Source organism: Gordonia oleivorans, from assembly GCF_040044975.1.
Lineage (GTDB): Bacteria > Actinomycetota > Actinomycetes > Mycobacteriales > Mycobacteriaceae > Gordonia > Gordonia oleivorans.
In genome coordinates, this window is sequence record NZ_JBDZDI010000013.1 from 57,672 (window position 1) to 113,865 (window position 56,194).

A 56,194-nucleotide genomic window follows, 5' to 3' on the forward strand; every position below is an offset into this window, starting at 1 on the left:
GGCCGGAGAATCGTTGCCCCGCAACGACAGACAAGCCAGTTGCAGCGCCGCCACCCACCCGTCGGTGGAGTTCCACAGCTCGGTGATGTCGCGGCTCTCGAGATCCAGACCGGCGACGTCGACGAGGAACGTGCGCGCCTCGTCGGCGTCGAAACACAACTCGGCGATGTCGATCTCGACGAGTTCGTCGGCCACCCGCATCCGACTGACGGGCAGTCCGATCCGGGAGCGGCTGGTGATGAGCAGTTGCAGATGGTGACAGCCGTGTTCGAGAAGGAATTCCATCGACGCGATGGCCGCCGGGTCGGTCACGCGGTGCCAGTCGTCGACGACGATCAGGATGTGTTCGCCGCGTTCGTGGATCGCGTTGATCAGGCTGGTCAGCGCATGCTGATCCGCGCGTTCACGGTGATCGTCGATCACCTCGTCGAGGTCGGCGGTCACCTCGGGGTCGGCCCGGCGGATCGCCTCGATCAGATGCGTGGTGAACCACGACGAATTGTTGTCGTCGTCGTCGGCGGTCAACCACGCCACGTGCGTGCCCTCGTCGAACAGGTGCTCGGCCCACTGCGCGGCCACCGTCGTCTTCCCGTACCCCGCCGGGCCGTGGATCAGGATCAGCCGTCGACGCTCCCCCGCCCGCAGGATGTCCATCAGACGCTCCCGCGCGACCTGCGCACGCGGCCGCAGTGGAGGCCGGAACTTGGTCGCCGGGGTGGGCGGCGCGGTCGAGGAACCGGCGGGTCGCGACGACCCGCCGACCGCGTCACCGGCGACCGCGGACGGCAACGCCATCTCCACGGCGACATGCCCTCGCCGAATGGCGATCTCCCGCAGTTCCTCGCCGTAGGCCGCGGCACTGGCCGGTCGATCGTCCGGTTCACGGGCCATCGCATGCTCGACGGCCTGCGAGACCTCGTCGGGGATTCCGGCGTCACGCAGATCCGGAACCGGTTCGGCGGCGATCCGCAGGAACTGCGCCACCACCTGCTCACCGCTGCGCCGCTCGAAGGCGGCGTGACCGGTGAGTGCACAGAACAGGGTGGCGCCGAGCCCGTACAGGTCCGAGGCGACCGTCGGCGGATCGCCGATGAGGAGTTCGGGCGCGGTGAAGGCCGGTGAACCGGTCACCATGTCGGCTCCGGTTTCGAAGCCGCCGACGATGCGGGCGATCCCGAAATCGGTGAGCTGCGGCTCGCCGTACTCGGTGAGCAGGATGTTTCCCGGTTTGATGTCGCGATGCAGGGTCCCCGACCGGTGTGCGGTCTCCAGTGCCCCGGCCATCTTGATGCCCAACCGCACGACGTCGGGCCAGTCGAGTGGACCGTGTTTGCGAATGCGGGCGTCGAGCGAGTCGTGCGGATGGAACGGCATCACGATGTAGGGCATGCCGCTCGGGGTGGAACCGATCTCCAGGATGTTCACGATGTTCGGATGCCCCGACAGCCGGCCCATCGCCCGCTGTTCCCGGAAGAACCGTTCCAGGCTGGCGTCGTCGAGGTGATCGGTGAGGATCTTGATCGCCACGGTGCGTTCGAGGGCGGGTTGTTCGGCCCGGTACACCGCACCGAACCCACCTCTGCCGACCAGCATCGGGTCACCGAATCCGGCCGCGATCAACTCAGCGGCGGCGTCGGGTATGACGTCGCGCTGCGTTGACAGCGGATCGAATTCGACCATCGGGTGTCCTCGATCTGGGCCCCGGGACCTCAACCCGGGTGTGGTTCAGCCTAACTCTCGGCGGTTACCCGAGGAAGGAAATCCGCGAGGACCGCCGCGACATCGGCGGTATCGGCGAGCGTCGGCTCCGTCATCGCCGGAACGTGGGTGAAGACCGCGGCGACCGAGCGGCCGGCGAGCATCACGGTCCGGTCCGGCCGCACCACGGCCGCGCCCGCCCCGGCCTCGGCGAGCCACTGTCGGAGCTCGCTGTCGGGTGCGACGACGAGGAGGTGCGCGCCGCGGCGCCGGATCTCGTGGGCCTGGGCGTCGCTGGGCTCATCGGCGGTGATCACGAGGAAACCGGGTGGGGTCACCTGATCCAGGCGTCCCGATCCATCGTCGGTGGGTCCGACCTCGAGGTTCGGGCACAGTGTTCCGGCGAGTTGCGCGGTCCCGGCAAGCTTGGCGCGCAGGCCCGTCGGCAGTTGCGCGCCGATGGGTCCCGGCCGGACGAAGGTCGACGGTGTCAACGGCGGAGTCGCACTGTCGGTGACCATGGTCGCGAATCCCGGCAACTTCGCCACGGCCGGCGCGGCGACCGATCGGAGACGATCTCCGGCGACACCGCCACGGGTCATCACCACTCCCATACTCACCGCCAGCTTGATCAGCGCCGTCGCATGGGGTTTGCGTTCGGATTCGTAGCTGTCGAGGCACTCCGACGACAGGTCGCCACGCAGCACCGCCGCGATCTTCCAGGCGAGGTTCGCGGCGTCGCGGACACCCGAGCCCATCCCCTGACCGATGAACGGTGGGGTCAGGTGCGCGGCGTCGCCCAGGGTGAACATCCGCCGATCCCGCCAGCGGTCGGCGACACAGGCCCGGAAGGTGTACTCGGCGGCACGGATGAGGTGGAGTTGCTCGAGTTCGGTGTCACCGAGCCACGGACGGATCTGTGGGTCGAGCGCGGTCAGGGTGGCGAAGTCCGCGCTGGTCTCGTCGTCGAGAAGCTGGAACTCCCAACGGTATCGGCGTTCACCGACACGCATGTACGTGGCGGCCCGGCGTGAGTCACACACCTGATGGACGCCTTCCCACTGGTTGAGTTCGGCATCGGTGTCGATGTCGACCACCATCCACCGCTGGGTGAAACCCAGTTCCTCCCAGCGGCTTCCCATGCAGGAACGCACCACGCTGTTGGCGCCGTCGGCACCCAGTACGAAGGCCGCGCGCTCCACCCACAGCACGCCGGTCGTCCGGTCCGTCATGCTGACCCGCACGCAATCACGCTCGTGCACAACATGAGTCACGTCTACATCGGAGAGTAACGTGACCTTCTCCCGGCGGGCCACCGCTCCGCGAAGCACCGCTTCGAGTTGAGGCTGATCGAACATCGACGCCGCCGGATGTCCATGTCTTCCCGCCGAGGTGGTGCGGGAGAATGCGGCAAGCACCCGATGCCGCGGATCGAGGAGCCGGAGCCCCAACCCCGGACGCGACACCTGCGCGAACTCCGCACCGACACCGATCCGGTCGAGAATCCGATACACCTCGTCGTCGAGATGGACGGCGCGCGGCTGCGGATACACGTCCGACCAGCGTTCCAGGATGAGCACTTCGACGCCGAGGTCGGCGAGCAGTGCCGCGGCCGTCAATCCGGTCGGTCCGGCGCCGACGATGATCACCGGCCACCGTCGTCCGATACCTGGCTGCTCCACGGCGGTCATTGCGAAACCTCCTCGCCGTCAGCCCATTCCCACCGGATGGGCAGCGTGCCCAATGCGGCGTCGATGGCATCGCGGTCGGTGGTGGCGTTCGCCGTCAGCGTCACGAGGACCGATCCCTCGACGATGCGTGTACCGATTCCGATGGTCTTCGTGCCGAGCACGTCGCGCACGGCCCGCTCGGTCGCGTCCGCACGCAGGGCGAGCTTGTAGGGTTTGCCGACATCGGTCACCGGCAGCGCGAGCAGCACGGTCACCGTCTTCGGTGCCGCGGCGCGTTCGGCGACGTGCTCGTGCGCCCAGGCGAGCAGCGTCGCCTCGTCGGCCTTCGCGTCGGCACGAAGCGTCACATACGCCACCGGTACCTCACCGGAGTGTGGGTCGGGCCGGCCGACCACCCCCGAGCCGGTGACGTCGGGATGCGAGAGCAACGCGTCCTCGACGTCGGCCGGGTCGATGTTGTGGCCGCCGCGGATGATGAGATCCTTTGCCCGACCGGTCAACCGAATGAATCCGCGCTCGTCGACGGAGCCGAGATCACCGGTGTCGAGCCAGCCGTCGTGCAGTTTGCCCGCTCCGGTGAGTTCGAATCCATTGTCGCCGTGGGCGGCGACGTAGCCAAGGAAGACCGTGGGACCCGAGATCACCAGCGAACCCACCTCTCCCGCAGGCAGATCCGTCCAGTCGTCGCCGTCGATGCGGACCGCCTTGACCTGCTGGTAGGGCATCCGCTGCCCGACGGTGCCGGCGGTCTGCCCCTCGGCGAAGCCGCGGGCGCTGGCACAGGTGGCCTCGGTGAGTCCGTAGCCCTCGAGGAGCCGAACCCCGGTGTGCGACTCGAAGGATTCGCGGACGGCCTTGGGCAGCATCGAGGCGCCGACCACACAGGCCCGCAGGCTGGAGATGTCGGCGTCGACGGGACATTGCGCGAGAACTGAATACACCGTCGGCACACCACTCATGGTGGCCAGTCGCATTCCCTCGACGATGCGCCAGAACTGTCCGTACAGATCGGGATCGCGGTAGCCGAGCGGACCTGCCCACACCACGGTCTGACCGCGCAGCATCGGCGCCAGCAGGGTGACGATCAAGGCGTTCACATGGAACAGTGGCAGCCCGGCGAAGAGCACCGAGCCTTCGTCGAAGACAGTGTTGGCGGCCACCATCCACGCATTGGCGATCTCGTTGCGATGGCTATGCGCCGCGAGTTTGGGCGCTCCGGTCGTCCCACCGGTGTGGAACAGCGCAGCGATGTCCGAATCCTTCGGCGTCGCAACCGGTGTCGGATCGGCGATGTCTACGGCTGCGGCGGCCAGATACGCCACGTGCGCCACCCCGTCGATCGCCGGGGGTTCCGGCAGGTCCGACGTCCCCGTCGGCCGCAGCAGCAGGACGGTGTCGATGCCTGTGGCGGAACAGATGTCGGCGAGCTTCGCCTCACAGGCCGGATCGAGCTCGGGACCAGCGGCCACGATCACCCGGGACCCGGATCGTCGCACCAGATCCACCGCGTGCGCGACATCCATGGCCGGATTGATCGGGGCAGCGATGCCGGCGAGTTCGGATGCCAGCAGCGCCGGAATCATCTCGGCACAGTTCGGCGACATGAGGGTGACGGCGTCGCGGCGCCGCACCCCGTGCGTCGTCAGCACGGCCGCATACCGCCGCACGCTGTCGAGCAGTGCGGCGAACGTGACGTCGGTGCTCTGCCGCCACCGCGCCGCATCGGGCATGACGCGCAGGGCAATTCGGTCCGGCCAATGTTCCGCGGCTCGCTCGAGGGCCGCATACGTCGACGCCGGGAGCCCTCGCTCCGGGAGTGGAATCGCTTCGATGACGGCGAGGTCGTCGGGTGTCGCGTAGGAGGCGGGCCAGAGATCGGACGAGTGCGTGGTGGAGGCGACGGTCATCGGGCATACCTCACGGTGGTCCGCTGGATGCCCAGGTCGAGAGCACCGTCGGGGGTCGCAACGGACAGTTCCATGATGTCGCCGTCCTTGAGATAGCGGGGATTGCTCGCCTGCTTCCGAAAGAAGCTCTTCCACTTGACATGTGGGGGCAGGAGCGCGCCGATGATCTCGACCGGCTTCGGCGGGGCGACGAGGGCCGTGCCGCCCGGGGTGCCGGTGAGTAGCAGGTCGCCGGGATCGACGCGTTGGAACCGGGACAGCGCCCGCAGCGCGTCGAGCGGCGAGTAGATCATGTCGTCGACCGTCGAATCCTGCCGCACCTCACCGTTGACCCGCAGCGTGAGCCGCAGCGAGCTGAATCGGTCGAACTCGCCGTCCTCGAGGAGCAGCAGCACCGGACCGGTCGGCGTGAAAGTCGGATACGACTTCGCCTCGTAGAACTGAGTTTTGGGGAGTTGCACGTCACGGGCCGACACATCGTTGGTGATGACGAGTCCGGCGATGAGACCGGGCAGATCGGCTGAGTCGACGGCTGTTCCCACCTCGAGGGTCTGGCCGAACACGAGCCCGATCTCGACCTCGTAGTCGAGCAGATTCACATGCTCCGGTTTGACGACGTCGGCGAATGGTCCGCTGACCGATCCCGAGGACTTCCGGAAGAAGGTGAGCGGCACGGTCTCCGGGTTCATCCCCGAATCCTGCACGTGCGAAACATAATTGGTCATCTGCGCGATCACCCGACACGGTGTGGTGACCGGCGAGATCAGTTCGAGAGTCGCCGGGTCGGTGAGGGGACCGTCGGCGTCGGCGGCCGCCGCGACCGCAGCACGATCGGCGATCAGGGCCGCGGTGGTGACAGCGGTGGTGTCGATCGGTCGGGCACCCCCGGGTACCTGCACCCACCAGCGGTCGGCGGTGCGCAGTACGGCGAAACTCATGACTTGGCAACTTTCATCAGGCCGAGAAGGCGTTGAACATCGAATTCGGTGTCGCCGGAACGCAGCGACGAGAGGATGGATCGGAGTTCGCGCAGCGATTCCTTGCCGGGCGCGATACCGAGGAAGTCCGCGGTGGTCGGTGGACCCCACTGGGCCAGACCGGATGCGGTCATCGGTGCCCAGCCTGGTTCGACCGTGCAGTCGAAGAGGTCGCCGTCGGTGAAGTGCTCCACCAGGAATCCATCGGGATCACGCCAGTAGTCGAAGATCTGGCTGCCCTGGATGTGCCGTCCGATCCCCCACGAGCGGTAGCGGCCTTTGTCGCGCAGGTATTCGCCGCCGGCGGCCAGGGTGTCGAGGTCACGCACTTGGAAGGCGGAGTGCACGTATCGGTTTGACGGCCCGAGGGTCATGGCGAGAGTGTGATGATCGGACGGGATGCCGCCGCGGTCGCAGCGGATGAAGCTCATCACCGGGCCACGATCTCTCTGGCCGTCGTAGAAGAGAAAATCGCTGACGATCAGCCCCAGGTGCTCCAGGTACCAGTTGAGTGATTCCAGGTAGCGGTTGGATTGCACCACGACGTGGCCGAGTCGCTCGATCATCGCCGGGGTACGAGGAGCGCGTTGGGTGCCGTTGATACGGGGGCGGTGATCACCCATGTTGTAGGTGGTCCACACCGGTTGGGCGGCCGATTCCGGGTGCTCGATCACCCCGGACACCACCCGCACGAAGGCTCCGCTCGGGTCCTTCGTCGTGGCGGCGATGCCACCCAGGGTCTCCGGGAGACGTTCGACTGGGACTCCGCCGCGCTCGGCGAACGTGTGCACGTCGGCGTCGGCGGCCGCCCGGAACGCGGGACCGATGAACGCCGAGCGATGCGATCGGCGCACGATCACACAGGGCGGTCCGGCCGTGGTGCCCCGCAGGTGGAGTTCGTCCGCGGTGTGCAGGGTCGGGGTGAAGCCGAAGTCCGCGGCGAACGCGGCCGTCTGCACCAGATCGGGTTTTTCGAATTCCAGCCACGCCAGATCCTCGACCTTGATCACCGGGTTCGGGTGTCGACCGGAGTGCTCACCGCGGTGAGCGCCGTTCTCCGAGTGCAACCCGTCATGGACGTCATGCGACGTGGTCATCAGCACCTCCTCGAGCTGTATGACGACATCGTCACATCCGATCCGATCGTCAGTCAAGCATTTCTGACGAATTCGTCAGTCCTGGGCATCGACTAGGCTCGAGCCGTGCGCGAAGAATGCGAGAGTTGACGTGAGCCTTCCCGAGGGGCTGAGCCGAACCGAACGACGCAAGGCCAACACCCGTGCCGCGCTCATCCGCGCCGGCCAGAAGTTCCTGGCCGAGGGCCGGACCAACGTCTCCGTCCTGGACATCACGTCGACCGCCGATGTCGGCAACGGCTCGTTCTACAACCACTTCAGCACCAAGGACGAGCTGTTCGACGCGTCTGTCGACGCGGTCCTCGAAGCCCACGGCGCCCTGATGGACGACCTGACGTCCGATATCGACGATCCGGCCGAGGCCTTTACCCAAAGTTTCCGCCTGACCGGGCGGCTGCATCGCCGCCACCCGGAGGCCACGCTCGTCACGCTGCAACGCGGAACTCAGGTACTCACGTCCGAACACGGCCTCGTGCCGCGGGCGACGCGCGACATCACCGCGGCCGTGAAGGCCGGCCGGTTCGAGGTCGACGACATCGACACCGCGATGGCGGTGGTGGTCGGCGCATCGCTGGCCCTGGGGCAACTCCTCCTGTCTCGACCCGATCGGGACGACGCCGCGACAACCGATGCGGTCACTCGACAGATCCTTCGCGGATTGGGCCTGAGTGATCGCGACGCCGCCGAGCTGTGTTCGCTGCCTCTTCCCGACATCGACTGAACTCACCCCGCGCAGACTCTGAGGATTTCATCAGAGTTGTGCAGAACCGTCATCAATGGCGGATTCCTCTGTAGGGTGTGCCACTGTGAATCCCTCGAAGAGCTCGTCGGGGTCCGGCCTGACCCGCCGGCGGACGCTCATCGCCGGAGCGGCAGCCCTGGCCGCCGGGATAGGCGCCGCATCGACCGGCGGTCGGTCGTCGGCGGCACCGCCGCGCGGCAAGGTCATCCCGACCGGCATCAACGTCGATGCCCCCTGGCACGCAAAGGTGGCCGACGCCGGATACCGCGAACGAACCGTCCGCGTCAACGGAGTGGATTTCAGCTTCCGCGAGGGGCCGGCACACGGACCGGCGTTGGTACTCCTGCATGCCCAGCAGATGGATTGGTTCAGCTACAGCCGGGTACTGCCGGAACTGTCGAAGTCATTTCACGTCTTCGACATCGACTACCAGGGTCACGGCACCACCCGCACACCTGCGGGATATCCGATGACCGCCAACAGGATCGGCACCGACCTCGCCGCATTCCTGGAATCGGTTGTCCGGCAACCGGCATACGTCACCGGCAACTCCTCCGGAGGGTTGCTCACCGTATGGCTCGCAGCACACCGACCGGACCTGGTGACCGCCGCACTCCTCGAGGATCCACCGCTGTTCTCCTCGGAGTACCCGCGGATCGCGAAGACCATCGCCTACAAGGACTTCCGCTCCAGCACCCGGGCCGTTGATCAACACGTCGACGACTTCCTGGTGTTTTGGGTCAATGACAGCAAGGAATTCTTCGACCAGAACATCTTTCCGGGTTCCACTGTCGTCCTCACCGCCGCCATCAAGGCCCAACGACTCATCAGACCCGACCAGCCGGTCGAACTCGACATCGTCGCCAACGACATGATCCGACTCTTCCTGCGCGGCATAGACCATCAGTACGATCCCCGTTTCGGAGCGGCGTTCTACCGTGGCACCTGGAACGCGGGATTCGATCACGCTCAAGCACTGTCCTCGATCACGGTGCCGACCATGCTCCTGCACGCCAACTACTCGTGGACCCAGGACGGCATCCTCTACGGTGCGATGGACCAGAATGATGCCGACCGGGCGATGAGCTGCCTACACAATGGGATCTACCGGCGCATCGATGCCGAGCACGTCACCCATCTGGATGCGCCGGGCGAGTTCCTCACCATTGCGCACGAGTTCTTCGGCTCGCACCGATAGTCACAGCAGTAGTCACCAACAGTAGGGTCATTGTCGATGTCGTTGTCGCGCAGAGAACTTCTCACCTCCACCGGTCTGGCGGCGAGCGCCGTCGGCGTTTCCGGTTTCGCGGCGGGACGCAGTCGCGCAGATTCGCCACTCCCGTCGGTCCCCAGCACCGGCGCACACCTGGTATTGCTGGGCACCGCCGCCGGACCGGTGCCGTTCATCGGCCGCAAGGGCATCTCGACGGCGTTGGTCGTCGACGGACACATCTACCTCATCGACATGGGACATGGTGCGTTCGACCAGTTCTCGTCATCGGGAATCGACGCCGGGTCCGTCGACTCGATCTTCGTCACCCACCTGCACTCCGATCATCTCGCCGACCTCTTCACCTTCTTGTGGTTGCGGTTCGGAGGTGTCACCCCGTTGACTCACGCCGTCTCGATCTACGGACCGGGCTCGGCCGGCGCCCTTGCGCCCGCCGCGTTGGGTAATCAGGTGAGCACAGTCAACCCCGGTAACCCGACACCGGGCCTGAAGCAGTTCCTGGACAACTCGATCGCCGCCTGCGCCTACGACATCAATTCGCGTATGCGCGACGAGAACTGGCCGGATATCCGCACGCGGTACAACGCCCACGAGATCGAGGTTCCCGATGTCGGCGCCGGACCGCTGGGTGATCTCGCCCCGTCGATGCGGCCGTTCCCGGTGATGTCGGATGACCGCGTCCGCGTCAGCGCGATCCTGGTGCGGCATCCACCGATCTTCCCGTCGTTCGGCTTCCGCTTCGACACCAAGTACGGATCGGTGGCCTTCAGCGGCGACACCACCATCACCCCGAACATGGTGACCCTGGCCAAGGGTGCCGATGTGCTCGTCCACGAGGCCATCGACCTGACGATCGTCGGTGCGTCCGGCTTGACCGCCAATCAGCTTCAGCACCATCGCAATGCGCATTCCGACGTCCGGCGGATCGGGCGTGAGGTCGCCCAGCCGGCGGGCGTCAAGACCCTCGTGCTGACCCATCTCGCACCGGGATCGACGTCCGTCCCCGACGCGGCGTGGAAGGCTCAGGCGCAGCAGGGATTCGGTGGACAGGTCATCGTGGGGCGGGATTTGGCGCACATTCCGCTGTGAGCCTCACCGCACCAGGCGGTACCTGCTCGGACTCACTCCGAAGTGCTTGCTGAACGCCCGCGAGAAGTGCGAGACATCACGGAATCCGAGTTCGGCGGCAATGCTCGCGACACTGCGGTCGGTGTCGCGCAGCAGCGCCGAGGAACGTTGGAATCGCTTGTCGTAGAGCCAGGTTCGGGGAGTTGTGCCGGTGCCACCGAACAACTTGTGGACATAGCGCACCGACATCCCCATCCGGATTGCGATGTCGGCGAGTGTGGTGTCGGGATCGGCGATGTGCCGCAGCATCTCGTGCTGAACCGACCGCAAATCCTCGGCGTGTGCCCGATCGGTGGCCGAGACACCGGGCACCTGGTGCGTCAATGCGGCCGAGACGACGTCGAGCATCGCCGACGCCACCGCACCAACCGGCCCGTCACCGAGATCGTCGTCGTGGCTCGCCAGGTCGACGAGGATCGACGACGCGATGCGTCCGACGCCGCCGGATGCGTCGACGCGCACCCCGAGGGCGTCGTCGACGAGGCTGCCGATCCGGCCCGCCACCAGTTCACGTGGCACGCGCAGCACCACCTGCTCGAAGTCGGTGACCCCGCTGACCACGAACGGCCGCAGCGCGTCGACGACGCCGAACGCGCCGTGGTCGAGGGTGGCGCGTCGGGATCCCTGCGCGATGGTCGCGGTGCCCTTGGTGATCAGGCACAGCAGCAGACAGTCGACCGGATCCGACTCGATCATCGCGGGCGTCCGGACCACGGTGTGCGGTTCGGCACGCACCACACTCAACGCCAGATCACCCACCGGCCGGGCAACGATGTCACCACCGAACGGCGACGTGAGGCCCGGCCAGTCGACATCCATCTCGCAGAACGTCGAGTCCAGGGTCTCGGCCCAGAGCTCACGGCCCTCCGACGACGCGAGCTCACGGGTGGTCACCGCGACGGCGGTGGACGCTGTGCGGTCGGTGCACTCAGGAGCAACGATCGGTGCACTCTCGGTCATTCTCTGGTCCCACCTCCGCCCATAGTGTTCCAGATCACAGCCATTCCGCCGAGCCCGGCATCACATCCCGGATACCCGACCGATGTCGATCGTGGCTGTTCGGAATACCCAGACGGAGGAACCCATGACCCTTGCATCTCCGGTGACACCCAGCTGGATCACCGACATCACCATGGCCGAACTCGAGGCCGATCCACGTCCGTTCTACGAACGTCTGCGCCGCGAGGCGCCGGTGGCATTCGTCCCGCAGCTCGGCCTGCACATCGTCTCGACCAGGCAATTGTGTATGGAGATCGCCAAGGATTCGGACCATTGGCCGGCGGTGATCTCACCGGCCGGCGGGCGTACTTTCGGTCCCGGCGCGATCCTCAACTCCAACGGTCCCGAGCATCGGGAACTGCGCGGCATGGTCGAGCCGCACCTGCAGCCGTCGGCGGTCGACACCTACATCGACGATCTGGTCCGGCCGTTCGCCCGGGCCCGCCTCGAGGACTTCGAGGACAACGGCAGCGCCGACATCGTTGCCGAGTACTGCGAGCCGGTCAGCGTCCGCGCCCTCGGCGACCTGCTCGGGCTGAACGATGTCAGCACCGACAAACTCCGCGAATGGTTCCACAAGCTCAGCGTCTCGTTCACCAACGCCGACATGACCGCCGACGGCGAATTCGCCAACCCCGACGGCTTCATTCCCGGCGACGAGGCCAAGGCCGAGATCATCGCGCACGTCGACCCCAAGATCGATCACTGGATCGATCACCCCGACCACACCGCGATCTCCCACTGGCTGCACGACGGCATGCCCGAGGGTCAGACCCGCAGCCGCGACGTCATCTACCCCAACCTCTACGTGTTCCTGCTCGGCGCGATGCAGGAACCGGGCCACGCGATGGGTACCACGCTGGCCGGATTGTTCAGTCGTCCAGAACAATTGGAACGGGTCATCGACGATTCGGCGCTGATCCCCCGGGCCGTCGCCGAGGGTATGCGGTGGGTGGCACCGATCTGGTCGGCCGCTGTCAAGGTGGCCACCAGTGAGGTCACCGTCGGCGGTGTCACCTTGCCCGAAGGCTCACTGGTCATGCTGTCCTACGGCTCGGCCAACAACGACGAGAACGCCTATGACGCACCGACGTCGTACGACCTCGACCGACCGGTCATCCCGAACCTCACCTTCGGTGGCGGTGTCCATGCCTGCGCCGGAACATATTTCGCCAGTGCCGTGGTCCGGATCGCGCTCGAGGAACTGTTCGAGACCATCCCCAACATCGAACGCGATCCCGACCACCAGATCGACTTCTGGGGATGGGGATTCCGCGGCCCCAAGGAACTCCATGTGCAGTGGGAGGTCTGAGGTGACCGTCACGACGACAGCAGCAGCGTCAACGACACCCATGTCGACACACCGGGTTCGGGTGGGATCGACGGACCTCGACGTCGGCGCCGATCAGACGATCCTCGACGCCGCGCTGCGCGCCAATGCCTGGATTCCGCACTCCTGCACCCAGGGCACCTGCGGTTCCTGCAAACTCCTGGTGCGCGAGGGAGCCGTCAACCATCGGGAATCGCCGGAGTACACGCTGACCTGCGACGAGCGTGCACGTGGAATGGCGTTGGCGTGCATGGCCACTCCATGTTCCGACCTCGTCGTCGAGCCCACCGGCTCGGTTGACGAGTCCATCCCACGTCATCCGTTGCGGGATTTCACCGGAACCGTCGTCGAACTCAGCGACATCGCCGCCCGCACGCGGCGACTCGTGGTGGAACTCGACGACGACCTGGCCTTCAACGCGGGCCAGTACTGCGAGTTGCTCGTACCCGGAACCACTGTGGGCCGCCAGTATTCGATGGCCAATCCGCCCGGCGACACCCGTCGCCTGGAGTTCCACATCAAGCTCACCCCGGGTGGGCTGGCGACGGAGAACTGGGTATTCGCCACCCTCGCGGTGGGCGAGCGGATCTCGCTGCGCGGACCGTTGGGTCAGTTCCATCTGGTTGCCGAACAGGAACAATCGGCCATCCTGATCGGCGGCGGCACCGGCCTGGCGCCGCTCAAATCCATTGCACGACATGCCCTCGAACACCGACTCATCCCCGAGATCCATCTCTACCACGGCGGCCGAACCCGCGATGACCTCTACGACGTGGACTTCTTCACGGCTCTCGCCGAGGAGCACAGCGGTTTTCACTACCACCCGGTACTCAGTGAGGAACAGTGGGACGGCGCCACCGGTCTGGTGACCGACGCCGTCCTCGACGACTTCTCGTCGTGTAAGGGCATGAGCGGATTTCTCTGTGGGCCACCGCCGATGATCGACGCCGGCGTCAAAGCCCTCAAACGCCGAAGGATGGCACCACGACTGATCTTTCGCGAAGAGTTCACCCCGGCACTGCCGACCTCAGTATCCACACCCACATCGACACCAGAGGAGTAACACCCATGTACGTCATCACCATCATCTACAACCAGCCCACCGACCCGGCGGCATTCGACGAGTACTACACGGCGAACCATGTACCACTGGTACACGCGATCGGTGGTGTCGCGAGCTTCAGTATGAGCCACTGCGAATCGCTGGACGACACCCCACCGGCCGCCTTCGCCATCGCGCGGCTGGGCTTCGCATCCAAAGATGATGCGGTAAAGGCACTCTCGTCGCCGGAGGGGCAGGCGGCGGCTGCCGACGTCGCGAACTTCGCCTCCGGTGGGGCGACGATGCTGTTCGGCGAGGTCCCGGACGAGGGCTAGCCGGCCCGGAACCGTCCCGGACTCACACCGACGTGCTTACGGAAGAGCCGTCCGAAATGCGACACATCCCGGAAGCCCACCCGCTCACAGATGGCCGCGACCGGATCACCGGTGGTCAGCAGCAGATGCTTGGCACGCTCGATACGCGCCGCGTACAGCCATCCGTTGGCGGTCTGGCCCTGCCCCTGCGCGAGTTTCTGCAGATTGCGCAGCGACATTCCGCTGCGGTGGGCGACGTCGGCGAGCGTCAGGTCGGCGTCGTGCAGATGGTCGGCGATCACCTGCTCGATGCGGGCGAGGTCCTGCGCGCGGTAGCTGTCGGCCGGACTGAGCACCGGAGCCGACTCGAGGATCGTCGCCGAGAGCATGCCCAACGCCGAGGTGGCGAACGGCGCCGCGGTGGTGGACGGCAGTTCCGTCTGCGCCAGATCGACGAGGATTCGGCCCACGATGGCGGCGGACCCGCTGTCGGGTCCGTACGCGCGCCCGGTCGACTCGGCTGCCAGCGATTCCGGCACCCGGCCACCCACCAAGGTGCCGGGCACGCGCACCACCACCTGCCGGAACGTTCCCGGCGCGTGGAAGACGAATGGCGCACCGAGGTCGAGGAGGGCGAACGCCCCACCGGACAGCGTGGCCGTGCGGCCGCGTTGCTGCACCTCGACCTGACCGTCGGTCACCACGCACACCAGAAAGTCGGCGCAGGAGTCGGAGGCGATCATCGCCGGGCTCCGGATGACCGTCTGCGCATCGCAGCGGATCGAACTCACGTGCAGGTCGCCGACCGGGCGCCCACCCCATTCGGCATCGAGTCCGCGGCGGGACGCCGGCCAGTCGACGTCCATCTCGGCATAGAGCGAGCCCAGCGTGCTACGCCATTCGTCGCGGCCCTCGGCCACATCGAGTTCGCGGGTGTCCAGTGTCAGGACCCTGTCGGAGCCGTCGGCCCGTGTGCGCTCAGAGTCCATCGAGTGTGCGCGCTCAGCCATGTTGTGCCACACCTCCGGGTTCTAGTGTTCTACGTCACAGGGACGTGGCCCCGCCACCATATACCGCTCGCACCGAGAAACGCGAGCACCGTCGACCGGCCAAGCGCCGCAGGGCATTCCACCACATCCCTGGTTTCCCACCACTCCCAGGAGGAATCTGTGACCACCGCACCGCTCGCCGAACGAACCACCGCCGCCGGCCCCAACGACGTCCGCCCGATGACGGGCGAAGAGTATCTGGAATCCCTCCGCGACGGCCGCGAGATCTATTTCCGGGGCGAACGCGTCGACGATGTGACCACCCATCCGGCATTCCGGAATTCCGCGCGCTCGGTTGCCAGGATGTACGACGCACTGCACACCCCGGACGCCCAGGGAGTCCTCGCCGTCCCCACCGACACCGGTAACGGCGGCTTCACGCATCCGTTCTTCAAGACCGCGCACAGCGCCGACGATCTGGTGGTCGCGCGCGACGCGATCGTCGCCTGGCAGCGGGAGGTCTACGGCTGGATGGGTCGCTCCCCCGACTACAAGGCGTCGTTCCTCGGCACCCTCGGCGCCAACGCCGAGTTCTACGGCGACTACGCGCAGAATGCCCGCGACTGGTACAAGAAGTCGCAGGAACGGGTCCTCTACCTGAATCATGCGATCGTCAATCCGCCGATCGACCGGGACCGCCCCGCCGACGAGACGGCCGATGTCTGCGTCCACGTCGTCGACGAGACCGACGCCGGGCTCATCGTGTCCGGCGCCAAGGTGGTCGCCACCGGATCGGCCATCACCAACGCCAACTTCATCGCCCACTACGGACTGCCGCTGCGCAAGAAGGAATTCGGGCTGATCTTCACCGTGCCGATGGATTCCCCCGGCCTGAAACTGCTGTGCCGCACCTCTTATGAGATGAACGCCGCGGTGATGGGCTCGCCGTTCGACTACCCGCTGTCCAGTCGATTCGACGAGAACGACTCGATCATGGTCTTCGACCGCGTGCTGGTGCCGTGGGAGAACGTCTTCGCCTACGACGTGGAGACCACCAACAACTTCGTGATGCGCTCGGGCTTCCTGAACCGCTTCATGTTCCACGGATGTGCCCGCCTCGCCGTCAAACTCGACTTCATCGCCGGCTGCGTGATGAAGGGCGTCGAGATGACCGGTTCGGCGGGATTCCGTGGCGTGCAGATGCAGATCGGCGAGATCCTCAACTGGCGTGACATGTTCTGGGGTCTGTCCGACGCGATGGCCAAGTCACCCGACGAGTGGGTCGGCGGCGCGGTGCAGCCGAACCTGAATTACGGCCTGGCGTATCGCACCTTCATGGGTGTGGGATATCCGCGGGTCAAGGAGATCATCCAGCAGGTGCTGGGTTCCGGCCTGATCTACCTGAACTCGCATGCCTCCGACTGGGGTAACCCCGACATCGAGCCCTACCTCAACCAGTACGTCCGCGGCTCAACGGCATCGCCGCGATCGACCGCGTACAACTGCTGAAGCTGCTGTGGGATGCGGTCGGCTCCGAGTTCGGCGGGCGTCACGAACTGTACGAACGCAACTACGGTGGCGATCACGAGGCCGTCCGCTTCCAGACCCTGTTCGCCTACCAGGCCAGCGGACAGGACCTCGCACTCAAAGGCTTTGCCGAACAGTGCATGTCGGAGTACGACGTCAACGGCTGGACCCGACCGGATCTGATCAACAATGACGACCTGCACATCGTTCGGGGCCGATGATGGACACCACCACCCACCCGGCTGCCGACGCCGATCTGGATCCATCCCCGCTCCGCATGCGAAAGGCGCTGGGCCGCTTCGCCAGTGGCGTCACCATCGTGACCACCGCCGAAGGTGAGAGCGAGGAGTCGGTACACGGCATGACCGCGAACGCGTTCACCTCGGTGTCGCTGGACCCACCGCTGGTCCTCGTGTCGATCGCCAACCGGGCCAGGATGAACGCCAAGATCGCCGAGACCGGTCGGTACGGCGTCTCGATCCTGGCGTGCGATCAGGAACCGCTGTCCCTGCATTTCGCGGGTGCGGCGTCGGAACCCGACCTCGTCCGATTCACCTGGCGGCGTGGGGTTCCGCTGCTCGACGGGGCGCTGGTACATCTGTCGTGCACGGTGACCGACAGTCACCCGGCCGGTGACCACACGCTGCATGTCGGACGTGTCGAAGAGCTCTGGTTCGACGACGGGCGTCCGTTGCTGTTCTACACCGGCAGTTTTCGCGCCCTCGAACTCCAGGGAGACGACAGCTGGGGCTTCTGATTCCGACGAAACCACCGGCGTGTGCCGCTGAGCGGCACATGCCGGTGGACATCCCTCCTCGAGAGACACATAGTGGCCTCCCAACCGGGCCAGGCAGGTTCAAGAAAGGTCTATATCCATGGCAGCGTTGCAGACGGTTCAGAAGATCGGACCGGTGTTGGACCTGTTCACCGTGGCCCGCCCGGAATGGGGCGTGTCGGAAGTCTCGGCGGCCATCGGGGTCCCCCGCTCGAGCGCCCACGCGCTGCTCGCGTCGCTCGTCGACATCGGTCTGCTGCAATGTCGCTCCCGCGGCCGCTACCGCATCGGCTGGCGCATCGTCGAACTCAACGAGACCCTGCAGGGTACCGTCGATGTGAAGACCTGTGCCGCAACGATCTTGGCGTCGTTGTCGGAGAGATTCGGTGAGACCACCCATCTGGCCATCATGGAGCGCTACCGCGTCATGTACGTCGACAAGGTCGTCGGCAACCAGGTCATCAACGTGTCCGGGGCACGCATCGGTGCCCACCTCGATGCCCACTGCAGCGCGGTCGGTAAAGCACTCCTCGCCCATCGCCATCCGGGTGAGATCGAACGCAATCTGCTGAATGCACCGCTCAAGCGATACACGGCGTCGACGATCACGAATCCCGCCGAACTCACGCGTGAACTGAAAGCCGTTCTGCGCCATGGTTGTGCGTTCGACACCGGTGAGGCCGTCGCCGATGTCAATTGTGTTGCCGCACCGATCCGGGACGAGATGGGCGTGGTGGTCGCGGCCATCTCGATAACCGCGCCGGCCAACCGATTCGTGGCCGCGCAGCAGGAGTTTCGGCGGGCGGTCATCGCGGCGGCGGGTGCGGTGACCAAGTCCCTGTCCGAATCCGTGGCCGGCGAGTCGGTCGGTGATACCCAGGTCTCCACGCTGCACGCGATAGCCGGATGAGACGCTCAGTGGTGCGTGAGCTGACGCGACAGGCCCAGCGCCGCGGTCCGCACCGCCGCGGCGGCCTCGTCGAGGTTGATCCGGTTGTGCCAGCCCGAGACCGAGATCCCGGCCACCACCTCACCGTCGCTGCCGACCACGGGACTGGCCACGCAGACGACGCCGGGACGCGACTCCTCGAGGTCGAAACTCACTCCCCGGCCGCGGATTCGGACCAGTTCCGCGGTGAACAGGCCGGGGTTGGTGATGGTCCGTTCGCTCAGTCGTGGCAATCCGCCTGCCACGATCCGGTCCACCACATCCGCCGACGAGAAGGCGAGAATCGCCTTGCCGATGCCGGTTCCGTGCGCCGGCCAACGACCACCGGCCCGGGTGGGCAGCGGCGGCGCCGTCGGGCTGCGCAGCACCTCGAGGTAGATCACGAAGGTGTCGTCGAGCACGGCCAGATGCACCGAATGACCGGTTGCCTCACGCAGATCGGCCATGAACGGCGCCGCCGCGTCGCGCAGATCCTTGCGCCGCGGCACCCGCTGACCGAGCACGAACAGTCGCATTCCGAGGCGGTACCGAGTGCCGTCCCGTTCGAGCAGACCACCCGCCACGAGTTCGCCGGCGGTTCGTTGCGCACTGGACTTCGAGATGTCGGCGCGGCGGGCGATCTCCGAAATCCCCAGTCCGAGTTCCGAAGCCGCCACGACATCGAGGATGCGGATTGCGCGCGCCACGGTGCCCGGAGTCGCGTCGCCACGTCCGCCGTCCCGTTGTCCGGCACGATTGCTCTGCATGTCGGAACAGGGTGCCGCACACCTCTCGCTTCACGCAAGCACACCCACACCCTTCCCCCACACAGAAAGCACGCCCATGTCCGATGATGTCCAGGTGACCGCCGCGGCGTTCCTCGACGCGTATCGCCAGATGCAGCCGATCGATCCGATCGCCGACCGATTCATCGACGCCCCACTCTCGACGGCCTACGAGATCGCCCTCGCCCAGGTCGAGGACTGGGTGAAGAACGGCGACACCATCAAGGGCCACAAGGTCGGGCTCGCCTCTCGCGCGATTCAGCGCCAGATGGGGGTGGATCAACCGGATTTCGGCCACCTCACCGCGAGCATGTTCCACCTCGAGAACGCGCCCATCCCGGCGGGCACCTTCATCCAGCCGCGCATCGAACCCGAGGTCGCGTTCGTCCTCGGCAGGCCGCTGCGCGGACCGGGAGTGACCGTTGCCGAGGCCGCCGCCGCCGTCGACTTCGTGCTGCCGTCGCTGGAGATCGTCGACTCCCGCATCACCGACTGGAAGATCGGCATCTTCGACACCATCGCCGACAACGCCTCCTCGGGCGGTGTGGTCCTCGGCAGCAGACCCTCCCGGCTGTCCGATGTCGACCTGCGACTGTCGGGCTGTAACCTGCACGTCAACGGCGAACTGGTCGCCACCGGCGCCGGGGGTGCGGTGCTCGGCTCGCCGCTCAACTCCCTTGTGTGGCTGGCCAATACCGTTGGACCGCTGGGCGTGACGCTGGAGCCGGGACACGTGGTACTTCCCGGATCGATGACGAAGGCGGTCCCCATCTCCCCTGGCGACACCATCGTCGCCGACTTCGCCGGAATCGGCAGTGTCACCGCACTACTGGAGGGAACGAAATGACCACAGCATCGGAGACCACCACCACCTGGAGCGCCGGGCGGGTGGCCGAGACCCTGTTGAGCGCCGAACGCTCACGGACGGCACGGACGTCGATCCGCGCCGAATGGCCGGACCTGACACTCGACGTCGCCTACGCCGCACAGGATATCGCCCTCGCCGATCGCCGGGCGCGCGGCGAGACCGTGGTCGGCATCAAGCTCGGACTCACCTCACGCGCCAAGCAGCAGCAGATGGGCGTCGACGAACCGTCGGTGGCCTGGCTGACCGATGCGATGGCGTTACCGGCCGGGCTGCCGGTTCCGCGTGATCGGCTGATCCACCCGCGTGCCGAACCGGAGATCGCCTTCGTCCTCGGACGTGAACTGAAGGGCCCGGGCGTCACCGCCGCCCAGGCGATGGCCGCCGTCGACTACGCGGTGGGCGCCATCGAGATCATCGACAGCCGCTACTCCGGGTTCAATTTCAGCCTCGAAGACGCTGTCGCCGACAATAATTCGTCCGGCGTGTACATCACCGGGCCGGTGATGCGACGACCCGACGAACTCGATCTGGGGTTGGAGGCCTGCCTACTGGAGGTCGACGGCGACGTCGTCGACAGCGCCACCGGTGCTGCCGTCCTCGGCCATCCCGGTGAGGCATTGGCGTTCGCCGCCAACACCTTCGGCGCGCGTGGGGTAACCCTGCAGCCGGGTTGGGTGGTGCTCACCGGCGGGATGACCGACGCCGTCCCGGTGGCGCCGGGTGCTCGCGTGGCCGCGCACTTCACCTCCCTCGGCACCGTCACCGTCGCAGGGGGCTGAGCGTGCCGTTCATCGACGTGACCATCGCGCAGGGACGCAGTCCCGAACAGGTGCGCTCGCTCATGCACGAGCTGACCGAGGCGGCCCACCGCACACTGGGCGCACCGATCGCCAACATCCGGGTGGTGGTGCGGGAGGTCCCGAAAACCCACTGGGCCGCCGGGGATGTGACGATCGCCGAGCGGGAGGCTTCGATGCCAGAATGACGCATCCGACAGTGATTCTACTGGCCTGAACTGCGGCGACGGGTCTTGTCGGTGGCCAGTTGTATGTTCTTCTCATGTCCGTGATGCCGTGTTCGGAACCCGACGACGACTGGGTTGCCGATCTGCCTGATGCCGGTGATCCGGTGCTGGGCCCCGGTGGGCTTTCGGCGCAGTTGGCTGATGATGAGCGGTTGCCGGCGGTGGCGTTGGTGGAGGTGGTGGCTCATTGTGCGGCGACGGTGGCGACCGCGAATTTCCGCATGATCTCGACGAGCTCGATCCGGCGGTTGCAGGCGTTGTCGTTGATGCATGAGTTGCATGAGGAGGATTACGGCGTCGAGATCGCCGAATCGTGTCAGGCCGTGGCCGAGGATCGTGACCCGCGGGCGGAGTTCGGGCCGGATGGGTTGGAACGCACGGTTGCCGAGGTGGGGGCGGTGTTGTCGGTGCCACCGGCGCAGGCGCGGGAGCTCATTTCTGCCGGTGATGCGGTGCGGTATCGACTGCCGCAGGTGGGTGCGATGTTGGCGGCCGGGCGGATCGATCTCAAGCGGTTTCTGATGGTGGTGGCGCGTACCCGGTTGTGTTCGCCGGAGCTGTTGGGGGAGATCGATGTCGAACTGGCCCTGGAGATCGCGGCGCGTGATCACATGTCGACGCAACGGTTTGTGATGATGGTCGATTGCGTGATCGCGCGGATCGACAAGGCGGCGATGCGGCGTCGGCGGACGCGGGCCAAGACAGATCGGGATGTGCAGGTGCGTCCGGATCGGTTTCATCCCGGGCAGTCGAAAGTGTCGGCGCAGTTGCCGGATACCGATGGTGCGGTGGTCAAGGCGCGGTTGGCAGAGATGGCGAAGCAGGTGCACCGCGAGGACCCACGGTCGATGGCGCAGCGCCGTGCCGATGCATTGATCGCGCTGACCAGGGCCAGGACCGATTGGCGTGCCGGTGCCCGGCGTGCGAGGAGGAACGCGACACCTCCGCCCAAGCCTCAACCCAAGCCGAAGCGGCCGAGGACTTCGCCGAGCCTGCAGCCGAAGCCAAGGGTGCTGCCCACGCGGCCGACGTCGACGGCGGTGACTGCGCGGGTGATGCCACCGACGCCGACTCCTGCTCTGCTGCAGCGGCGGACGGGCAATTCGACTCCGGCGTGGCCGCCGACGACTCCCGAGGAGCCGACCAGGACGACGGCACTGTCGCCGATACGGCGGTGGAACCTGCCGATTCCACTGACGAGGGCGTGGGCGGCGATCCAACAGATCCCGCGACCCCGGTCGACCCACCTGCGGTCACCGACGCTGATTCCGCATCGCACTGTTCGTGTACGTGTGCCGAACACCGCTCCCCGCCACCGCCACCGGTACCGGTACCGGTACCGGCGGCAACGATATTCGTGGTCGCCAACCAATCCACACTCGACGGTGAAGATGACGAACCCGGCTATCTCGACGGGTTCGGCGTCATCGATGCCGACTCCGTGCGCGACCTCGACAATCGGGAGTTCACCCGCCGCGTCGGGGTGTCCCGAGAACTCGCGATGCAAGGTCTCGACGGGTGGAAGTACCGGCCCGGCAAACGTACTCAGGCCTACATCCGGGCGGGTGAGCCGTGTTGTACCTGGCCGGGTTGCAACGCGCCCGTATCCACCACCGATCTGGACCACAAGATCCCGTTCGATCACAAGCATCCGGAGCGGGGCGGACCGACCGCGGTGTGGAACCTGGGACCACTGTGCCGTTTTCACCACCGACACAAAACGTTCGGGCGATGGCGCGACTTTCAGGACTCGCTGATGCGGGCGTTCTTCCAGTCCCCGTCCGGGCACTGGTTCGAAGGCAACGCCTTCCGCGGCTCCGACATGTTCCCCGGCCTGGCTGTCCTGGCCCCCAAGCCGCCCGATCACCCGGCACGCCGGGCCATCGACACCAGGTACGCCCATGCCCGCGACGAGGCCGATGACGCCGCCGACCGTGCCGAACGCAACGACCCACCACCCTTCTGACGGCGCTGGACGCACACTCGATGCGGAACAGCGCCCACTCGACGCACGAGGGTCAGGGAGTGCCTGCGCGGGCCGCGATCTCCGATGCACGCGCACCCAACGCCGGACGGCCCGCGATCCCCCAGTTGTCCGGATCGACCTCGATGATCTGTCCGCGTACGCCGGCGCGGTCGACGTCGAGGACGTCCACGATGAGGTCGGTGAATGCAGCGAGCAATTGCTGACGTTGCTTCACAGATCGTCCGGCCAGCACGATTGCGGTGAAATACGGCGCAACCACACCGCTCTCGGCGACGAGCTCCCCGGCCACCGTGAGGTGAGCGGGGTCATAGTGCACCAGGAAGGTCCGCACCCGCTCGATCGGAGAGTCGAGGACTCGCGAGTAGGCTGCCGCCGCCTCGGTCAGCAGTCGGCGCTCCTGATCGGGTGTCGCCGCTCCGACGGGCAGGTGAAAGTGGGCTACCGGCATGGTCTTTCCCTTCTAGAGAAGTCCGTGGCGCACGCCGCCGTCGGCGGTGAGGACGGCGCCGTGCAGGACGTCGGCTTCCGGCGCCAACAGCGTTTCCACCACCCAGGCGATCTCCTCGAGCGTGGGTAGACGGCCCAGCGCGGTCTTGGCGCGGTAGCGCGCCCAGATCTCCTCGATCGCTTGCCCGGTCTGCTGCGACTCGGTCTCGATGATCGCGCGCAACCGAGGCGTGTCGACGGGCCCGGGCGCGACGGTGTGCGTGGTGATTCCCTTCGGCCCGTACAGCGCACTGATCTGCCGCATCAGGTTCAGCAGTGCGGCATTCGCGGTGCCCGGGCCGGCATCGAGCGGACCGGGTTCGATACCGAGCGATCCGGCGATCGCCACGAACCGCGATCCCGGCACAAGGTGAGCCCGCACCGCGTGCAGCAGCCGCACCGGCCCGGCCACCTTGACGTTGGCAGCGGTCGCCAGCGCCGACGGCGTGATGGTGTCCACCGAACCCTTGACCGGCAGACCGGCCGCGAAGATCGCCATCCGGACGGGCGCGTCGAGCGCTGCCCGAATGTCGTCGACCGCGGCGTCATCGGCGATATCCGTGCGGCACGACACGATCAGAGGGCTCGTCGTCGCGAGTTTGTCGAGCTGCTCCTGTGAACGGGCCACCGCCACCACCCGATGGCCGCGACCGACGAGTCGCTCGACGATGACCGATCCCATCGCGCCCGTGGCGCCGACCACCACACAGGTCTCTGCCGCGGCGTGCTCGGACATGCCTGCCGCACTCACTTGCGTAGCCGGATGGTCACCGCGCGGGGCTCGGTGAAGAATTCGCGGGAGTACTGACCGCCTTCGCGGCCGAGTCCGCTGATGCCCTCCCCACCGAACGGCAGGCGCAGATCCCTCTCGAAGAAGGTGTTGATCCAGACGGTCCCGGCCCTCCATCGCGCTGCCATTCGATGAGCGCGATCGAGGTTCTGCGTGAACAGCATTCCGGCCAGGCCGTACGGGGAGTCGTTGGCGATCCGCAGCGCCTCGTCCTCGGTGTCGAAGCCGATGACCGTCTCCACCGGGCCGAAGATCTCCTCGCGAGCGGTGCGGGACTCATTGGTGAGCCCGGTGATCACCGTCGGCGGGTAATAGAAGCCCTTGGCATGTGCGGCACCGGTGAGCCGCTCGCCTCCCGTGATGACCTTCCCACCCTCCTCCTGAGCGAGTTCGACGTACCCGGCGACCTTGTCGAGGTGACGTTGTTCGATAAGCGGCCCCATGAATGTCCCGGAATCCTTGGGATCGCCGACGGTGAGCTTGGCGGCCTCTTCGGCGAAACGCTCGATGAAGGCTTCGCGGATCGAGTTCTGCACCAGTAGTCGTGAACCCGACAGGCACACCTGACCGTTGCCCCCGAAGATCGCACGAATCGACATCGGCACCGCCACATCGAGATCGGCGTCGTCGAAGACGATGTTGGCCGACTTGCCACCCATCTCCGCCGACACCGGCGTGTGATTGAGCGCTGCCGCCTGCAGGATGTGGACGCCGGTGGCGCTCGACCCGGTGAAGGTGATGCGATCCACCCGCGGGTCCGACGTCAGCGGTCCGGCAACGGCCTCGCCGCCGAAACCGTGCACGACATTGAGCACGCCCGCCGGCAGGCCCGCCTCCAGTGCGATCTCGGCGAACCGGTTGGCGGTCAACGGGGTTTGTGGTGCCGGTTTGAGCACCACGGTGTTCCCGAAGGCCAGCGCCGGTGCGATCTTCCAGGTGGCCAGCATCAGCGGCGCATTCCACGGGCTGATCGCCGAGACGACTCCGGCCGGCGGGTAGAGCACGTAGGACAGCAGGTCGCCGTCGGGGTAGGCCTCGTTGGCGGCCATCGACACGTAGTCGGCGAAGAACCGCAGATTGTGGGCGACCCGCGGGATCTCCGCGTGGAGCGACTGCGAGATCGTCTTGCCTCCGTCGCGGGTTTCCAGCTGCGCCAGTTCTTCTCGATGCTCGTCGACGGCGTCGGCGACGGCGCGCAGGATGGTGGCGCGTTCCTTGGGTGACATCTGCGGCCACGGTCCGGTGTCGAAGGCGGTGCGAGCCGCGGTGATGGCGGCTGCGCCGTCGTCGGCGGTTCCGCGGGCCACATTCGCCAGCAGTGTGCCGTCGTGCGGATCTCGGGATTCGAAAGTTGTTCCGTCCGAGGCACCATGCCATTCGTCACCGATCAGGTGACGGATCTCGACGGGTGTTGATGTGGTGGTCATACCGCCGCCACCTCCGGGGTCTCGTAGGTGCGGCCGGCCAGTTCGGAGGCCACGTCGATGATCATGTCCTCCTGGCCGCCGATCACACCCCGGCGGCCGAGTTCGAGCAGGATGTCGCGGGTACTGACACCGAACTTCTTGGCGGCGCGTTTGGTCGGGTGGAAGAAGGTCGAGTACACACCGGCGTAGCCGAGGACCAACGCCGTCTCGTCGACGATCTGCGGTTCCTTCATCAGTGGCGCGACCACGTGCTCGGCGGTGTCGATGAGCGGGAAGAGATCCACTCCGGTGTCCCATCCGGCGCGTTCGAAGGCGGCCGCGAGAACCTCGGTCTGGGCGTTGCCGGCGCTCGCGCCGAGACCGCGCAGCGAACCGTCGATGAAGGTGGCGCCGTTCTCGGCTGCGGTGAGCGCGTTGGCAATTCCGACGCCGAGGTTATTGTGGGCGTGGAATCCGATGTCGGCGGAGATTGCCGACCGTAGTGCGGCGACCCGTTCGCCCGCCTGCTGCGGCACCATCGCACCGGCGGAGTCGACGACGTAGACGACGTCGGCGCCGTAGGAGTCCAGCTTGGCCGCCTGTTCGGCGAGTGGCTCGGCCTCGAGTTTGTGGCTCATCATGAGGAAGCACATGACTCTGAGGCCCTTGTCTTTTGCCCACTCGACCGGTTGCTGACCACAGTCGGCCTCGGTGCAGTGCACGGCCACCCGGACGGTGGAGATGCCCGCGTCGATGGCGCCCTGCAGTTCGTTGAGGGTGGCGATTCCGGGGACGTACAGCGCGGCGATGTCGGCGTTCTCGACGGTATCCACGGCGGCGCGGACGTATTCGGGATCGGTGGCGGCGGCGAAGCCGTATTGGATCGACGAGGCACCCAGCCCGATGCCGTGGGCGACCTCGATGGTCGGCACTCCGGCGCGGTCGAGTCCGGCGGCGATCGCCGCGACGTTCTCGGTCGTGAATTGGTGTGACACGCTGGACATTCCGTCCCGAAGCGTGGTGTCGACGAGGGTGATCTCGCGGTTCGTGGTCGGCTGGTCGGTCATCGTGTTGCTCCTGCGACGAGGTTCTGCTGGGCCATCACGTCGGCGACGCGTACGGCGGCGGCGGTGATGATGTCGAGGTTGCCCGCGTAGGTGGGCAGGAAGTCGCCTGCGCCAACGACTTCGAGCATCACCGTGACGAGATCGCCTTCGACGTCGACGAGTTTGAGGGTGTACCCCGGCACGTACTCCTGCACTCGGGTCACCATGTCGATGACGGCACGTTCGATGGCCGTCGCGTCGGGGTTGCGCACCTTCGCGTAGACGGTGTCCCGCATGTTCATCGGCGGTTCGGCCGGATTGATGACGGAGATGGCCTTGGCCTTGTCGGCCCCGGCGACCTGCGCGAGGGCACGTCCGGTCTTCTCGCTGAACTCGCTGAGATTCTGCCGCGTTCCGGGGCCGGCGCTCGCCGACGCGATGGCGGCGACGATCTCGCCGTAGGCGGCGTCGGCAACCTCGTTGATGGCGTACAGGATCGGGATGGTGGCCTGTCCGGCGCAACTGACCATGTTCACATTGGGGGCGCTGAGGTGTTCGTCGAGATTGACGGCCGGAACCACATACGGACCCACCGACGCCGGCGTGAGGTCGATGGCGGTGATACCGGCGTTCGCATACCGCGGGGCTGCCGCGGCGTGGATCTTCGCCGAGGTCGCCTCGAAGACAAGATCGGGCAGATCCGATTGCGCCAGAAGCCAATCCACTCCCCCGGCGGAGATCGTGAGACCTTTCTGATCGGCGCGGCGCAATCCCTCGCTGTCCGGATCGATCCCGATCATGTACACCGGATCGACGTGCTCGGACCGGAGCAGTTTGTACATCAGGTCCGTCCCGATGTTGCCCGACCCGACTATCGCGGCGGTCAACCGACTCATCGTGTTCTCCCTTGTTCGCTGACGCATTGGCACCGACGGTAGGCAGTTGGTCCCTGCTCGTGAGCCCGGTCACGGGGTACCCGGACAGACGAGCCCGTCCCGGCGACGTTGTTCGGCATTGCCGAACAACAGTGATGGCGGTCACAGAGTTGGTCCATGCTCGTCTCATCCGCAGATGGATGGCACCGCCCAAGCGGTTCGCCAATGAGTCACCACAGGAGATCCGATGACCGAAAATCCCGGCCGTTTCGACGTTGCCCATCTGGCACGCTGCGAGCTGCTCAGCCCCAAGCCCCAGGAGACCGAAGAATTCTTCACCCGGTTCCTCGGTATGTACGTCACCAAGCGTGAGGGGCAGTCGGTATACCTGCGCGGCTACGAGGATCCCTACCAGTGGAGTCTCAAGATCACCGAGTCCGCACAGCCGGGCATGGGCCACGCGGCAATGCGCACCAGCTCACCCGAGGCGCTCGAGCGGCGCGCGAGGTCCCTGCAGGACGGCAACATCGAAACCTCTTGGCACGAGGATGAATTCGGCTACGGCAAGACGCTGTCATACAACACCGCCGACGGCCACGACTTCGCTCTGCTGTGGGAGGCCGAGAAGTACGTCGCGCCGGCGGAACTGCAGAGCAAGATCCTCTCCCGGCCGTCGAAGAAGCCGCTGCAGGGCATCCCCGTCAAGCGCATCGATCACCTGAACCTGATGGCATCGGATGTGACCGCGGTGAAGAACGAGTTCGAACGTCACCTCGGCTTCCGCACCACCGAGCGCGTCGTCGACGGTGACGTCGAGATCGGCGCCTGGATGAGTTCCAACCTGCTCGGCCACGAGGTCGCCTGCATGCGCGACATGACGGGCGGTCGGGGCAAACTGCATCACCTCGCCTTCTATTACGGCACCGGGCAGCACAATGTCGATGCTGCGGAGATGTTCCGCGACTATGACATTCAGATCGAGGCCGGTCCCGACGTGCACGGCATCACCCAGGGCCAGTTCCTCTACGTCTTCGAACCCGGCGGCAACCGGATCGAGTTGTTCGGTGAGGCCGGCTATCTGCACCTCGATCCCGATGCGCAGACCAAGACCTGGAACATGGCCGAGATCGACACCGGTCTGGCCATCGGCGGCGCGAAGCTTCCGTGGGAGACCTACTTCACCTACGGCACCCCGAGCCCGCTGTCACTCGATCAGCACATCGAGCAGTTCGCCCACTTCGGTCCCGGCGCCGAACTGCCCGAGGCCGAAGCTGCGGTGGAGAACATCCCGGCGGAGATCGATCACTCGCGCGCGGTCGCCGGCGCCCCGGTGTAGGCGCACCACGTCACGCCGCCATCACGCACATCAGCGCGGAGCCCTCGGGTTCCGCGCCGATGTTGTGTTCGTGGGAGGCTACTTTCCCGGCCCGGGCAGCGGCGGTCGTCCACACTGAACCCAGTTCCCCACCAGGACGGCGTGCGCCAGCGCGGCGACCAGGAATCCGACGGAGGCCACACCGAGCCCGGTCTGCGTCGACCAGTAGCCGAGCACCGACAACGGAACAGCGATCGCGCTGATCGCCGAGGCCAACCAGCACCAGCCGAATCGTCGTAACGTCACGGCGACGGTGGACATCAGTGCGCCGGTCACGCCGAGCCCGATGGCGATCTCACCGAGAATCGTGCGGACACCGTCGGCGTCGCTGGTGATCCACGCGGTGATGGTCGCGGCGGTGAGCACGGCGATCGCGGCCCAGATCACCCGGACCGATCGCGGACGCAGCGGGACCTCCGCCAGCACCTTGCGCTCGATCTTGCGCAACGATGCCGCGAGCCCCGGGTCCAGTTCGAGCCCTGCCACTACTCTCCGATCGTCGGCCACCTGCTACCAGTGTGCTCCGTGTCGAGCGACGGCATGGACCGGGGTGTCGCGGCCAGGTCGTTGACAGCGCTCTCCTCCTCACTGACAACGCTCTGGCCCAGGTCGCTCGGCTCCCAGCCGATGCTTGCGAGGCCTCGGGGCTCGTCGCTATCGCTGGACCCAGTGCACGGCAATGACCGGCATCGACGCTGCGCTCTCCGGCATCGGACGGCATCCCTCGCCGCACCCACTCGACGAGAAAGGACGCACACTCGACGGGAATGAGCGCACACTCGACGAGAAAGGACGCCCACTCGACGAGGAAGGGCGCCCACTCGACGGGTGTGTTACACAGATCGGCCGTTCAGTTGTTCCGCTTGTAACCACCACGAAATACGCTGGCGGTCTACTTGATGCGTGGCCGAGAGTTCGACGGCCCGCCCCGGACCCTGATCCGGAATCTCCCCGGCAACGTCGCCGAACCTGAATCTTCATTTCCTGCAGAGCTTTCCGCACCTTCAAGGAGCCCCATGTCCCTCGACGACACCATCACCGAGAACATCGCCAAGTCGCTCGCCGAGATCCCCCATCCCTCGCTGCCCAAGGGCTCGAACATCTACGGTGGCACCAAGATCTTCCCCGACTACCAGGCCGAGGACGGCGAAACCTACTTCACCCTCGTCCACGGTATCGCGCACGAGTCGTCGGTGTCGTTCGTGGCGGTGCTGCAGGCCACCCGCGCACTGCGCAAGGGATTCGAATCCGCCATCTACTTCTACGGCCCCGGCGCCATCAATTGCCTTGCCACGCGCGGCTTCCCGAAGACCGGCGACTCCGGGTTCCCCGGTGAGCAGAACATCAACGACTCCCTCGCGACATTCATCTCCGAGGGCGGCACCGTCTTCTGCTGCCGCTTCGGCCTCGCATTGCACGGCGGCCGCGAAGAAGACCTCATCGAGGGCGTCATTCCCGCGCACCCACTCGACGTGCAGGACGCGGTCATCCACTACGCCCGCAAGGGCGCCATCATCAACTCGACCTACATGGTCTGACGAGGATGCCATGACCATCATCGGATCGGTCGCGGCCAACTTCACCCGCGACCTCGAGCAGAACTACCAGACGATCGCCGAGTATGTGGCGCAAGCTCGTGAGCAGGGCGTCGACTTCCTCGTCTTCCCCGAGGCCGCCATCGGCGGCTACCTGTCGAGCCTCGGCAATCACGGTGACACGATCAAGAACACCCAGCGGTCACTGCCGCCGGCGATTCGCCTCGACGGCCCGGAAATCGCACGGGTGCAGTCGATCATCGGTGACATGCTCATCGCCATCGGTTTCTGCGAACTCGCCGACGACGGCGAAACCCGTTACAACGCAGCCGCACTCCTCGACGGCACCCGAATCTACGGCAGCTACCGGAAGGTGCACCAGCCACTGGGCGAGAACATGTCGTACTCGTCGGGCACCGACTACGAGGTCTTCGAGACACCCATCGGCCGCGTCGGTCTCCAAATCTGTTACGACAAGGCATTTCCCGAAGCCGCTCGGATCATGGCCCTCAAAGGTGCCGAGGTCATCGCCAGCCTCTCGGCGTGGCCGGCAGCGCGGACGGCAACCGCGGAGAACCTGCAGGAGGATCGCTGGACCTACCGGTTCAACCTCTTCGATGTCGCCCGCGCCCTGGACAATCAGGTGTTCTGGGTGGCCTCGAACCAGTCGGAAACCTTTGGCTCCCTCCGCTATGTCGGCAACGCCAAGATCGTCGACCCCGGGGGAAACATCCTCGACTCCACCCTGCTGGGGAGCGGACTGGCCATCGCCGACGTCGACATCCCCGGCACCTTCCGCACCATGCGCGCAGGCATGTTCCATCTCCGCGATCGACGGCCCGACGTCTACGGCACGTTGACCGATGTCGACGCCACCGGCGCGGCGGCCTGGCGGAGTCTGTCGCATGCCTGAGATGACCTTCACCGTCCGTTGGCCTGATGGTGCTGTGCGCGAATACTATTCGCCCAGTCTCGTCATGCACGATCACCTGGAGTCGGGCGCGGACTACACCGTCACCGAACTTCGTGATCGCGCCACCACCGCTCTCGGCGAGGCGGCCGAACGCGTCCGCGCCAAGTTCGGATTCGCATGCACGTCGGCCGCCGCCTCCGCGGCCGACATCACCTCCACCGCAGACGGCTACGACGACGATGCCACCGTCACCGTGATCACCATGTATCCGCCACTGCCCCAAACCACTTCCTCCAGCGCCTCTTCCCACCCCCCGGAGTCACCATGAGCACACCGGCTCATCCCACCCACCACATCCCTGTTGTCATCGTCGGCGGCGGCCAGGCCGGCCTGTCGGTCAGCTGGTACCTGCAACGAGCCGACATCGACCACATCGTCGTCGAATCCGGCACCCTGATGCACGCCTGGGCCGACAAGCGGTGGGACAACTTCACTCTCGTCACCCCGAACTGGCACTGCCGACTACCCGGACACGCCTACGACGGCGCGGACCCCGACGGATTCATGACCCGCGACGAGGTCGTCGCGTGGTTGTCGAGGTGGCTGGACACCTTCAGTCCTCCCGTGCGCGAGCACACCACGGTCACCCGCGTCCACCAGCCGACCGCGCACGGATTCCAGGTGACACTCCACTCCCAGGTTGCCGACGCGGGCGCCGGCGACGAGATCCTCACCTGCGATCACGTCGTGATCGCCACCGGCGGGTACCCGCTGCCGGTGCTACCGCCCTACGCGTCGTCACTCGATCCTACTGTTGCCCAGATTCATTCGGAACAGTACTTCCATCCCGACCAACTCCCCGAGGGCGGCGTGCTGGTCGTCGGATCGGGCCAGTCCGGCACCCAGATCGCCGAGGACCTGCATCTGGCCGGCCGCGAGGTCCACCTCGCCATCGGCAACGCACCCCGCGTCGCGCGGACCTACCGCGGCCGGGACTGCATGACGTGGTTGGCCGAGATGGGTGTGTATGACATTCCGGCGCAACAGTATCCGGGCGGACGGGTGGCGCAGGAGAAGACCAACCACTACGTCACCGGCCGGGACGGTGGCCGCGACGTCGACCTGCGCCAGTTCGCCCGCGAAGGGATGCGCCTCTACGGCGCCCTCACCGGCGGCAAGGACGACCACCTCACCTTCGCCCCGACACTGACCGGATCGCTTGACCGGGCCGACGCGGTGTACAACTCCATCTGCTCCGACATCGACCGCTACATCGACGCCCAGGCAATCGATGCCCCACCGGCGTCGCGATACGAGCCGGTGTGGACGCCCGACACCGATCCCACCGCACTGGACCTCACCGCGGCCGGGATCGCGGGCATCATCTGGGCCATCGGGTACCGGCCGGACTATCGCTGGATCGAGGCCAGCGCCTTCGACGGCGCCGGCCGCCCGATGCAGACCCGCGGAATCACCGCGGTCCCCGGACTCAGCTTCATCGGCCTACCCTGGATGCACACCTGGGGATCCGGCCGATTCCTCGGAATCGACCGCGACGCCCACCACGTCGCCGATGCCATCACCACCGCGCTGCGCCGGGACAACCCCGGTACCCACGCGAGTCCGGTCGGCATCGCGTCCTGATCGACCCGCCGCATCCACACCCGCACCAACCACACCCGATCGATCCGCAACGACGCGGCACCGACCTCGCCCCAGCGCATCCCGCGAGCGAACGGAGCACACCATGACAGCATCCACCCGGGTCGACCTCGCACTCCTCGGTATCCGGGGCACACCCCCGGTCCATCGCACCGGCGGTGCCGGACCCAGCGACGACGGCCACCTCATCGTCGACGGCCTGGACGCCGCCATCCCCCGAAACCCCGACAGTCCCTTCGTCTTCGACGGCAGCCGGGTGCTGCGCGACGGCGACGACACCGGATTCGAGATCGGGGTGATCAGCCGCCCGAGGTTCTACGATCTGCGCACCGACGACGGCATCACCTACGAGCAGATCGCCAAGCTCCACGGCCGGAATGTGCTGGCCACCACGGTGGTTCAGACGTGCATCCGCTACGACGAGGATCAGCGCTGCCGATTCTGTTCCATCGAGGAATCCTTGCGATCCGGTTCGACGGTGGCGGTCAAACGCCCCGAGCAGCTCGCCGAGGTCGCGCGGGCGGCAGTGGATCTCGACGGCGTGACCCAGATGGTGATGACCACCGGCACCTCCGCCGGAAAAGACCGGGGCGCACGACATCTGGCGCGCTGCGTCCGGGCGGTGAAGCGAGCAGTGCCGGATCTGCCGATCCAGGTGCAGTGCGAACCGCCCGCCGACCTCTCGACCATCACCGACCTACGAGATGCCGGCGCGGACGCCATCGGCATCCACGTCGAATCCCTCGACGACGCGGTCCGCCGGCGCTGGATGCCCGGCAAATCGTCGGTTCCGTTGAGTGAGTACCGCGCGGCGTGGGCCGAGGCGGTACGTGTCTTCGGGCGCAATCAGGTCTCCACCTACCTCCTCGTCGGACTCGGCGAGGACCCCGACGAGATGATCTTCGGTGCAAAGGAACTCGTCGACATGGGGGTGTATCCGTTCATCGTTCCGTTCCGTCCGCACGCCGGAACCCTCGCCGTCGACGTGGACAAGGCGGGGGCACCCGACCCGGCGATCGTCGAGAAGATCAGTCGGGAGGTCGCCGCCCACCTGGCCTTCACCGGAATGGCCGGCACCGACCAACGCGCCGGATGTGCGGCCTGCGGCGCCTGCAGCATCCTGGCGAGCGTGGGAGGCTGACATGCTCGACGGACGGCCCCGGCCCGGCACACTCGCGCACACCACACCCGCCCCCGCATGTCCCGCACCCCGGGAACTCTCGATTCTCGCCGGCCGGCGCGCGGCACCCGCGCCCGCCTTTCTGATCCGGGTGGCCGACGACCCGACCACACTGGCCGCGTATCACGCTCTGCGACATCAGGAATTCGTCGAACGCCAGGCACTGTTCGCCGGCTCCGACCGCGATCACGTCGACGACGACCCGAGCACCGACGTGCTGGTGGCCATCGCCGGTGACACCGTCGTCGGCGGAGTGCGCGTGGCACCGATGCACTCGCCCGACATCGGCTGGTGGGCGGGCAGCCGGCTGGTGGTTGCCGACACCGCGCACGCCGGCGGGATCGGCCGGGCGCTGGTGCGGGCGGCCTGCGCACACGTCGAGCAGGCCGGCGTCCTGCGTTTCGACGCCACCGTGCAGGCGAGGTACGCCACGATGTTCGCCTCCCTCGGGTGGGACGACACCGGAACCGGGGAGACCATCGGGGAGCGTGCCCACCGTCGAATGCGGTGGCCGCTGCACCAGATTCAGCGGACCGCGGACTCCACCAAATCCCTCCTCGCCGATGTGCTGGCCCCGCTGCGTCACCAGGACGGCGGTCTCGGTCCGGACGGATTCCGCGGTGACGACGGTGTGCCCCTGGCAGGTTCTGACATGATCGCCGCCTGCGATGCCATCATTCCGGCCATGGTGGACCGCGACCCGGAATGGGCGGGGTGGTGCTCGGTGCTGGTCAACATCAACGACCTGTCGGCGATGGGGGCCACGTCGACAGCCCTTCTCGATGCGGTCGGCGCACCCACCACCGCACACCTGCGCCGCATCGTCGGCGGTATCGCGGGGGCGGCGCAGGCCTGGCGCACCCCGGTGGTGGGTGGCCACACGCAGGTCGGCGTCCCCGCATCGTTATCGGTGACCGCTCTGGGCCGCACCACCGAGCCGATCGCGGCGGGCGGCGGGCGCGTCGGCGACGTCGTGTCCGTGGCGGCCGATCTCGGCGGGTCGTGGCGACCGGGGTATCACGGCAGGCAGTGGGACAGCACCAGTTCGCGCAGCGCCACCGAACTCGGCGAGCTGGCCGCCCTGGTGCAGCGGCTACGGCCGGCCGCCGCCAAGGACGTCAGCATGGCCGGGCTCGCGGGCACACTCGGCATGCTGGCCGAGGCGTCGGGGACCGGAGCCGAACTGGACGTCACCGCGATTCCCCGACCCGACGCCGCGACGATGGGTGACTGGCTCACGTGTTTCCCCGGGTTCGCCATGCTGATCGCCGATCGCCAACCGGCCGCCGACCTGGGCGGTCCGGCGGTGACCGCATCCTGTGGTCGCCTCACCGCCGCACCCGGGGTTCGGCTGCGCTGGCCCGACGGTGAGGTGACCACCGCCGTCGCGTCGACGGTCACCGGACTGGGGGTGGCGTGAGCATCGTGCCCGCCCGCGCCTCTCGCGGCGCGTTCCTCAGTAGAGTTCGCTGACATGAGCACGGTCACCCTGGGCGCGCTGGCCGGACACTTCGGCCGCGACCTCACGCGCGGCGTGGACAAGGCCGTCGGGATCATCGAGGCCGCCGCCCGCGACGGCGTCGACCTCCTGGTGTTTCCCGACGCCGCGCTCGGCGGATACATCGGTGACCTGCGACATCCCGACCCCGAGGATCTGCCGCCCGCCATCGACCCGGCCGGGGCCGAGGTGGCGGCGATCATCGCGGCGGCGGGCCCGATGACAGTGTGCATCGGATACACCGAGGCCGCCGGCGACGTCCACTACAACGCGGCGATCTGCGTCAGCGGCGACGGCATCCTCGGGTCACATCGCAAGGTCCATCAACCGGCCGGCGAATCGGAGGCATACGCGGCGGGCGATTCGTTCCGCACCTTCGACACCCCGGTGGGACGGATCGGCATGCTCATCGACTACGACAAGACCTTCCCCGAATCGGCGCGCACCCTCGCGCTGCACGGCGCCCGCGTCATCGCGGCGCTGTCGGCGTGGCCGGCCAGCGTCACCGACCGCGCCACCCGATTACCCGCCGACCGGCAGTCCCGGCTGTTCGACCTGTACGACTGCGCCCGCGCCGCGGAGAATCAGGTGTTCATGGTGTCGTCCAATCTCACCGGCATCACCGGGTCGTTGCAATTCCTCGGTCAGGCCAAGGTGGTGGGGCCGGGCGGCGACGTGCTGGCCACCACCCGATCCAAGGGCGGCCTGGCCAAGGCGGAGGTCGACATCGACGCCGAGATCGACCGCGCCCGAAGGGTTCTCAACCATCTCAGCGAACTGCGTCTCGACATCTACGCCACCGATCCGGTGCGGGAGGGGTGAACCGTATGCGGGTCGCGTTGCTGACCTATTCGACGAAGCCTCGCGGCGGCGTCGTGCACACGCTGAACCTGGCCGAGGGGTTGGCGGCGCAGGGCGCCGAGGTGACGGTGTGGAGCCTGGCCCGCGGCGGCGACGAGGGATTCTTCCGTGACGTCGATCCTGCTGTACAGCAGGAACTTCTGCCGTTTCCCGACCGCGCCGACGAGACGGTCACCGACCGCATTCTGCGCTCCATCGACACGCTTCGCAGTGGTTTCCGCCCCGACGAGTACGACATCGTCCACGCGCAGGACTGCATCAGTGCCAACGCCGTCGGACGCTGCATCCGCACCATCCATCACCTCGACCAGTTCACCACGCCCGTCCTCGTCGAATGCCACGAGAAGGCTGTCGTCACTCCGTACGCCCGCATCTGCGTGTCGCAGGCGGTGTCGGACGAGGTGCATGCCGGTTGGGGCCTGACACCGGCCGTGATCCCCAATGGTGTTTCCTACGAACGTTTTGCGGCGGCATCGGCGGATACACCGGCCGCGGTCGAGGCCCGCGGAGAGTGGCGGTCTCGACTCGGTCGGTATGTGCTGGCCGTCGGCGGCATCGAACCCCGCAAAGGCAGCATCGACCTGCTGGCGGCATGGGCGCGGCTAGGACGCGACGATCCCGACCTCGGGCTCGTCTTCGCCGGTGGCGAGACACTCTTCGACTATCGCGGCTATCGTGCCGAATTCGACAGTCTTCAAGAGGCTTTGGGTGTGCATCCGGTGGTGCTCGGCAATGTCGCCGATCCAGACCTGCCGTCCCTGGTGGCCGCCTGCGAGGTGTTCGCCTTCCCGTCGACGAAGGAGGGCTTCGGCCTGGCCGCGATGGAGGCCCTCGCGGCCGGTCGGCCCGTCGTCGCGCGTGATCTGCCGATACTGCGAGAAGTGTTCGGCGACAGTGTGTCCTACGCGACCGACGTTGCGTCGCTGGCCACCGCATTGGCCGCCGCGGGTGAGGACGGGGGTCGCCGCGAACGCGGACGAGCCCTGGCCCGGTCGCTGACCTGGGAGCGCGCGGCTGCGGCACATCTGGAGTTCTATCGGCGACATCCGTTGCGGAGGTAGTTCTTTTGGCGGTGGTCCGGTACCAGCCTCAGCTCACCGGGTCTCGACACGATGCTCGCCCTTGGGGCTCGCATCGGCTCGACCGGCGGGTGGAAGGCCGAACCCATTCTTCGCTGGTCGAGCCGTCCGGAGCGATAGCGCAGGACGTGTCGAGACCCGGTGCGACGAAGTTGGAAACCACCCCAACCCCTCCGCTGCTCCCGCTGACATCCGTTGCACGGGTGTTCTTTCGGCGGTGGTCCGGTACCAGCCCCACCTCACCGGGTCTCGACACGATGCTCGCCCTTGGGGCTCGCATCGGCTCGACCGGCGGGTGGAAGGCCGAACCCATTCTTCGCTGGTCGAGCCGTCCGGAGCGATAGCGCAGGACGTGTCGAGACCCGGTGCGACGAAGTTGGAAACCACCCCAACCCCTCCGCTGCTCCCGCTGACATCCGTTGCACGGGTAGTTCTTTTGTTGTGGTCCGATACCAGCCCCACCTCACCGGGCCTCGACACGATGCTCGCCCTTGGGGCTCGCATCGGCTCGACCGGCGAGTGGAAGACCGAACCCCTTTTTCGCTGGTCGAGCCGTCCGGAGCGATAGCGCAGGACGTGTCGAGACCCGGTGCGATGGTGCTGGGACACAGCCGAACCGCTACCCGAACCGCCCCTACCCGAACCGTTCCGTCCGGATCAGCGCGCGGTCGTGCCCGGCCTCGATCATCCATTGGGCACAGTTCTCGACGAAGCCGTTCGGTCCGCAGATGTAGACGTCGGGTCGTCGGTCGGGAGCGATCGTGGCGTCGGCGAGCTCGGTGGACGTGAGTCGCCCTGGTGGCCGTGACTCGCCTGCGGGTGCGACTCGGGTGTGAAAGAGATTGAGCGACAGCCGATGATGGTCGGCGAGCTGGCGCAGGTCATCGGTGAAGAGCGTTCGGTCCGGCGACCGCAGGGAGTACACGAGGTTGAACCGAACCTGTGGCGCCGACGCCTCGCGGGCACGGATCATCGACATCAACGGAACGATGCCGGAACCCCCGCCGATCAGTTGCACCGACCGCGGACTGCTCGGCTCCCAGGTGAACCAACCGCCGTGCGGTCCGCTGATCTCCAGCGGATCACCGGCCTCGACGACGTCGACCAGATATGGCGACACCTCGCCGTCGTCGGCACGTTCGACGGTGACCTCGGTGGTGGCGCGTTCCCGGGTATCCGACAGCGAGTATGCCCGTGCGGTGGTGTAGCCGTCCTCGGCGGTGAGCCGAATGTCGATGTGCTGGCCGGCAATTGCGGTGAACGGCTCCCCCAGCGCCAGTCGCAGCGACACCGATGACGGACTCTGCCGGATCGTGGAGATCACGGTGGTGACCTGCCAGCCGTCACTCACGAGTAGCGCTCCTCTTTCCACGGGTCACCGTAGATGTGGTAGCCGCGCTCCTCCCAGAAGCCGGGGGTGTCACGCGGCATAAACCGTAGGCGCCGAACCCATTTGGCGCTCTTCCAGAAGTACAGGTGCGGGACCAGCAACCGCACCGGGCCGCCGTGCTCGGCTGCCAGTGGCTCACCGTCGAAGGTGTCGGCCAGCCAGCCCTTTCCGTCGACGAGGTCGGCGAGTGGGACGTTTGTGGTGTAGCCGCCGTAGCAGTGCGCCATCACGAAATCGTCCGGCTGCCATGGCAACAGCGCCAGCAGGGTATCGAAAGACACGCCCCGCCATCGGGTGTCGAACTTCGACCATCGGGTGACGCAGTGGATGTCGGTGGTGATGTCTGCGTGGGGCAATGCCGAGAACGCGGCCCAGTCCAGACTGTGCGCACGATGATCCGACGACTGGATCGTCAGCTTCCACGACTCGAGCGGTAGCGACGGGGTGGGTTCGGCGGACAGGACCGGGAAGTCGACCGTCGAATACTGCCCGGGCGGGAGCCGTCGGGCGGTGCGATCGCGCCGCCCGACGAATCCACGGTTGACGATGGCCATGTGACCGATCCAGCCTACAGCCGGCCCAGCAACTCGGCCTTCTTGGTGGCGAACTCCTCGTCGCTGAGGATGCCGCGCTGATGCAGACCGGCCAGCTGCTCGATGGCCGCGAAGATGTCGTCGGAACCCGAGGACGGCGCCTGATGCGACGTCGGCGTTACCGGTGCCTGATCGAACTGCGGCGCGGGTTCGGGTTGGGACACGAATCCCGGCTGGGACACGAATCCGGGTTGGGACGCGAATCCGGGCTGGGACACCGATCCGGGGTCTGGGGCCGGTGCGGCCACCGGCGTGGCGTCGACCTGCCGATCGGTGAGTTCGGTCAGGCTCGACACATCGAAGGTGCCGAACTGGCTGGTGAAGCTCACGGTGCCGGGGTAACCGCCCTGCTGCTGTTGCACGCCGCCGATCTGGTGGTCGCCGGTGTCGAAAACGCGCGTGACCCCGTTCTGCTGGATGGCCAGTCGCCGGGTTCCAGGGAACACCGCATACCGAGAGTCGTTCTGCCCACCGGTGGAACTCGGCACGCCGAGCTCGGTGGGCCACCAGTTGTTGGCCGTACCGAAGCCGTAGTTCGCGCTTCCGCCGGCGGGGTGCGCCGGGGGCGGCGGGAACACGATCGTGGTCGCCAGGAGCTGCGACAGCTCATTGCAGAGCGAATCGACGCGTGCCTTCAGGGCGTTGTCGAACATGTTGCCCACCATGGTCATACCGCCGCGCATCCACTGTCCGGATCCGCCGAGTTCGGGGATCGAGAACTGCGCCATCGTGCCGCCACCGCTGTTGACGGCGTACAGCATCGCCAATACGGCGTCGTGGGAGATGCCGTAGCGTCCGGCGATCTCGTTGACCGATTGCTCGGCCTCGGGGGTGAGGGCACCCTGCATGATGTGACTCTTTCGTCGAGGAAATCCGACACAAGTGTACGGCTACCACGCAACGGAATTCAGCCCGCGCAGGCGGCCCCTGCTCGCACGCGCACGTCCGTTCCTCAGGTGGTCGGCGGCGGAACCACCGCACCGCGGACATGTGCCGCACGACGGCGCGCCACCGGCGCCCAGAGCATTCGTTGTGTCCACAGGGTGAACCAGCCGGCCACGGTCATTCCGACGATGTTCACCAACAATTGCAATGCCGAACCTCGTACCTCATGCCATTCGGCGAAGGCCGCCGCCAGGGCGATGTTCCCGGCGGCCGGAATCGTGGTGACCGAAATGAACACCCCGGCCAGGCCGCCGAGGCGCGCCGAGGTGATCGAGAGGATGCCGGCCACCGCGGCGAGGACCGCCACGACGAACGACCACCGGTCCGGTGAGTAGATGAAATCGGTCTCCGGGTGGTGCTGCAGATCGTCGAGGTCGACCCATCCGATCCCGCGCATCACCCAGGACAGGGCGTATGTCACGGCCATCGCGACCGCGAAACCGACCACCAGGGTGCGTGCGGACATGCCGAGCAGATTCCATCGCCGGAGTACCAACGCCACCCCGAGCGCCGAGATCACCCCGAACTCGGGTCCGAGGACCATCGCCCCGATCGTCAGGATCTGTGAATCCAGCACGATGGCGATGGCCGCCAGCATGGTGGCGAGCACCATGAACCCGAGGTAGGTGAAGTTGAGTTCGGAGTCTGCGTAGGCGCGGCGACCGACCTGCGCCCACACGACGGCATCCGAGCCGAAGCCGGGCGCCGCGCGTTCGGCCTCCAGGGCGTGCCGGGACAGGAAGGTCTCCACCTCTTCGGCGCGGACGCACCCGTCATCGGCGACGCCCATGCTCCGCAGGGTCATGATCAGGTCGTCGGCGGCTTCGCGCGCGACGTCGAGGGTGATGACGTCGCCCTGCGGCTTCACCGACGCACCCCGCATGACCGCCACCGAACTGACCGTCTCATCGTCGACGACGAGGTCGAGCACACCGGCGGTCTGTGCCGTCGGCACCGAGATCTCGAGATGGAGCATGCCTCATTGTGGCGCCTGGTCGGCGTCGTCACGCCTGCGAAACACCGGGTTCAGATGTCGAGTGCGAGATCGTCGAGTTGTGCGAGACCCTCACCGCGGGCCAGGAGTTGCTGATAGGCGGCCAGGCGCACGCGGTCGATGTCGGTGTTGCTCACGCCCTTCTTCCAGTAGCCGAACACCGCGACGTCGTCTTTGCCGAGTCCGACCGAGTTGCGGAAGTACCGGCGAATCGTGCGCATATCCTCGCGTTCGCCGGCGGCCCACACCACGACCTCGGCGGGATGCTCGATTGTCCGTGCCGCGGCTTCGAGCCCTCCATCGGCGACGGTCACCCGGTGCACGGCGATCTGTGCCGAACGGGGCAGTTCGTCAAACGCAAAGTCGCTGTGGCTGAGGACGAATGCGTCGGCTCGGCGATGCGACGGCCACTGGCGGAGGATCTCATACAGCGCCGGGATCGCCGAGTCATCGGCGAACAGGACCGCGTCGGCGCGGCCCTCGGGTACCACGAAGTGAGGTCGTGGCCCGACGATTGTCACCTGATCGCCCGCCCGCACTGCCGCCGACCACCGCATCATCGGACTGCTGGATCGATGCCGGACCACGTCGAGGGTGATCAGCGACCGGGATCGGTCGGCGTCACGGACAGTGTAGACGCGCGACGCGTCGTCGAACCGCGGTCCCAGATTGACCCGGACGGCCACGTTGGGTTGCTCCCAGGTCGGATCCGTTGCGGCATCACCGATGTCGATGGTCAGCCGCATCAGATGCGGGTCGGGACACTCACGCGCGACGACCGTCGCGGTCAGCGTTGTCAACTCGCCGGCGTGGTCGTCGTTCTCGAGCACGTCATCGGGCTTGTCGGCAGTCATCGATCCCACCTCTGCTTGGTTAGTTTATGGACCCTCTACTTATTTAGTATAGGGGTACTATACAAACCATGGGAAGCGTCGGCCGGCCACCAACGATCAGCGCCGAGAGGATCGTCGCCGTGGGCACCGAGATCACCCTCCCCGCGATCACCTTTGCCCGCGTCGCCAAGGAACTCGGCGTCACACAGCCCGCCCTCTACAAACACGTCTCCGGCGTCGACGAACTCAAACGGCTGATCGCCGAGCACATCTTCCTGTCCTGGGCTCTTCCGGCGCCGTCCGCAGATGACTCGCTGCCGACCTATCTGTTCGGCTTCGGCCACTCGATGTATCTACTGGCGCAACAGCATCCGGGGATCACCGGCTTCCTCACCCGGCGCGATGACACGACACCCTCGATGGTCGACAAGATCGCCGAGCACCACCGCGAGGTTGCCGCCACCTACCGGCTGCCCCGCGCCACCGCGCAGTGGCTGTTGTCGACCATCGCATTTCACTGTGTCGCACTGGCCGACACCTTCTACGCCACCCGCGACGGCGCCGCAGACCACGACACCGGCGACGCCGATCGCGAATTCGACTGGGGTCTGAAGTCGTTGATCCTGGGATCACTGCGCGTTCTCGACATCGACACCGAGCCCCCGCGCGGTTGGACCTTGCGACGGCCGCGGATCCACTGAACGGCGAGGTCCCTGTCAACGTTGAGGCGAGCGCTGTCAACGTTGAGGCGAGCGCTGTCAGTGATGGCAAGAGCGCTGTCAGTGATGGCAAGAGCGCTGTCAACGTTGAGGCGAGCGCTGTCAGTGGGTCCAGGGATCAGGTGGTGGCACGCATCACGAGTTCGACGGGCAGCCGGATGGTTTCGGGTTCCCGGCCCTCGACGAGGTCGAGGAGTCGCCGCACCGCGGTCTCACCGATCCGGTGGGCGGGCGAGCGGATCGTCGTCAGCGGGACCGGCAGTTGTGCGACGGTGGGGATGTCGTTGAACCCGATCAACGCGACGTCGTCGGGGATGCGGATGCCGAGGTCGCGGGCGGCGCCCATCACGCCGATCGCGACCGTGTCGGAGACCGCGAAGATCGCGCGCGGTGGGCGCGGCGCGTCGAGCAGTGCCCGGCCGGCCGCGACGCCCCCGTCGACGCCGAAACTCGACTCGACGATCCGCTCGGGAGCCAACACGACGCCCGCGGACTCCAGCGCGGAGACGAACCCGGCCGTCCGGTCCCGGCCGGTACTCGCATGCGCCGGACCGGTGATCACCGCGAGGTCGGTGTAGCCGCGATCGAGCAGGTGCCGCGCGGCGAGGATCCCGCCGTTGCGGTCGTCGGCGCCGACGAACGGCAGTCCGGCGTCGGCGTGCCGGGTGACCGTCACCATCGGCAGATCGCGAACCGGGAGTGACTCGATGAACGGCTTTCCGGGGATGTGCAGGCCACCCAGCAGCAGGCCGTCGACCTGACGTCCGGCGAGCATTTCGATCGCCCGGCGCTCGGCGTCGAGATCGTCGGGCGGCGACGACAACAGCACCGAATACCCCGCGCGCGTGGCGGCCTCCTCGATGCCCTGATAGGTGGTGGCGACGACGCCGTCGGTCAACCGCGTCATCACCGCCCCGATCGTCGTCGTCTTGCGCGTCCGCAGGCTCGCCGCCCAGCGGTTGGGCTGATAGCCGAGTTCGTCGGCGATCTCCCGAATCCGTCGCGCCGATTCCGACCAGCCACCGGCCGGCTCACTCTGCCGCAACACGCGCGACGCGGTCGACACGTGAACTCCGGCGCGTTCGGCGACCTCCTTGAGGGTCGCCACCCGCGGGGTGCTCGACATCGCCGCACCTTTCCTCCCTGATCCGCCGACTCCCGGACCAACGCCTGCCACCCTCCATCTTGACGGCACGCCGTGATGCTGCCTACAGTAGCCACCAGAAATCGATTGTGCAATCGTTCTTACCAGGAGGTTTAGATGTCCAAGCCGCAAACATTGAGCCAATTGTTCGCCCTCGACTCCCTGCTCGACGACGAGGAGATCGCGATCCGCGACACCGTCCGGAAGTTCGGCGACGAGCGCCTGCGGCCGCACATCGCCGACTGGTTCGAGGACGCCACCCTGCCCGCCCGCGACCTCGCCGTCGAACTCGGCTCACTCGGCGCGTTGGGCATGCACCTCGAGGGCTACGGCTGCCCCGGCACCAGCGCAACCGCCTACGGGCTGGCCTGCCTGGAACTCGAGGCCGTCGACTCCGGCATCCGCAGCCTGGTGTCGGTGCAGGGATCACTGGCGATGTTCTCCATCCACCACTGGGGCAGCGAGGAGCAGAAGACCGAGTGGCTGCCGCAGATGGCGGCCGGCACCGCCATCGGCTGCTTCGGTCTGACCGAGCCCGACTTCGGATCCAACCCCGCCGGCATGCGCACCAACGCCAAGCGCGACGGTGACGACTGGGTCCTCAACGGCACCAAGATGTGGATCACCAACGGTTCGATCGCCGACGTCGCCGTCGTCTGGGCCAACACCGACCTCGAAGATGGCGCCCGCGGCATCCGCGGCTTCGTCGTCCCCACCACCACCCCCGGCTTCTCCGCCCCGGAGATCACCAAGAAGATGTCGCTGCGCGCGTCGGTCACCTCCGAACTCATCCTCGAGGACGTCCGCCTGCCGGCCTCGGCGATGCTGCCCAAGGCCCGCGGATTGTCCGGACCGCTGACCGCCCTCGGCGAGGCCCGCTTCGGCATCATCTTCGGCGCCATCGGCGCCGCGCGCGACTGCGTGGAGGTGGCCGTGGAGTACGCGCAATCCCGCGAGGTCTTCGACAAACCCCTTGCGGGGTACCAGATCACCCAGACCAAGCTCGCCGACATGGCTCTCGAGGTCGGCAAGGGCCACCTGCTGGCCTATCACCTCGGTCGCCTCAAGGACCGCGGCGAGATCACCCCCGAGCAGGTCAGCACCGGCAAGCTCAACAACGTCCGGGAATCCATCGCGATCGCCCGCGAATGCCGAACCATCTTGGGCGCCAACGGGATCACCCTCGAGTACCCGGTGATCCGACACGCCAACAACCTGGAGTCGGTACTCACCTACGAGGGCACCTCCGAGGTCCACCAGCTGACCATCGGCAAGGCCCTGACCGGTGAGGGTGCGTTCCGGTGAGTGGCGCTCTCGGCGGGCTCGTCGTCGCCGACTTCGGTCGCGTGCTCGCCGGGCCGTACGCCACCATGCTGCTGGCCGATCTCGGTGCCGAGGTCATCAAGATCGAACGGCCCGGCTCCGGTGACGACACCCGCAGTTGGGGTCCGCCGTGGGTGGGCGATCAGTCGTCGTACTTCCTGTCGGTCAACCGCAACAAGCAGTCCCTGTCGGTCGACCTCACCGATCCCGACGGGCTGGCCCGGGCTCGAGACCTGGTGGCGCGGGCCGACGTCGTCGTCGAGAACTTCCTGCCCGGCACGATGGACCGCCTCGGCCTCGGCTACGACGACGCTCGAAAGATCAACCCGGACATCGTGTATTGCTCGGTCACCGGCTTCGGTGGCAACAATCAACTACCCGGCTACGATCTGCTGATCCAGGCCGTCGGCGGACTGATGAGCATCACCGGCCCCGATCCCGACACCCCCACCAAGGTGGGTGTGGCCATGGTGGACGTGATCACCGGGTTGCATGCGACGGTGGGAATCCTTGCCGCCCTTCGTCATCGCGACGCCACCGGCGAGGGTCAGCGCGTCGAGGTGAATCTGCTGTCGTCGTTGTTGTCGGCGTTGGTCAATCAGTCCTCGGCCTATGTGGCCGCCGGTGTGGTGCCGCACGCGATGGGCAACCGCCATCCGAGTATCGCACCGTACGAGGTGTTTTCGGCATCGGACCGCCCGTTGGTCCTCGCCGTCGGCAACGACCGCCAGTTCGCCTCCCTCGCCAAGGCCATCGGGCTGCCGGATCTCGCTGTGGATGAACGGTTTTCGACCAACACGGCACGTGTGGCGCACCGTGAGGAACTCGGCCGCATCCTCAACGACGCCCTCGCCGCCGACACCGCCGACAACTGGTTCACCGCGCTGACCGCCGAACGGGTACCGTGCGGCCCGCTCAACGACATCGACGACGCCATCGCGCTCGCCGAACGGCTCGGTCTGGCACCGGTGATCACCATCGACGACGACCGGCGCGATGCGCCGATCACGCAGGTGGCCAACCCGATTCGGCTCAGCGCGACGCCGGCGACCTACCGGTCGGCACCGCCGCTGCTCGGCGAGGACGATACCGAGGAGGGCAGCCGCGGTTGACGTGCGTGGCATGGTGGAGTCATGGCCACAGCTGATGCCCTGCACGGAGATGCTCACGTCGACCTCTACCTGAAGACCGGGGGTGAACAGGGCTACGAGTGGAACGGAACCCACATCCTCATCCTGTTCACCACCGGCAACAAGTCCGGGCAGGAACGGCGGCATGCGCTGATCTTCCGTCCGTGGGGCGACGACGCGTACCTCGTCGTCGCCTCCAAGGGCGGCACCGACGCTCCCCCGGCCTGGTTCCGCAATCTCGAGGCGAACCCGAATGCGGAGGTCCAGATCAAGGCCGACCGGTTCCCGGTGCACGCACGCGTCGCCACCGACGAGGAGAAGCCGGCGATGTGGACGTCGATGACCGAGGTGTGGCCGGATTACGACACCTACCAGACTAAGACGTCTCGGGTCATTCCGGTTGTGGTTCTGGAGCGGGCAGCACCATCGTAGGGTCGGCGACGGCCAGCCGCTGCCGCACCCGGTCGCGTGCGGCACGGAAGTAGGGGCCCCGACGATCGTGTGCCCGGGCATTGGGCGACTGCGGGCCGTGCCGAGAGAGCATGTCGGCCATCCGATGTTCGACGAGCATCACCTGCCCGCACGGGCCTGCGGTCTGATCGGCGATGGTCAGTGCATCCGACAGTGCGTCCTCGGTGAAGACGAAGTCGGCGAGCGCGTCGCTCAATCCGCGTTCCTCGGCGACGAAACGTGCACCGGAGTGGTGGGCGACCAGATCGGCGATCAGGTGCGGCCACTCGTGCGCACAGAGATAACGGGCGCCGTCGACCGGATGAAAGCCGATGTCGCGCAGCGCGGGGACGTATCCGATGTCATGCAGCCAGGCCGCGGCGATGAGCGTCTCCCGATCGGCCGGGTCCACGGTGATCGCCAGTTTCTCGGCCTGCGATGCCGCGGTGGTCACATGATCGAGACGACGTGGGTCGTCGGCGAGGAGTGTGGTGGCCAGTGCTTTCGCCGCGGCGACGAGGGACACGCGTGGCTGCTCCGCCGTCGTACTCATGGTGCTGACCCCGATCGCCGCTGGTGAACGATTCGGACATTACTCCTCGGTTCACAGAATTGCCGAAGACCGCTGCCACCAGCGCAGCGGTCTTCGGGGCGTCGTCAGGCGATCTTGTTGAACGGGTCGTGTTCGGCGATGAGGCGGTCGACGCGGGCCTCGTCGAGCCGTGCGCGAACGGTGTCGTGCTCCTGGCGGTCGCGGACCACCTTGGCGAGGGTGAAGGTACTCGAGGTCAGAAACAGCAGCGTGATGGCCAGAAAGCCGCGCTGCCACGGATCGATCGGGAGGTAGAAGATGCCGACGCACGCGGTGGCGAGACTGACGCCGAACGCAATGGCGGCCTGCAGGAAGAAGGCGGCGGTGGTGGAGGCGCGGGACACATCAGCGGAAGAAGTCATGCGACGAGAATGACAATCCGGACGGGATGTGAGATGGGGGAATCTACCCATATTCGGTGGGTAATCCACGCGCCACCCACCGACCGGCCTCACCCGCCGGCGGCGATGATGGCGGCGATGTTGCGTTCGGCCACCGCGGTGATCGTCAGCGACGGATTGGACGCGGCCGCCGAGCCCGGCAGCATCGCGCCGTCGTTGACGTAGAGATTCTGATATCCCTTGACGCGACCGTACTCGTCGCACGCGGTGCCCAGCGTCGCGCCGCCCATGCAGTGAGCCCAGGTGAGGTCCGGTTCGTACAGGACGCCGCTGACCGGCAGCCCGGAGTGTTCGGCGAGCCGATGCCCGATGCGCATGCAGTTCGCGGCGACGTCGCCGTTGCCCGCGGCCGGCCAGTCGAGTACCACCCGACCCGTGTCGCGGTGATAACGAAAGGTGCCGCGGGAGTGGTCGACCGAGGTGATGCCGACCTTGATGGCCGAGGTGTCCAGGGCCGCCGCCGCGGCATCCAGCGGGCCGAGCGAAAAGGTGCTGTTGACGACGGCACGGGCGAACGGACCGTCGGTGTCGAAGAACCCCTGGGCGCCGACCGCCGACTGGGTGTCTTTTCGGGTCCCGCCGAGCGCGATGTCGATGTTGCCGTTGCCGTTGTTGCCCCAACCGGTGCCGATGTGTTCGTTGAGGTTCGGCAGCGTCCCGGTGTCCCGTGCGGCCACCAGCAGTCGGTTCGTACCCAGGCAGCCGGCGGCGAGGACCAGACGGTCGGTGGTCAGGACGCGGCGGGCAAGGATGTCACCGTAGGGGCTGACGTAGTCGACGTCGAGCACATATCGACCGGAACGTTCGATATGGATGCCGTTGACCTGATGCCGCGGATGGATGGTGGCCTTACCGGTCGCCTCGGCCCGCGGCAGGTAGCTGAACGTCAGTGAGTTGAGCGAACCGTTGGAGTTCGCCAGGGCACTGCTGGTGGCCATCGGCTTGGCCCGCCCGGCGATCTCGTCGCGCACCACATTCCAGCGCCAGTTGCCGGGCAGGGCATGCGGTTGGTAGCCCGCCGATCGGGCGACGCGTGCGAAATCCCGGGCGTTGCTGAACGTGTGATCGCGATACACGTCGGCGGGAACGACCGTCGCACCCAGTCCGGCAAGGGCTTTCGGGTACCAGACGCGCGCCATCTCGTCGTAGTTCACGGTGCCGCCGAAGACTTCGTCGAACGGGGTGCGTTCGGACTGCGCAGTGATGCCGATGTAGACGACCGACCCGCCGCCGACCGCGGCGCCACACAGGATGGCCGAGTTGTGGTGCCAACTGATCTCGAAGATGCCGCCGAAGTCGTCGACGGCGGCCATCGCACCGAGGGTTTCGGCGTAGGCGGGCACCGTCAGCGTCGAATCCGGGGCCCCGTCGGCCAGGGACCGCTGCGCATGCCACAGCATCCGACCGTCGAATCCGAAGATCTCGCGCCACGGATCATGCGGCCATCGCGAGCCCCGTTCGAGGACGGTGGTGGCGATTCCGGCCTCCGCCAAGCGAAGTGCGCTGACCGCACCGCCGAATCCGGAGCCGATGACGATGGCCTCGGAATGCTGCGGTGGCGCCGGGACCGGCCGGAAGATCTCCGGGACGAGACGTTCGTACACACCGCGGCGAGGTGGTGCCGCGGCACCACGTCCGGCCGCCAGAAGCCCACTGCCCCAAAGGGCTCCGGACATGCCGGCGGCCACCGCGCCACCGGCCGACATCCTCAGAAACGATCGACGATCCATGATCACCCCACCGAGTTCGTCACCGCAGATCCGCCTCCCCGCGGTCATCTGCAGTGTCCCCGACCCAGTCAGTACGCCGGTCACCATACCCTGTGGCGATGCACCGCGGCAGTGCACGGGACGGCGACGCGGTGACTTGCCAAGACGGCGAAACCCATGACCCGACGCGCCCGGCGGTCCATCCTGGTCAATGACCGTCCACCACCAGGCGAGGATGCCCGATGACCGATCACACACCCGCCGACGCCGTCCGCGGGGCCACCGACAGCGAGTGGTTCGAGCGGCTCGCCCGCGCGGGGCACGTCGTCAGCGGTTTGCTGCACCTGCTGATCGCCTACATCGTCGCGCGCCTCGCCTTCGGCGATCCGGGCAATGCCGATCAGTCCGGGGCGCTCGGCCTGTTCGCCTCCACGCCCGGTGGCCGCACCGCCCTGTGGATCGCGGTCGTCGCCTTTGTCGCGACGGCATTGTGGCGCGTCGCGGAGGTGATCCTCGGCCCGCATCCGGCCGATCCGGCGCCCGACGATGACGACGGCTGGGTCGACCGCGCGAAGGCGGGCGCACTCGCCGTGGTGTATCTGGCGTTCGCGTGGTCGGCGGCGCAATTCGCCCTCGGCCATGGGCAATCCAGCGGTCGTCAGAATGCCGGTCTGAGCGCACGATTGATGGGATCGGCGCCGGGCAAGGTCCTGCTCGTCGTCGTCGGGCTCGTGATCATCGCGGTGGGCGCCTACCACGTCTACAAGGGTGTGACGCGATCCTTCTTCGACGATCTCAAGATCGACGAGAACGACGCGGTGAAGGTCACCGGGATCGTCGGTTACACCGCGAAGGGACTGGTGCTGGCCGGTGCCGGACTGCTCGTCATCGTCGCGGTCGCGACCGTGGATCCGTCCAAGGCCACCGGGATCGACGGGGCGGTGAAGACCGTCGCCGGGTGGCCCGCGGGGCAGGTGCTGCTCGTCATCGCCGCGCTCGGCCTCGCCGCCTACGGGATCTATTGCTTCGTGATGGCGCGGTACGCGCGGATGTGATCCGAATCCGACAAAAGGCACTGTGTACCAGACACTTCCGGACAATCCGGCACCTCGGTGCTGATGGACAGGAAGTTGCCAGCAGATCGACACCGACCGCCGAGGAATCGTCCGCACGATCGATCCCGTGAGCCTCCTCGACGCCCAGCCCGTGAGTCCCGATAGCGCGTCCACCGCGTCCCCGGCAGCCGGACCCCCGGCAGCCGCGTCGACGAAACCGACGGTCCGCGACCGCATCCTGCTCGCCGTGCTGCTCGTGGGCACCGCCGTGCTGTATCTGGTGAACATCACCGCCAACGGCAACGCCAACACCTTCTACGCCGGGGCGGCGTGGGCGGGTTCGCGGAACTGGGAGGCGCTGCTGTTCGGGTCGGTCGATCCGTCGAATTTCATCACCGTCGACAAACCGCCACTGTCCCAATGGGTGATGGGGGTCTCGGGGCAGATCTTCGGTTACTCCTCGGCGAGCATGCTGATCCCGCAGGCACTGATGGGCGTCGCGTCGGTGGCCCTGGTCTACGCCATGGCCACCCGGGTCAGCGGACGCACGGCCGGGCTGATCGCCGGTGCCGCACTGGCACTCACCCCGGTCGCGGCAATGATGTTCCGCTACAACAATCCTGACGCGGCGATGGTGCTGCTGATGACGGCGGCGGCCTACTGCACGGTGCGTGCACTGCCCCGCGCGTCGATGAAGTGGCTGATATCGGCCGGGGTGGCATTGGGATTCGCGTTCCTGGCCAAGATGCTCGAAGGTCTGATGATCCTGCCGGCGCTGGGTCTGGTCTACCTCGTCGCCGCACCCACCACGTGGGGCCGACGTTTCGGCCACCTGCTCGCGGCCGCCGGCGCGATGGTGGTGTCGGCGGGATGGTTTGTGCTGCTGACCATTCTGTGGCCGGCATCCTCACGTCCGTATCTGGCCGGTTCCACCGACAATTCGTTCATGAATCTCGTTCTCGGATACAACGGTCTGGCCCGGATCGAGGGCCGCGAGGGCGGAGCCGGTATGGGCGGACAGCACGGTGGCGTGGGTGCCGGGGGAATGGGTGCCGGCGGGATGGGTGCGATGACACAGCACGGCGCGACCGGCGCCGGCGGTGGTGGCGGTCGCTTCGGCGGTGGTGGTGGCATGTTCGGCTCGTCGCCGGGCATCACCCGACTGTTCACCGGGGAGTTCGGTGCGGAGATCTCATTCCTGCTCCCATCGGCACTGATCGCCTTCGTGCTGCTGCTCGTGCTCCGCGGCCGCCGCCCCCGGACCGACCTCGTCCGCGCCACCACCCTGCTGTTCGGTATCTGGCTCATCGTCGACGGTCTGGTGCTGTCGTTCATGAACGGCACCACCCACCCGTACTACAGTCTCGCGATCGCACCTCCCATCGCCGGACTCATCGGCGTGGGCGCCGTGCGGCTGTGGCGGGCACGCGAAGACACCGATGCGGTGCGCGCCGGCATCGGGCGGTACGGGCTCGCGGCGATGGTGCTCGCCGGCGGGATCTGGGGATTCGTGATCCTCGACCACGCGCCGAGTTGGCAACCGTGGCTGCGGTGGCTGGTCCTCGTCGCCGCGATCGCGTCGGCCATCGCACTGATGATTCCGGCGTGGTCACGTCGCCGGATCGCGGTGATCGCCGCCGGAGTCGGTCTGGCCGCACTGATCTCGGCACCCGCGGCGTACGCGATCAACGGCGACACCGTCGCCCACACCGGCGGTGGGCCGTCGGTGCTGCCCACCTCGTCGTCGACACATACCGGCGGCTGGGGCGGTGGTTCCGGTGGACGGGCCGGATCGGCCGCGGGCGGTCAGTCGGGGACGCGTATGGGCGGATTCGAGAACCAGGCAACACCCGCGCAGCTGACCGCCATGCTGCAGGGCTCGGGCGCCCGCTGGGCCGCCGCGGTCACCAGCGCGAATGCAGCCTCCGGCATCGAGCTCGCCGCCAAGGTGCCGGTCATGGCCATCGGCGGATTCAGTGGCAGCGATCCGACGCCGACGCTCGCACAGTTCCAGCACTACGTCGCCGACAAGCAGATCGGCTACTACCTGGTCGCAGGGACCGGCACCTCTGCTGGCGGAGCAACCCCGGGTGGTCCGATGGGCGGGCGCCGTTCCAGTGTCGGCACCGCCATCAGCGAATGGGTGACCAGCACCTATCACGGAGTCCGGGTCGGCAATTACACCGTTTACGATCTGAGCTGATCGGGCGTAGGTTGGCCTCATCGAGGTCAGGAGGCCTGAGGTGACGCACCAGATGTCTCGTCCCGACGCGGTGGTCGTCGGGGCGGGAATCGCGGGCCTGACCGTGGCCCGGCTGCTGTCTCGCCATGGTCGATCGGTGGTGGTGCTCGAGGCGCGTGACCGGATCGGCGGACGCGTCCACACCGATCGCTCCGACGGGACGATCACCGATCTCGGTGCCTCGTGGATCCACGGCATCGACGACGCCCCACTGTTCGACGCGGTCCGCGGATTCGGGATGCGGTCCGTCGAATTCACCGTCGGCAGTTACCAACCCGATTCCCGGCCGATCGCCTACTACGGTCCCGACGGCCGACGCCTCGACGACGCCGGCGCGGCCGCCTTCGCCGCCGACGTCCGGGACTGCGATGCACACCTGTCGCGACGCATCGCCGACATCGGCTCGGGCACATCATATGCGGCGGCGGTGGAGGAGACTCTCGGCGCGGTGGGCTGGTCGGCGGAACGCGCCGAGCGGGTGCGGGAATTCCTGCACCACCGTACCGAAGAGCAATACGGCGTCGACGCACGCGACCTCGACGCCCACGGACTCGACGACGACGAGACCCTCGGTGACGAGGTGATCTTCCCCGACGGGTACGGCGTTCTTGCCGACTCCCTGGCGGTCGGCCTCGATATTCGGTTGGGGCACTTCGTGTCTCGCATCGAGTGGGGTGCCGACGGTGTTGCCGTCCACACCGATCGGGGTGTTGTCGGAGGGGCGGTCACCGTCGTCACCGTTCCGGTGGGTGCGCTCAAATCCGGTGCCATCGTGATCGAGCCACCCCTGCCCGAACCCGTTGCCGGCGCCCTCGGCCGCCTCGAGATGAACGACTTCGAGAAGATTTTCCTGCGGTTTCCGGAGAAGTTCTGGGACGACGACGTGTACGCGATCCGGCGTCAGGGCCCGGCGGGGGCGTGGTGGCATTCCTGGTATGACCTCACCGCACTGCACGGCACCCCCACCGTGCTGACCTTCGCCGCCGCCGACTGCGCGCGAACGATTCGCGGGTGGGACGACGCGCGGATCGTCGGGTCGGTGCTCGACGCACTCCGGGACATCTACGGCGACGCGGTTGCCGATCCCACGCAGGTTCAGATAACCCGTTGGCAGGATGACCCTTTCGCCCTCGGTTCGTATGCGTACATGACCGTGGGTTCGACGACCGCCGATCATGACGTCCTCGCCACGCCCGTCGGCGGGGTGCTACACCTGGCCGGTGAGGCCACCTGGACCGACGACCCGGCCACCGTCACCGCGGCGCTGATGTCGGGCCACCGGGCGGCGTGCAGCATCCTGGGGCGTGACATCCCGATCGAGGACCTGTGGACACCGACCCAGTGATGTTCGTGCTCGTCCTCGGCTGTGGCGTGGTGGCCGCGGTGTGCGCCCTCGCCGCCGCCTATGTGTACCTACGGGGCGCGGGTGACGATGTGCACGGTGACCGGGTCGACAGGGACCGGCGGGCCCGCCAATGGCTGATCGGCACAGTCGTTTTCGGTGTCGGCGCCATCGTGCTGCGGTTCGTGTGGGCGCTGATGTGACGGTGGCGTCCACCCGAGAATCCCCGCACCCCGAAACCTTGTACCCCGAAGAGATGAAAGTTCACACCGAGGGGCCGTCCGCGGATCGTTGCGTGCGGGTTGCCGATACGATCATCGCCTGTCGAATGAAAGGCCCTCATGTCCATGCGTTCTCGCACGTACGCCCACCGCCGGTGGGCGTTGCTCGTGGCCGCGGTGACGGCCGTCCTCGCCGGCGCCGGATGCAGCGCCGAGACGGGAACCGCGGTTCCGGAGAACGCGGCGGTGTCAACGGTGGGCGGCAGTGGCGCTACCGCAAGCCCGACGGCGACGGTCGATCCATGTGCCGGGGCATCGGGGACCTGCCAGGTGGTACGCATCGTCGACGTTGACGGTGACGGCACACCGGATCCGGTGGCGATCGCGTACTCCTCCGATGCGCCTGCACCTGGGATCGCCTTCGGCACATCGCACATCACCACCCGGGTCGGGATCAACGGAACGGTCCACTCGGTCACCCAGAATGTGTCAGGCAGCGCCTACCCGACCCCGTTTGACATCTTCCGCGGCGCATTCGCGATCAGCCGCGCGCACGGCGCCGATCTCGCCCTGCATCTGGTCCGGGGGCAGGGCAATGCCGAACAGTTCTCTGTGATCGGCTGGAACGGAGCCGAATTGGTGCCATTGCCCCAGCCGCCCATCCCGGGTGCGACGAGTATGGCCACCCCGGGTATCTGGTATCTCGGTTCGTCGCACGGCAAGCAGGATTCGATCGTGTGCCGAACGCCGGGCGAGATCGCGGTCGTCAGTCTGAGTGCGGCGACCCAGGAAGGGATTCCGATTCCCGGCGGCGGCCGGCGAACGGAGAACTACTTCACCTTCAGCGCGAATGCGTGGCAACCACGCGGGTCGGACACCACCGCCGACAGCAGCTTCTCCTATGCCTGGGATGCGCACACCAACGCGTTTCGGTGCACCCCGCTGGGCACCGCCGGGTGAGCGTGCGCCGTCACACCGCCGTCAGACGGAACACACGGATCTCGCGATCCGTACGCCGCCGGTATTCGCCGTAGACCTCGATCAGATTCGCCATCTCGCCGAATACCCGGTCCCGTTCCTCACCGTCGAGAAGGGTTGCTTCCGAAGCGATTTCGGAGTCGCCGATCGTCACCCAGCAACGCGGATCGGCGAGCAGGTTCCAGGTCCAGGCGGGATGGTGCTCCTGCCCGAAGTTGGAGCCGATGAGGAAGATGTGCGGATCCTCACGGTAGTAGAGCAGCGGGGAGGTCCGGCGCTCACCCGACTTGCGTCCGATCGTGGTCACCAGCGCGGTCGGTGCCGCGATCGGCCCGAGCGTGGTGAATCG

General features: G+C 66.9%; 54 protein-coding genes and 2 pseudogenes (2 of these 56 only partly in view). 32 read left to right on the plus strand and 24 right to left on the minus strand.

Translation table 11 applies throughout. From position 1 onward, the window contains the following. The 5 genes in view from ABLE92_RS17430 to ABLE92_RS17450 are tightly spaced (at most 50 nt apart) and all read right to left on the minus strand, a layout consistent with a single transcriptional unit that may run on beyond the window. Positions 1-1,680, minus strand: the 5' portion of a protein-coding gene (locus ABLE92_RS17430) for a protein kinase domain-containing protein (protein ID WP_348806008.1). 1,677 nt of this gene lie to the left of the window's left edge; the window shows 1,680 of its 3,357 coding nt (coding positions 1-1,680); the start codon lies at positions 1,678-1,680; the stop codon falls past the left edge of the window. Positions 1,681-1,730: 50 nt separating this feature from the next. Next, positions 1,731-3,389 carry a bifunctional 3-(3-hydroxy-phenyl)propionate/3-hydroxycinnamic acid hydroxylase gene (locus ABLE92_RS17435; RefSeq protein WP_348806009.1) on the minus strand — a complete coding sequence of 553 codons (1,659 nt, stop codon included), beginning with the start codon at positions 3,387-3,389 and terminating at the stop codon, positions 1,731-1,733. Further along, positions 3,386-5,296: an acyl-CoA synthetase gene (locus tag ABLE92_RS17440; RefSeq protein ID WP_348806010.1), complete on the minus strand. Its 1,911-nt coding sequence runs from the start codon at positions 5,294-5,296 to the stop codon at positions 3,386-3,388. The genes ABLE92_RS17435 and ABLE92_RS17440 overlap by 4 nt, the downstream gene beginning before the upstream one ends. Further along, positions 5,293-6,234: a fumarylacetoacetate hydrolase family protein gene (locus ABLE92_RS17445; protein WP_348806011.1), complete on the minus strand. Its 942-nt coding sequence runs from the start codon at positions 6,232-6,234 to the stop codon at positions 5,293-5,295. The genes ABLE92_RS17440 and ABLE92_RS17445 overlap by 4 nt, the downstream gene beginning before the upstream one ends. Next, entirely contained in the window at positions 6,231-7,370 is a 1,140-nt protein-coding gene (locus ABLE92_RS17450; protein ID WP_348806012.1) for a VOC family protein, read from the minus strand. The genes ABLE92_RS17445 and ABLE92_RS17450 overlap by 4 nt, the downstream gene beginning before the upstream one ends. 130 nt (positions 7,371-7,500) lie before the next feature. On the opposite strand from ABLE92_RS17450, the gene ABLE92_RS17455 reads away from it, so the two are divergent. The 3 genes from ABLE92_RS17455 (at position 7,501) to ABLE92_RS17465 (ending at position 10,471) form a co-directional block, all read left to right on the plus strand. After that, a complete protein-coding gene (locus ABLE92_RS17455) occupies positions 7,501-8,130 on the plus strand; it encodes a TetR/AcrR family transcriptional regulator (protein ID WP_348806013.1) in 630 nt (209 codons plus the stop codon). Positions 8,131-8,215: 85 nt separating this feature from the next. Continuing rightward, positions 8,216-9,349, plus strand: coding sequence for an alpha/beta fold hydrolase (locus ABLE92_RS17460; protein ID WP_348806014.1), 1,134 nt, complete (start codon positions 8,216-8,218; stop codon positions 9,347-9,349). A gap of 36 nt (positions 9,350-9,385) precedes the next feature. Further along, positions 9,386-10,471: an MBL fold metallo-hydrolase gene (locus ABLE92_RS17465; protein ID WP_348806015.1), complete on the plus strand. Its 1,086-nt coding sequence runs from the start codon at positions 9,386-9,388 to the stop codon at positions 10,469-10,471. Positions 10,472-10,474: 3 nt separating this feature from the next. Here ABLE92_RS17465 and ABLE92_RS17470 read toward each other — a convergent pair whose 3' ends face one another. Beyond that, on the minus strand, positions 10,475-11,470 hold the full coding sequence (locus ABLE92_RS17470) for an AraC-like ligand-binding domain-containing protein (protein ID WP_348806016.1): 996 nt from the start codon (positions 11,468-11,470) through the stop codon (positions 10,475-10,477). A gap of 124 nt (positions 11,471-11,594) precedes the next feature. Between ABLE92_RS17470 and ABLE92_RS17475 the strand changes: the two genes are divergently transcribed. Genes ABLE92_RS17475 through ABLE92_RS17485 form a run of 3 tightly spaced genes read left to right on the plus strand, consistent with a single transcriptional unit; the run spans position 11,595 to position 14,216 of the window. After that, the gene (locus ABLE92_RS17475) at positions 11,595-12,821 is read left to right on the plus strand and encodes a cytochrome P450 (protein WP_348806017.1); all 1,227 of its coding nucleotides are present in this window, start codon (positions 11,595-11,597) and stop codon (positions 12,819-12,821) included. Positions 12,822-12,861: 40 nt separating this feature from the next. Next, the gene (locus ABLE92_RS17480) at positions 12,862-13,902 is read left to right on the plus strand and encodes an NADH:ubiquinone reductase (Na(+)-transporting) subunit F (RefSeq protein WP_348806018.1); all 1,041 of its coding nucleotides are present in this window, start codon (positions 12,862-12,864) and stop codon (positions 13,900-13,902) included. A gap of 5 nt (positions 13,903-13,907) precedes the next feature. Then, complete coding sequence (locus tag ABLE92_RS17485) at positions 13,908-14,216, plus strand: EthD family reductase (RefSeq protein WP_348806019.1); 309 nt, start codon at positions 13,908-13,910, stop codon at positions 14,214-14,216. Here the strand turns inward: ABLE92_RS17485 and ABLE92_RS17490 are convergent. Continuing rightward, the gene (locus ABLE92_RS17490; RefSeq protein ID WP_348806020.1) at positions 14,213-15,205 is read right to left on the minus strand and encodes an AraC family transcriptional regulator; all 993 of its coding nucleotides are present in this window, start codon (positions 15,203-15,205) and stop codon (positions 14,213-14,215) included. The two genes, ABLE92_RS17485 and ABLE92_RS17490, sit on opposite strands and share 4 nt — an antisense overlap. Positions 15,206-15,424: 219 nt before the next feature. On the opposite strand from ABLE92_RS17490, the pseudogene ABLE92_RS17495 reads away from it, so the two are divergent. The 3 genes and pseudogenes from ABLE92_RS17495 (at position 15,425) to ABLE92_RS17505 (ending at position 18,396) form a co-directional block, all read left to right on the plus strand. Next, positions 15,425-16,932: pseudogene (locus tag ABLE92_RS17495) on the plus strand (4-hydroxyphenylacetate 3-hydroxylase family protein). Continuing rightward, positions 16,929-17,468, plus strand: coding sequence for a flavin reductase family protein (locus tag ABLE92_RS17500; RefSeq protein WP_496560820.1), 540 nt, complete (start codon positions 16,929-16,931; stop codon positions 17,466-17,468). The pseudogene ABLE92_RS17495 and the gene ABLE92_RS17500 overlap by 4 nt, the downstream one beginning before the upstream one ends. A 118-nt stretch (positions 17,469-17,586) precedes the next feature. After that, a complete protein-coding gene (locus tag ABLE92_RS17505) occupies positions 17,587-18,396 on the plus strand; it encodes an IclR family transcriptional regulator (protein WP_348806021.1) in 810 nt (269 codons plus the stop codon). 5 nt (positions 18,397-18,401) lie between these two features. Here ABLE92_RS17505 and ABLE92_RS17510 read toward each other — a convergent pair whose 3' ends face one another. Continuing rightward, entirely contained in the window at positions 18,402-19,181 is a 780-nt protein-coding gene (locus ABLE92_RS17510; protein WP_348806022.1) for an IclR family transcriptional regulator, read from the minus strand. A gap of 76 nt (positions 19,182-19,257) precedes the next feature. On the opposite strand from ABLE92_RS17510, the gene ABLE92_RS17515 reads away from it, so the two are divergent. From ABLE92_RS17515 to ABLE92_RS17530, 5 genes and pseudogenes are all read left to right on the plus strand, one after another. Then, entirely contained in the window at positions 19,258-20,046 is a 789-nt protein-coding gene (locus tag ABLE92_RS17515; protein WP_348806023.1) for a 2-keto-4-pentenoate hydratase, read from the plus strand. After that, on the plus strand, positions 20,043-20,846 hold the full coding sequence (locus ABLE92_RS17520) for a 2-keto-4-pentenoate hydratase (RefSeq protein ID WP_348806024.1): 804 nt from the start codon (positions 20,043-20,045) through the stop codon (positions 20,844-20,846). Before ABLE92_RS17515 ends, ABLE92_RS17520 begins: the two co-directional genes overlap by 4 nt. Before the next feature lie 2 nt (positions 20,847-20,848). Further along, positions 20,849-21,052, plus strand: coding sequence for a 2-hydroxymuconate tautomerase (gene thmT / locus ABLE92_RS17525; protein ID WP_348806025.1), 204 nt, complete (start codon positions 20,849-20,851; stop codon positions 21,050-21,052). Between the two features lie 305 nt (positions 21,053-21,357). Then, positions 21,358-21,954 (plus strand): annotated as a pseudogene (locus ABLE92_RS26195) (DUF222 domain-containing protein); the annotation flags it as partial. A gap of 38 nt (positions 21,955-21,992) precedes the next feature. Then, positions 21,993-23,057 carry an HNH endonuclease signature motif containing protein gene (locus ABLE92_RS17530; RefSeq protein WP_348806026.1) on the plus strand — a complete coding sequence of 355 codons (1,065 nt, stop codon included), beginning with the start codon at positions 21,993-21,995 and terminating at the stop codon, positions 23,055-23,057. Positions 23,058-23,109: 52 nt separating this feature from the next. On the opposite strand, the gene ABLE92_RS17535 is transcribed toward ABLE92_RS17530, so the two are convergent. Genes ABLE92_RS17535 through ABLE92_RS17555 form a run of 5 tightly spaced genes read right to left on the minus strand, consistent with a single transcriptional unit; the run spans position 23,110 to position 27,702 of the window. Continuing rightward, positions 23,110-23,526, minus strand: a complete 417-nt coding sequence (locus tag ABLE92_RS17535; RefSeq protein ID WP_348806027.1) for a tautomerase family protein — start codon at positions 23,524-23,526, stop codon at positions 23,110-23,112. A gap of 12 nt (positions 23,527-23,538) precedes the next feature. Next, positions 23,539-24,300, minus strand: a complete 762-nt coding sequence (locus ABLE92_RS17540) for an SDR family oxidoreductase (protein ID WP_348806028.1) — start codon at positions 24,298-24,300, stop codon at positions 23,539-23,541. A gap of 11 nt (positions 24,301-24,311) precedes the next feature. After that, positions 24,312-25,781, minus strand: a complete 1,470-nt coding sequence (locus ABLE92_RS17545) for an aldehyde dehydrogenase (protein ID WP_348806029.1) — start codon at positions 25,779-25,781, stop codon at positions 24,312-24,314. After that, positions 25,778-26,827, minus strand: a complete 1,050-nt coding sequence (gene dmpG, locus ABLE92_RS17550; protein WP_348806031.1) for a 4-hydroxy-2-oxovalerate aldolase — start codon at positions 26,825-26,827, stop codon at positions 25,778-25,780. The genes ABLE92_RS17545 and dmpG overlap by 4 nt, the downstream gene beginning before the upstream one ends. Next, entirely contained in the window at positions 26,824-27,702 is an 879-nt protein-coding gene (locus ABLE92_RS17555; protein ID WP_348806032.1) for an acetaldehyde dehydrogenase (acetylating), read from the minus strand. Before ABLE92_RS17555 ends, dmpG begins: the two co-directional genes overlap by 4 nt. A gap of 226 nt (positions 27,703-27,928) precedes the next feature. Between ABLE92_RS17555 and ABLE92_RS17560 the strand changes: the two genes are divergently transcribed. Beyond that, on the plus strand, positions 27,929-29,017 hold the full coding sequence (locus tag ABLE92_RS17560; protein WP_348806033.1) for a VOC family protein: 1,089 nt from the start codon (positions 27,929-27,931) through the stop codon (positions 29,015-29,017). Between the two features lie 78 nt (positions 29,018-29,095). Here ABLE92_RS17560 and ABLE92_RS17565 read toward each other — a convergent pair whose 3' ends face one another. Further along, positions 29,096-29,542 (minus strand): hypothetical protein, encoded by a 447-nt coding sequence (locus tag ABLE92_RS17565; protein WP_348806034.1) that lies wholly within the window; start codon positions 29,540-29,542, stop codon positions 29,096-29,098. A 530-nt stretch (positions 29,543-30,072) separates the two neighbouring features. On the opposite strand from ABLE92_RS17565, the gene ABLE92_RS17570 reads away from it, so the two are divergent. From ABLE92_RS17570 to ABLE92_RS17605, 8 genes are all read left to right on the plus strand, one after another. Next, positions 30,073-30,594, plus strand: coding sequence for an MSMEG_0572/Sll0783 family nitrogen starvation response protein (locus ABLE92_RS17570; protein ID WP_348806035.1), 522 nt, complete (start codon positions 30,073-30,075; stop codon positions 30,592-30,594). Positions 30,595-30,604: 10 nt separating this feature from the next. After that, complete coding sequence (locus ABLE92_RS17575) at positions 30,605-31,504, plus strand: carbon-nitrogen hydrolase family protein (RefSeq protein ID WP_348806036.1); 900 nt, start codon at positions 30,605-30,607, stop codon at positions 31,502-31,504. Beyond that, positions 31,497-31,832 (plus strand): MSMEG_0570 family nitrogen starvation response protein, encoded by a 336-nt coding sequence (locus tag ABLE92_RS17580; protein ID WP_348806037.1) that lies wholly within the window; start codon positions 31,497-31,499, stop codon positions 31,830-31,832. The genes ABLE92_RS17575 and ABLE92_RS17580 overlap by 8 nt, the downstream gene beginning before the upstream one ends. Beyond that, entirely contained in the window at positions 31,829-33,148 is a 1,320-nt protein-coding gene (locus ABLE92_RS17585; protein WP_348806038.1) for an MSMEG_0569 family flavin-dependent oxidoreductase, read from the plus strand. Before ABLE92_RS17580 ends, ABLE92_RS17585 begins: the two co-directional genes overlap by 4 nt. Positions 33,149-33,251: 103 nt before the next feature. Continuing rightward, positions 33,252-34,307 carry an MSMEG_0568 family radical SAM protein gene (locus tag ABLE92_RS17590; protein WP_348806039.1) on the plus strand — a complete coding sequence of 352 codons (1,056 nt, stop codon included), beginning with the start codon at positions 33,252-33,254 and terminating at the stop codon, positions 34,305-34,307. Between the two features lies 1 nt (position 34,308). Continuing rightward, positions 34,309-35,766, plus strand: a complete 1,458-nt coding sequence (locus ABLE92_RS17595; protein WP_348806040.1) for an MSMEG_0567/sll0787 family protein — start codon at positions 34,309-34,311, stop codon at positions 35,764-35,766. 54 nt (positions 35,767-35,820) lie between these two features. After that, on the plus strand, positions 35,821-36,666 hold the full coding sequence (locus ABLE92_RS17600; RefSeq protein WP_348806041.1) for a carbon-nitrogen hydrolase family protein: 846 nt from the start codon (positions 35,821-35,823) through the stop codon (positions 36,664-36,666). A 5-nt stretch (positions 36,667-36,671) separates the two neighbouring features. Continuing rightward, on the plus strand, positions 36,672-37,766 hold the full coding sequence (locus ABLE92_RS17605) for an MSMEG_0565 family glycosyltransferase (RefSeq protein ID WP_348806092.1): 1,095 nt from the start codon (positions 36,672-36,674) through the stop codon (positions 37,764-37,766). A gap of 652 nt (positions 37,767-38,418) precedes the next feature. On the opposite strand, the gene ABLE92_RS17610 is transcribed toward ABLE92_RS17605, so the two are convergent. The 5 genes from ABLE92_RS17610 to ABLE92_RS17630 all read right to left on the minus strand — a co-directional run bounded on the left by ABLE92_RS17610 (position 38,419) and on the right by ABLE92_RS17630 (position 42,560). Next, on the minus strand, positions 38,419-39,135 hold the full coding sequence (locus ABLE92_RS17610; RefSeq protein ID WP_348806042.1) for an FAD-binding oxidoreductase: 717 nt from the start codon (positions 39,133-39,135) through the stop codon (positions 38,419-38,421). Next, positions 39,132-39,728, minus strand: a complete 597-nt coding sequence (locus ABLE92_RS17615; RefSeq protein ID WP_348806043.1) for a sulfite oxidase-like oxidoreductase — start codon at positions 39,726-39,728, stop codon at positions 39,132-39,134. Before ABLE92_RS17615 ends, ABLE92_RS17610 begins: the two co-directional genes overlap by 4 nt. A 14-nt stretch (positions 39,729-39,742) precedes the next feature. Continuing rightward, positions 39,743-40,615 (minus strand): SHOCT domain-containing protein, encoded by an 873-nt coding sequence (locus tag ABLE92_RS17620; protein WP_348806044.1) that lies wholly within the window; start codon positions 40,613-40,615, stop codon positions 39,743-39,745. Between the two features lie 104 nt (positions 40,616-40,719). After that, positions 40,720-41,688, minus strand: a complete 969-nt coding sequence (locus ABLE92_RS17625; RefSeq protein ID WP_348806045.1) for a DUF389 domain-containing protein — start codon at positions 41,686-41,688, stop codon at positions 40,720-40,722. A gap of 50 nt (positions 41,689-41,738) precedes the next feature. Then, a complete protein-coding gene (locus ABLE92_RS17630; RefSeq protein WP_348806046.1) occupies positions 41,739-42,560 on the minus strand; it encodes a siderophore-interacting protein in 822 nt (273 codons plus the stop codon). Positions 42,561-42,628: 68 nt separating this feature from the next. On the opposite strand from ABLE92_RS17630, the gene ABLE92_RS17635 reads away from it, so the two are divergent. Then, a complete protein-coding gene (locus tag ABLE92_RS17635; RefSeq protein WP_348806047.1) occupies positions 42,629-43,240 on the plus strand; it encodes a TetR/AcrR family transcriptional regulator in 612 nt (203 codons plus the stop codon). Between the two features lie 136 nt (positions 43,241-43,376). Here the strand turns inward: ABLE92_RS17635 and ABLE92_RS17640 are convergent, their stop codons facing one another. Beyond that, positions 43,377-44,384 carry a LacI family DNA-binding transcriptional regulator gene (locus tag ABLE92_RS17640; RefSeq protein ID WP_348806048.1) on the minus strand — a complete coding sequence of 336 codons (1,008 nt, stop codon included), beginning with the start codon at positions 44,382-44,384 and terminating at the stop codon, positions 43,377-43,379. 135 nt (positions 44,385-44,519) lie between these two features. Between ABLE92_RS17640 and ABLE92_RS17645 the strand changes: the two genes are divergently transcribed. The 3 genes from ABLE92_RS17645 to ABLE92_RS17655 are packed head-to-tail and all read left to right on the plus strand — an operon-like array spanning position 44,520 to position 47,287. Beyond that, entirely contained in the window at positions 44,520-45,707 is a 1,188-nt protein-coding gene (locus tag ABLE92_RS17645; RefSeq protein ID WP_348806049.1) for an acyl-CoA dehydrogenase family protein, read from the plus strand. Next, positions 45,704-46,837 (plus strand): CaiB/BaiF CoA transferase family protein, encoded by a 1,134-nt coding sequence (locus ABLE92_RS17650; RefSeq protein WP_348806050.1) that lies wholly within the window; start codon positions 45,704-45,706, stop codon positions 46,835-46,837. The genes ABLE92_RS17645 and ABLE92_RS17650 overlap by 4 nt, the downstream gene beginning before the upstream one ends. Before the next feature lie 21 nt (positions 46,838-46,858). After that, positions 46,859-47,287, plus strand: a complete 429-nt coding sequence (locus ABLE92_RS17655) for a nitroreductase family deazaflavin-dependent oxidoreductase (RefSeq protein WP_348806051.1) — start codon at positions 46,859-46,861, stop codon at positions 47,285-47,287. On the opposite strand, the gene ABLE92_RS17660 is transcribed toward ABLE92_RS17655, so the two are convergent. The 3 genes from ABLE92_RS17660 to ABLE92_RS17670 all read right to left on the minus strand — a co-directional run bounded on the left by ABLE92_RS17660 (position 47,247) and on the right by ABLE92_RS17670 (position 50,076). Then, a complete protein-coding gene (locus ABLE92_RS17660; protein ID WP_348806052.1) occupies positions 47,247-47,858 on the minus strand; it encodes an HD domain-containing protein in 612 nt (203 codons plus the stop codon). The two genes, ABLE92_RS17655 and ABLE92_RS17660, sit on opposite strands and share 41 nt — an antisense overlap. A gap of 104 nt (positions 47,859-47,962) precedes the next feature. Then, on the minus strand, positions 47,963-48,259 hold the full coding sequence (locus ABLE92_RS17665; protein ID WP_348806053.1) for a YiaA/YiaB family inner membrane protein: 297 nt from the start codon (positions 48,257-48,259) through the stop codon (positions 47,963-47,965). Positions 48,260-48,348: 89 nt separating this feature from the next. After that, complete coding sequence (locus ABLE92_RS17670) at positions 48,349-50,076, minus strand: GMC oxidoreductase (RefSeq protein ID WP_348806054.1); 1,728 nt, start codon at positions 50,074-50,076, stop codon at positions 48,349-48,351. A gap of 173 nt (positions 50,077-50,249) precedes the next feature. Between ABLE92_RS17670 and ABLE92_RS17675 the strand changes: the two genes are divergently transcribed. From ABLE92_RS17675 to ABLE92_RS17695, 5 genes are all read left to right on the plus strand, one after another. After that, positions 50,250-51,062 carry a DUF1206 domain-containing protein gene (locus tag ABLE92_RS17675; protein ID WP_348806055.1) on the plus strand — a complete coding sequence of 271 codons (813 nt, stop codon included), beginning with the start codon at positions 50,250-50,252 and terminating at the stop codon, positions 51,060-51,062. A gap of 127 nt (positions 51,063-51,189) precedes the next feature. Beyond that, complete coding sequence (locus tag ABLE92_RS17680; protein WP_348806056.1) at positions 51,190-53,265, plus strand: ArnT family glycosyltransferase; 2,076 nt, start codon at positions 51,190-51,192, stop codon at positions 53,263-53,265. A gap of 52 nt (positions 53,266-53,317) precedes the next feature. Next, positions 53,318-54,649 (plus strand): flavin monoamine oxidase family protein, encoded by a 1,332-nt coding sequence (locus tag ABLE92_RS17685; RefSeq protein WP_348806057.1) that lies wholly within the window; start codon positions 53,318-53,320, stop codon positions 54,647-54,649. Then, positions 54,631-54,849: a hypothetical protein gene (locus ABLE92_RS17690; RefSeq protein ID WP_348806058.1), complete on the plus strand. Its 219-nt coding sequence runs from the start codon at positions 54,631-54,633 to the stop codon at positions 54,847-54,849. The genes ABLE92_RS17685 and ABLE92_RS17690 overlap by 19 nt, the downstream gene beginning before the upstream one ends. Positions 54,850-54,993: 144 nt before the next feature. Further along, on the plus strand, positions 54,994-55,827 hold the full coding sequence (locus ABLE92_RS17695; RefSeq protein WP_348806059.1) for a hypothetical protein: 834 nt from the start codon (positions 54,994-54,996) through the stop codon (positions 55,825-55,827). Positions 55,828-55,837: 10 nt separating this feature from the next. Here the strand turns inward: ABLE92_RS17695 and ABLE92_RS17700 are convergent, their stop codons facing one another. Beyond that, positions 55,838-56,194, minus strand: partial view of a nitroreductase family deazaflavin-dependent oxidoreductase gene (locus tag ABLE92_RS17700; RefSeq protein ID WP_348806060.1) — the 3' portion only. Its footprint extends 150 nt past the window's final position; 357 of the gene's 507 nt are visible here — the last part of the coding sequence; its start codon lies off the right edge, out of view; the stop codon is at positions 55,838-55,840.

What these genes read in the sequence shown, in the direction of transcription:
- ABLE92_RS17435 (WP_348806009.1), bottom strand. Translation starts at nt 3,389, where the DNA reads ATGACCGCCGTGGAGCAGCCAGGTATCGGACGACGGTGGCCGGTGATC.
- ABLE92_RS17440 (WP_348806010.1), bottom strand. Translation starts at nt 5,296, where the DNA reads ATGACCGTCGCCTCCACCACGCACTCGTCCGATCTCTGGCCCGCCTCC.
- ABLE92_RS17445 (WP_348806011.1), bottom strand. Translation starts at nt 6,234, where the DNA reads ATGAGTTTCGCCGTACTGCGCACCGCCGACCGCTGGTGGGTGCAGGTA.
- ABLE92_RS17450 (WP_348806012.1), bottom strand. Translation starts at nt 7,370, where the DNA reads ATGACCACGTCGCATGACGTCCATGACGGGTTGCACTCGGAGAACGGC.
- ABLE92_RS17465 (WP_348806015.1), top strand. Translation starts at nt 9,386, where the DNA reads ATGTCGTTGTCGCGCAGAGAACTTCTCACCTCCACCGGTCTGGCGGCG.
- ABLE92_RS17470 (WP_348806016.1), bottom strand. Translation starts at nt 11,470, where the DNA reads ATGACCGAGAGTGCACCGATCGTTGCTCCTGAGTGCACCGACCGCACA.
- ABLE92_RS17475 (WP_348806017.1), top strand. Translation starts at nt 11,595, where the DNA reads ATGACCCTTGCATCTCCGGTGACACCCAGCTGGATCACCGACATCACC.
- ABLE92_RS17480 (WP_348806018.1), top strand. Translation starts at nt 12,862, where the DNA reads ATGTCGACACACCGGGTTCGGGTGGGATCGACGGACCTCGACGTCGGC.
- ABLE92_RS17485 (WP_348806019.1), top strand. Translation starts at nt 13,908, where the DNA reads ATGTACGTCATCACCATCATCTACAACCAGCCCACCGACCCGGCGGCA.
- ABLE92_RS17490 (WP_348806020.1), bottom strand. Translation starts at nt 15,205, where the DNA reads ATGGCTGAGCGCGCACACTCGATGGACTCTGAGCGCACACGGGCCGAC.
- ABLE92_RS17500 (WP_496560820.1), top strand. Translation starts at nt 16,929, where the DNA reads ATGATGGACACCACCACCCACCCGGCTGCCGACGCCGATCTGGATCCA.
- ABLE92_RS17505 (WP_348806021.1), top strand. Translation starts at nt 17,587, where the DNA reads ATGGCAGCGTTGCAGACGGTTCAGAAGATCGGACCGGTGTTGGACCTG.
- ABLE92_RS17510 (WP_348806022.1), bottom strand. Translation starts at nt 19,181, where the DNA reads ATGCAGAGCAATCGTGCCGGACAACGGGACGGCGGACGTGGCGACGCG.
- ABLE92_RS17515 (WP_348806023.1), top strand. Translation starts at nt 19,258, where the DNA reads ATGTCCGATGATGTCCAGGTGACCGCCGCGGCGTTCCTCGACGCGTAT.
- ABLE92_RS17520 (WP_348806024.1), top strand. Translation starts at nt 20,043, where the DNA reads ATGACCACAGCATCGGAGACCACCACCACCTGGAGCGCCGGGCGGGTG.
- ABLE92_RS17535 (WP_348806027.1), bottom strand. Translation starts at nt 23,526, where the DNA reads ATGCCGGTAGCCCACTTTCACCTGCCCGTCGGAGCGGCGACACCCGAT.
- ABLE92_RS17540 (WP_348806028.1), bottom strand. Translation starts at nt 24,300, where the DNA reads ATGTCCGAGCACGCCGCGGCAGAGACCTGTGTGGTGGTCGGCGCCACG.
- ABLE92_RS17545 (WP_348806029.1), bottom strand. Translation starts at nt 25,781, where the DNA reads ATGACCACCACATCAACACCCGTCGAGATCCGTCACCTGATCGGTGAC.
- dmpG (WP_348806031.1), bottom strand. Translation starts at nt 26,827, where the DNA reads ATGACCGACCAGCCGACCACGAACCGCGAGATCACCCTCGTCGACACC.
- ABLE92_RS17555 (WP_348806032.1), bottom strand. Translation starts at nt 27,702, where the DNA reads ATGAGTCGGTTGACCGCCGCGATAGTCGGGTCGGGCAACATCGGGACG.
- ABLE92_RS17560 (WP_348806033.1), top strand. Translation starts at nt 27,929, where the DNA reads ATGACCGAAAATCCCGGCCGTTTCGACGTTGCCCATCTGGCACGCTGC.
- ABLE92_RS17570 (WP_348806035.1), top strand. Translation starts at nt 30,073, where the DNA reads ATGTCCCTCGACGACACCATCACCGAGAACATCGCCAAGTCGCTCGCC.
- ABLE92_RS17575 (WP_348806036.1), top strand. Translation starts at nt 30,605, where the DNA reads ATGACCATCATCGGATCGGTCGCGGCCAACTTCACCCGCGACCTCGAG.
- ABLE92_RS17580 (WP_348806037.1), top strand. Translation starts at nt 31,497, where the DNA reads ATGCCTGAGATGACCTTCACCGTCCGTTGGCCTGATGGTGCTGTGCGC.
- ABLE92_RS17585 (WP_348806038.1), top strand. Translation starts at nt 31,829, where the DNA reads ATGAGCACACCGGCTCATCCCACCCACCACATCCCTGTTGTCATCGTC.
- ABLE92_RS17590 (WP_348806039.1), top strand. Translation starts at nt 33,252, where the DNA reads ATGACAGCATCCACCCGGGTCGACCTCGCACTCCTCGGTATCCGGGGC.
- ABLE92_RS17595 (WP_348806040.1), top strand. Translation starts at nt 34,309, where the DNA reads ATGCTCGACGGACGGCCCCGGCCCGGCACACTCGCGCACACCACACCC.
- ABLE92_RS17600 (WP_348806041.1), top strand. Translation starts at nt 35,821, where the DNA reads ATGAGCACGGTCACCCTGGGCGCGCTGGCCGGACACTTCGGCCGCGAC.
- ABLE92_RS17605 (WP_348806092.1), top strand. Translation starts at nt 36,672, where the DNA reads ATGCGGGTCGCGTTGCTGACCTATTCGACGAAGCCTCGCGGCGGCGTC.
- ABLE92_RS17615 (WP_348806043.1), bottom strand. Translation starts at nt 39,728, where the DNA reads ATGGCCATCGTCAACCGTGGATTCGTCGGGCGGCGCGATCGCACCGCC.
- ABLE92_RS17620 (WP_348806044.1), bottom strand. Translation starts at nt 40,615, where the DNA reads ATGCAGGGTGCCCTCACCCCCGAGGCCGAGCAATCGGTCAACGAGATC.
- ABLE92_RS17625 (WP_348806045.1), bottom strand. Translation starts at nt 41,688, where the DNA reads ATGCTCCATCTCGAGATCTCGGTGCCGACGGCACAGACCGCCGGTGTG.
- ABLE92_RS17630 (WP_348806046.1), bottom strand. Translation starts at nt 42,560, where the DNA reads ATGACTGCCGACAAGCCCGATGACGTGCTCGAGAACGACGACCACGCC.
- ABLE92_RS17635 (WP_348806047.1), top strand. Translation starts at nt 42,629, where the DNA reads ATGGGAAGCGTCGGCCGGCCACCAACGATCAGCGCCGAGAGGATCGTC.
- ABLE92_RS17640 (WP_348806048.1), bottom strand. Translation starts at nt 44,384, where the DNA reads ATGTCGAGCACCCCGCGGGTGGCGACCCTCAAGGAGGTCGCCGAACGC.
- ABLE92_RS17645 (WP_348806049.1), top strand. Translation starts at nt 44,520, where the DNA reads ATGTCCAAGCCGCAAACATTGAGCCAATTGTTCGCCCTCGACTCCCTG.
- ABLE92_RS17655 (WP_348806051.1), top strand. Translation starts at nt 46,859, where the DNA reads ATGGCCACAGCTGATGCCCTGCACGGAGATGCTCACGTCGACCTCTAC.
- ABLE92_RS17660 (WP_348806052.1), bottom strand. Translation starts at nt 47,858, where the DNA reads ATGAGTACGACGGCGGAGCAGCCACGCGTGTCCCTCGTCGCCGCGGCG.
- ABLE92_RS17665 (WP_348806053.1), bottom strand. Translation starts at nt 48,259, where the DNA reads ATGACTTCTTCCGCTGATGTGTCCCGCGCCTCCACCACCGCCGCCTTC.
- ABLE92_RS17670 (WP_348806054.1), bottom strand. Translation starts at nt 50,076, where the DNA reads ATGACCGCGGGGAGGCGGATCTGCGGTGACGAACTCGGTGGGGTGATC.
- ABLE92_RS17675 (WP_348806055.1), top strand. Translation starts at nt 50,250, where the DNA reads ATGACCGATCACACACCCGCCGACGCCGTCCGCGGGGCCACCGACAGC.
- ABLE92_RS17685 (WP_348806057.1), top strand. Translation starts at nt 53,318, where the DNA reads ATGTCTCGTCCCGACGCGGTGGTCGTCGGGGCGGGAATCGCGGGCCTG.
- ABLE92_RS17695 (WP_348806059.1), top strand. Translation starts at nt 54,994, where the DNA reads ATGCGTTCTCGCACGTACGCCCACCGCCGGTGGGCGTTGCTCGTGGCC.